The sequence below is a fragment of the Aliagarivorans marinus DSM 23064 genome, from assembly GCF_000429485.1.
GTDB lineage: Bacteria > Pseudomonadota > Gammaproteobacteria > Enterobacterales > Celerinatantimonadaceae > Aliagarivorans > Aliagarivorans marinus.
Map to the genome: position 1 here is coordinate 1 of NZ_KE386907.1, position 57,671 is coordinate 57,671.

Annotated in this window: 49 protein-coding genes and 3 tRNA genes (1 of these 52 running past the window's edge); 30 read left to right on the plus strand and 22 right to left on the minus strand. The window is 50.9% G+C overall.

Annotation, left to right across the window (positions count from 1 at the left end; translation table 11 throughout):
* Position 1: 1 nt before the first annotated feature.
* Positions 2 to 78, minus strand: a tRNA-Asn gene (locus tag G461_RS0114490).
* Between the two features lie 597 nt (positions 79 to 675).
* Here G461_RS0114490 and uvrB point away from each other — a divergent pair.
* Positions 676 to 2,700, plus strand: coding sequence for an excinuclease ABC subunit UvrB (uvrB, locus tag G461_RS0114495; RefSeq protein ID WP_425393838.1), 2,025 nt, complete (start codon positions 676 to 678; stop codon positions 2,698 to 2,700).
* A 90-nt stretch (positions 2,701 to 2,790) separates the two neighbouring features.
* Here the strand turns inward: uvrB and tpiA are convergent, their stop codons facing one another.
* A complete protein-coding gene (tpiA, locus tag G461_RS0114500) occupies positions 2,791 to 3,543 on the minus strand; it encodes a triose-phosphate isomerase (RefSeq protein WP_026960466.1) in 753 nt (250 codons plus the stop codon).
* A 116-nt stretch (positions 3,544 to 3,659) separates the two neighbouring features.
* The gene (locus tag G461_RS0114505) at positions 3,660 to 4,412 is read right to left on the minus strand and encodes a YdcF family protein (protein ID WP_169720199.1); all 753 of its coding nucleotides are present in this window, start codon (positions 4,410 to 4,412) and stop codon (positions 3,660 to 3,662) included.
* Between the two features lie 218 nt (positions 4,413 to 4,630).
* Here G461_RS0114505 and G461_RS0114510 point away from each other — a divergent pair, with 218 nt between their 5' ends.
* Positions 4,631 to 5,821, plus strand: a complete 1,191-nt coding sequence (locus G461_RS0114510; RefSeq protein ID WP_026972372.1) for an amino acid aminotransferase — start codon at positions 4,631 to 4,633, stop codon at positions 5,819 to 5,821.
* A gap of 79 nt (positions 5,822 to 5,900) precedes the next feature.
* Here G461_RS0114510 and G461_RS24350 read toward each other — a convergent pair whose 3' ends face one another.
* The gene (locus G461_RS24350; protein ID WP_051333587.1) at positions 5,901 to 7,130 is read right to left on the minus strand and encodes a GGDEF domain-containing protein; all 1,230 of its coding nucleotides are present in this window, start codon (positions 7,128 to 7,130) and stop codon (positions 5,901 to 5,903) included.
* Between the two features lie 163 nt (positions 7,131 to 7,293).
* On the opposite strand from G461_RS24350, the gene G461_RS0114520 reads away from it, so the two are divergent.
* On the plus strand, positions 7,294 to 8,835 hold the full coding sequence (locus G461_RS0114520; RefSeq protein WP_026972373.1) for a DUF3369 domain-containing protein: 1,542 nt from the start codon (positions 7,294 to 7,296) through the stop codon (positions 8,833 to 8,835).
* 174 nt (positions 8,836 to 9,009) lie between these two features.
* Positions 9,010 to 9,813 carry an outer membrane protein OmpK gene (locus G461_RS0114525; protein WP_026972374.1) on the plus strand — a complete coding sequence of 268 codons (804 nt, stop codon included), beginning with the start codon at positions 9,010 to 9,012 and terminating at the stop codon, positions 9,811 to 9,813.
* 93 nt (positions 9,814 to 9,906) lie between these two features.
* On the opposite strand, the gene G461_RS26640 is transcribed toward G461_RS0114525, so the two are convergent.
* From G461_RS26640 to glcF, 5 genes are all read right to left on the minus strand, one after another.
* Complete coding sequence (locus G461_RS26640; protein WP_035480401.1) at positions 9,907 to 10,179, minus strand: DUF3634 family protein; 273 nt, start codon at positions 10,177 to 10,179, stop codon at positions 9,907 to 9,909.
* A gap of 125 nt (positions 10,180 to 10,304) precedes the next feature.
* A complete protein-coding gene (locus G461_RS0114535; RefSeq protein ID WP_026972375.1) occupies positions 10,305 to 11,459 on the minus strand; it encodes a tyrosine-type recombinase/integrase in 1,155 nt (384 codons plus the stop codon).
* Positions 11,460 to 11,683: 224 nt separating this feature from the next.
* Positions 11,684 to 12,166 (minus strand): hypothetical protein, encoded by a 483-nt coding sequence (locus G461_RS0114540; RefSeq protein WP_026972376.1) that lies wholly within the window; start codon positions 12,164 to 12,166, stop codon positions 11,684 to 11,686.
* A 327-nt stretch (positions 12,167 to 12,493) separates the two neighbouring features.
* A complete protein-coding gene (locus tag G461_RS0114545) occupies positions 12,494 to 13,183 on the minus strand; it encodes a glutathione S-transferase family protein (RefSeq protein ID WP_026972377.1) in 690 nt (229 codons plus the stop codon).
* 101 nt (positions 13,184 to 13,284) lie between these two features.
* Positions 13,285 to 14,559, minus strand: coding sequence for a glycolate oxidase subunit GlcF (glcF, locus tag G461_RS0114550; protein ID WP_026972378.1), 1,275 nt, complete (start codon positions 14,557 to 14,559; stop codon positions 13,285 to 13,287).
* Between the two features lie 295 nt (positions 14,560 to 14,854).
* Between glcF and G461_RS0114555 the strand changes: the two genes are divergently transcribed.
* The 4 genes from G461_RS0114555 to G461_RS24360 all read left to right on the plus strand — a co-directional run bounded on the left by G461_RS0114555 (position 14,855) and on the right by G461_RS24360 (position 20,456).
* A complete protein-coding gene (locus G461_RS0114555) occupies positions 14,855 to 16,144 on the plus strand; it encodes an FAD-binding oxidoreductase (protein WP_211236281.1) in 1,290 nt (429 codons plus the stop codon).
* 149 nt (positions 16,145 to 16,293) lie between these two features.
* The gene (locus G461_RS0114560) at positions 16,294 to 17,238 is read left to right on the plus strand and encodes a DUF7973 family transport facilitator (RefSeq protein ID WP_026960132.1); all 945 of its coding nucleotides are present in this window, start codon (positions 16,294 to 16,296) and stop codon (positions 17,236 to 17,238) included.
* A gap of 21 nt (positions 17,239 to 17,259) precedes the next feature.
* Positions 17,260 to 18,756 (plus strand): FGGY family carbohydrate kinase, encoded by a 1,497-nt coding sequence (locus tag G461_RS0114565; RefSeq protein ID WP_035480402.1) that lies wholly within the window; start codon positions 17,260 to 17,262, stop codon positions 18,754 to 18,756.
* Entirely contained in the window at positions 18,753 to 20,456 is a 1,704-nt protein-coding gene (locus G461_RS24360; protein ID WP_051333588.1) for a glycerol-3-phosphate dehydrogenase/oxidase, read from the plus strand. Before G461_RS0114565 ends, G461_RS24360 begins: the two co-directional genes overlap by 4 nt.
* Positions 20,457 to 20,533: 77 nt before the next feature.
* On the opposite strand, the gene G461_RS0114575 is transcribed toward G461_RS24360, so the two are convergent.
* The 3 genes from G461_RS0114575 to G461_RS0114585 form a co-directional block, all read right to left on the minus strand.
* Positions 20,534 to 21,496 (minus strand): YhfZ family protein, encoded by a 963-nt coding sequence (locus G461_RS0114575; RefSeq protein WP_157360330.1) that lies wholly within the window; start codon positions 21,494 to 21,496, stop codon positions 20,534 to 20,536.
* 102 nt (positions 21,497 to 21,598) lie between these two features.
* On the minus strand, positions 21,599 to 22,057 hold the full coding sequence (locus tag G461_RS0114580; RefSeq protein ID WP_026972382.1) for a hypothetical protein: 459 nt from the start codon (positions 22,055 to 22,057) through the stop codon (positions 21,599 to 21,601).
* 174 nt (positions 22,058 to 22,231) lie between these two features.
* Positions 22,232 to 22,840: a hypothetical protein gene (locus G461_RS0114585; RefSeq protein WP_026972383.1), complete on the minus strand. Its 609-nt coding sequence runs from the start codon at positions 22,838 to 22,840 to the stop codon at positions 22,232 to 22,234.
* 395 nt (positions 22,841 to 23,235) lie between these two features.
* On the opposite strand from G461_RS0114585, the gene ccoN reads away from it, so the two are divergent.
* The 11 genes from ccoN to ttcA all read left to right on the plus strand — a co-directional run bounded on the left by ccoN (position 23,236) and on the right by ttcA (position 33,047).
* Positions 23,236 to 24,660, plus strand: coding sequence for a cytochrome-c oxidase, cbb3-type subunit I (ccoN, locus tag G461_RS0114590; RefSeq protein WP_026960126.1), 1,425 nt, complete (start codon positions 23,236 to 23,238; stop codon positions 24,658 to 24,660).
* Positions 24,661 to 24,671: 11 nt separating this feature from the next.
* A complete protein-coding gene (gene ccoO / locus G461_RS0114595; protein WP_026972384.1) occupies positions 24,672 to 25,274 on the plus strand; it encodes a cytochrome-c oxidase, cbb3-type subunit II in 603 nt (200 codons plus the stop codon).
* An 8-nt stretch (positions 25,275 to 25,282) separates the two neighbouring features.
* A complete protein-coding gene (locus G461_RS0114600) occupies positions 25,283 to 25,465 on the plus strand; it encodes a CcoQ/FixQ family Cbb3-type cytochrome c oxidase assembly chaperone (protein ID WP_026960124.1) in 183 nt (60 codons plus the stop codon).
* The gene (gene ccoP / locus G461_RS0114605) at positions 25,465 to 26,427 is read left to right on the plus strand and encodes a cytochrome-c oxidase, cbb3-type subunit III (RefSeq protein WP_026972385.1); all 963 of its coding nucleotides are present in this window, start codon (positions 25,465 to 25,467) and stop codon (positions 26,425 to 26,427) included. The genes G461_RS0114600 and ccoP overlap by 1 nt, the downstream gene beginning before the upstream one ends.
* 86 nt (positions 26,428 to 26,513) lie before the next feature.
* Positions 26,514 to 26,996 (plus strand): FixH family protein, encoded by a 483-nt coding sequence (locus G461_RS0114610; protein WP_026972386.1) that lies wholly within the window; start codon positions 26,514 to 26,516, stop codon positions 26,994 to 26,996.
* The gene (locus G461_RS0114615) at positions 26,986 to 29,364 is read left to right on the plus strand and encodes a heavy metal translocating P-type ATPase (protein ID WP_026972387.1); all 2,379 of its coding nucleotides are present in this window, start codon (positions 26,986 to 26,988) and stop codon (positions 29,362 to 29,364) included. The genes G461_RS0114610 and G461_RS0114615 overlap by 11 nt, the downstream gene beginning before the upstream one ends.
* Positions 29,361 to 29,519 (plus strand): cbb3-type cytochrome oxidase assembly protein CcoS, encoded by a 159-nt coding sequence (gene ccoS, locus G461_RS0114620; protein WP_026960120.1) that lies wholly within the window; start codon positions 29,361 to 29,363, stop codon positions 29,517 to 29,519. Before G461_RS0114615 ends, ccoS begins: the two co-directional genes overlap by 4 nt.
* Positions 29,509 to 30,177, plus strand: coding sequence for a sulfite exporter TauE/SafE family protein (locus tag G461_RS0114625; RefSeq protein WP_026972388.1), 669 nt, complete (start codon positions 29,509 to 29,511; stop codon positions 30,175 to 30,177). Before ccoS ends, G461_RS0114625 begins: the two co-directional genes overlap by 11 nt.
* 68 nt (positions 30,178 to 30,245) lie before the next feature.
* On the plus strand, positions 30,246 to 30,998 hold the full coding sequence (locus G461_RS0114630) for a fumarate/nitrate reduction transcriptional regulator Fnr (RefSeq protein ID WP_026972389.1): 753 nt from the start codon (positions 30,246 to 30,248) through the stop codon (positions 30,996 to 30,998).
* Positions 30,999 to 31,110: 112 nt separating this feature from the next.
* Positions 31,111 to 32,049 (plus strand): universal stress protein UspE, encoded by a 939-nt coding sequence (gene uspE, locus G461_RS0114635; protein WP_026972390.1) that lies wholly within the window; start codon positions 31,111 to 31,113, stop codon positions 32,047 to 32,049.
* Between the two features lie 107 nt (positions 32,050 to 32,156).
* A complete protein-coding gene (gene ttcA / locus G461_RS0114640) occupies positions 32,157 to 33,047 on the plus strand; it encodes a tRNA 2-thiocytidine(32) synthetase TtcA (RefSeq protein ID WP_035480405.1) in 891 nt (296 codons plus the stop codon).
* Positions 33,048 to 33,056: 9 nt separating this feature from the next.
* On the opposite strand, the gene cobB is transcribed toward ttcA, so the two are convergent.
* On the minus strand, positions 33,057 to 33,776 hold the full coding sequence (cobB, locus tag G461_RS0114645; RefSeq protein ID WP_026972392.1) for a Sir2 family NAD+-dependent deacetylase: 720 nt from the start codon (positions 33,774 to 33,776) through the stop codon (positions 33,057 to 33,059).
* Positions 33,777 to 34,279: 503 nt separating this feature from the next.
* Here cobB and G461_RS0114650 point away from each other — a divergent pair.
* From G461_RS0114650 to G461_RS0114665, 4 genes are all read left to right on the plus strand, one after another.
* Positions 34,280 to 35,305, plus strand: a complete 1,026-nt coding sequence (locus G461_RS0114650) for an amino acid ABC transporter substrate-binding protein (RefSeq protein ID WP_026960114.1) — start codon at positions 34,280 to 34,282, stop codon at positions 35,303 to 35,305.
* 66 nt (positions 35,306 to 35,371) lie between these two features.
* Complete coding sequence (locus tag G461_RS0114655; protein WP_026972393.1) at positions 35,372 to 36,568, plus strand: amino acid ABC transporter permease; 1,197 nt, start codon at positions 35,372 to 35,374, stop codon at positions 36,566 to 36,568.
* A gap of 1 nt (position 36,569) precedes the next feature.
* Positions 36,570 to 37,661 (plus strand): amino acid ABC transporter permease, encoded by a 1,092-nt coding sequence (locus G461_RS0114660; protein WP_026960112.1) that lies wholly within the window; start codon positions 36,570 to 36,572, stop codon positions 37,659 to 37,661.
* Positions 37,662 to 37,673: 12 nt separating this feature from the next.
* Positions 37,674 to 38,435, plus strand: coding sequence for an amino acid ABC transporter ATP-binding protein (locus G461_RS0114665; RefSeq protein ID WP_026960111.1), 762 nt, complete (start codon positions 37,674 to 37,676; stop codon positions 38,433 to 38,435).
* A gap of 68 nt (positions 38,436 to 38,503) precedes the next feature.
* Here the strand turns inward: G461_RS0114665 and ihfA are convergent, their stop codons facing one another.
* Genes ihfA through pheS form a run of 3 tightly spaced genes read right to left on the minus strand, consistent with a single transcriptional unit; the run spans position 38,504 to position 42,182 of the window.
* Entirely contained in the window at positions 38,504 to 38,800 is a 297-nt protein-coding gene (gene ihfA, locus G461_RS0114670) for an integration host factor subunit alpha (protein ID WP_026960110.1), read from the minus strand.
* A 2-nt stretch (positions 38,801 to 38,802) separates the two neighbouring features.
* Entirely contained in the window at positions 38,803 to 41,190 is a 2,388-nt protein-coding gene (pheT, locus tag G461_RS0114675) for a phenylalanine--tRNA ligase subunit beta (RefSeq protein ID WP_026972394.1), read from the minus strand.
* 11 nt (positions 41,191 to 41,201) lie between these two features.
* Positions 41,202 to 42,182 (minus strand): phenylalanine--tRNA ligase subunit alpha, encoded by a 981-nt coding sequence (gene pheS, locus G461_RS0114680; RefSeq protein ID WP_026972395.1) that lies wholly within the window; start codon positions 42,180 to 42,182, stop codon positions 41,202 to 41,204.
* A 228-nt stretch (positions 42,183 to 42,410) separates the two neighbouring features.
* Between pheS and G461_RS0114685 the strand changes: the two genes are divergently transcribed.
* Both G461_RS0114685 and G461_RS0114690 read left to right on the plus strand, forming a co-directional pair.
* Positions 42,411 to 42,791 carry a hypothetical protein gene (locus tag G461_RS0114685; protein ID WP_157360331.1) on the plus strand — a complete coding sequence of 127 codons (381 nt, stop codon included), beginning with the start codon at positions 42,411 to 42,413 and terminating at the stop codon, positions 42,789 to 42,791.
* Position 42,792: 1 nt separating this feature from the next.
* Complete coding sequence (locus G461_RS0114690) at positions 42,793 to 43,092, plus strand: hypothetical protein (protein WP_026972397.1); 300 nt, start codon at positions 42,793 to 42,795, stop codon at positions 43,090 to 43,092.
* Positions 43,093 to 43,176: 84 nt separating this feature from the next.
* Here G461_RS0114690 and rplT read toward each other — a convergent pair whose 3' ends face one another.
* The 4 genes from rplT to thrS form a co-directional block, all read right to left on the minus strand.
* Positions 43,177 to 43,530, minus strand: coding sequence for a 50S ribosomal protein L20 (rplT, locus tag G461_RS0114695; protein WP_026960106.1), 354 nt, complete (start codon positions 43,528 to 43,530; stop codon positions 43,177 to 43,179).
* An 18-nt stretch (positions 43,531 to 43,548) separates the two neighbouring features.
* Positions 43,549 to 43,746, minus strand: coding sequence for a 50S ribosomal protein L35 (rpmI, locus tag G461_RS25955; RefSeq protein ID WP_084405112.1), 198 nt, complete (start codon positions 43,744 to 43,746; stop codon positions 43,549 to 43,551).
* A gap of 99 nt (positions 43,747 to 43,845) precedes the next feature.
* The gene (infC, locus tag G461_RS0114700; protein WP_084405111.1) at positions 43,846 to 44,388 is read right to left on the minus strand and encodes a translation initiation factor IF-3; all 543 of its coding nucleotides are present in this window, start codon (positions 44,386 to 44,388) and stop codon (positions 43,846 to 43,848) included.
* Positions 44,389 to 44,391: 3 nt separating this feature from the next.
* Positions 44,392 to 46,317 (minus strand): threonine--tRNA ligase, encoded by a 1,926-nt coding sequence (gene thrS, locus G461_RS0114710; RefSeq protein WP_026972398.1) that lies wholly within the window; start codon positions 46,315 to 46,317, stop codon positions 44,392 to 44,394.
* Between the two features lie 204 nt (positions 46,318 to 46,521).
* Between thrS and G461_RS0114715 the strand changes: the two genes are divergently transcribed.
* From G461_RS0114715 to G461_RS0114735, 5 genes are all read left to right on the plus strand, one after another.
* Positions 46,522 to 46,725 (plus strand): CPXCG motif-containing cysteine-rich protein, encoded by a 204-nt coding sequence (locus G461_RS0114715; RefSeq protein ID WP_026972399.1) that lies wholly within the window; start codon positions 46,522 to 46,524, stop codon positions 46,723 to 46,725.
* 175 nt (positions 46,726 to 46,900) lie between these two features.
* The gene (locus G461_RS24365) at positions 46,901 to 48,286 is read left to right on the plus strand and encodes an MATE family efflux transporter (RefSeq protein ID WP_084429266.1); all 1,386 of its coding nucleotides are present in this window, start codon (positions 46,901 to 46,903) and stop codon (positions 48,284 to 48,286) included.
* The gene (locus G461_RS0114725; RefSeq protein WP_084429268.1) at positions 48,283 to 49,290 is read left to right on the plus strand and encodes a DUF3080 family protein; all 1,008 of its coding nucleotides are present in this window, start codon (positions 48,283 to 48,285) and stop codon (positions 49,288 to 49,290) included. The genes G461_RS24365 and G461_RS0114725 overlap by 4 nt, the downstream gene beginning before the upstream one ends.
* Before the next feature lie 147 nt (positions 49,291 to 49,437).
* Positions 49,438 to 49,514 (plus strand) — tRNA-Val (locus G461_RS0114730).
* A gap of 16 nt (positions 49,515 to 49,530) precedes the next feature.
* Positions 49,531 to 49,607 (plus strand) — tRNA-Val (locus G461_RS0114735).
* A 69-nt stretch (positions 49,608 to 49,676) separates the two neighbouring features.
* Here G461_RS0114735 and G461_RS0114740 read toward each other — a convergent pair.
* Positions 49,677 to 51,401 (minus strand): response regulator, encoded by a 1,725-nt coding sequence (locus tag G461_RS0114740; protein ID WP_026972401.1) that lies wholly within the window; start codon positions 51,399 to 51,401, stop codon positions 49,677 to 49,679.
* A gap of 8 nt (positions 51,402 to 51,409) precedes the next feature.
* On the minus strand, positions 51,410 to 57,671 hold the 3' end of the coding sequence (locus G461_RS24370) for a tandem-95 repeat protein (protein WP_051333590.1). It continues 14,945 nt past the right edge of the window; the window shows 6,262 of its 21,207 coding nt (coding positions 14,946-21,207); its start codon lies beyond the right edge, outside the window; its stop codon occupies positions 51,410 to 51,412.

Below are 57,671 nucleotides of genomic sequence, written 5' to 3' on the forward strand. Positions count from 1 at the left end.
GTGGCTCCCCAGGTTGGAGTTGAACCAACGACACATGGATTAACAGTCCACCGCTCTAACCAACTGAGCTACTGGGGAATCGCTTCGCTTAAGTGCGGGGCGCATGTTAATAATTACCCCTGTAGCTGTCAACTGAATAACTATCAAAATTCGAGGTTTTCGACTGTTTGCTCAAAGGCTATCCAACTTTCGATAAACCTGCTGATAATTCGGGCATTTAGCGCTGATTATTTCGAATTTTAGATAGACTCACTCGACATATTAAAAGCCTTTTAAATCGAATTTAGCGATAAAAAAACACTTGAATTCATCGCAGCCCAGTTGTGTTGCGTTATTACTACAGTTATCCACTGATTTTGTGGATAACTGTGTGAATGCAAATTGGCTAAATCCCTCAGAGCCCCGCAAACAGTGGCTTTAGCTGATATTGCGAGCATTAATAGCACGCTGTCAACCGTTTATAAATCAGATAGATAGCGAAACATCGCGGTAAGTGGCTAAGAATACTAGTAATTTGCTTGAGCGCTGACGTTACGCACTGATATCTTGTGCATTACTTTTCATTAACATACCTAATTGGCACTATTTTTGTTCAAAACTGAGTGGGGAAATGGCACTAAGTGATATGCGCAGAAACACAGCTAGGGGTCGCGGGAGTAACTCGCTTCGCGTAACATGTCCGGTTACACCCGATCCAAGGAGTTTTACGTGGTCAAAAGCTTTCAACTTGTCTCCGATTATCAACCGGCCGGCGACCAACCTAAGGCGATCGCAGCGCTGTCTGACGGCATTGAAGATGGGCTAGCCCATCAAACCTTGTTGGGCGTTACCGGCTCAGGGAAAACCTACACGGTCGCCAACGTTATTGCCAAGCTTGAGCGCCCAACGATTATCCTCGCCCCAAACAAGACCCTGGCGGCACAGCTCTACAGTGAAATGAAGGAGTTCTTCCCGCATAACTCGGTGGAATACTTCGTTTCCTACTACGACTATTACCAACCCGAAGCCTATGTGCCGAGCACCGATACCTTTATCGAGAAGGATGCGTCGATCAACGCCCATATCGAGCAAATGCGTCTGTCAGCCACTAAGGCCTTACTCGAGCGACGCGATGTAGTGCTGGTAGCCTCTGTATCTGCCATTTACGGTCTGGGCGACCCGCAGTCCTATCTGCAGATGATGTTGCACCTCACCGTTGGTGAGCAGATTGACCAGCGGGCGATCCTGCGCCGCTTGGCCGAGCTGCAATACACCCGCAACGACGTAGCCTTCCAACGCGCCACATTTCGGGTGCGCGGCGAGGTGATCGATGTATACCCGGCGGAATCGGACAAGAATGCGGTACGCATCGAGCTATTTGATGGCGAAGTAGAGCGCCTCAGCGCCTTCGACCCGCTAACCGGCGTTGAGGAAGAAACCTTAGCTCGGGTGACAATTTATCCGAAAACTCACTACGTAACCCCGCGTGAGACCATCCTCGACGCCATCGAGCATATTAAGGTCGAGCTTAAAGAGCGTAAAGCGCAGCTACTCTCGGCCAACAAACTGATCGAAGAGCAGCGCATCAGCCAGCGCACCATGTTCGACATCGAGATGATGAATGAGCTGGGTTATTGCTCAGGGATCGAAAACTACAGTCGCTACCTGTCAAACCGCGCCGCCGGCGAGCCGCCACCAACCTTGCTCGACTATCTGCCCGATGACGCCTTGTTGGTGATTGACGAGTCCCACGTGACCGTGCCGCAGGTGGGCGCGATGTATAAAGGTGACCGCTCACGTAAGGAAAACCTCGTGGAGTACGGCTTCCGTTTGCCTTCGGCGCTAGACAATCGGCCCCTTAAGTTCGAAGAGTTTGAAAGCATCGCGCCGCAAACCATCTTCGTATCCGCCACCCCGAGCAAGTATGAGTTGGACAAAAGTGATGGTGACTTTGTTGAACAGGTAGTACGGCCCACCGGTTTGCTCGACCCAGAGCTTGAGGTTCGCCCGGTCGCCACCCAGGTAGATGACTTACTCTCTGAGGTACGGATCCGCGAGCAACGCGACGAACGTGTGCTGGTCACCACCTTAACCAAAAGGATGGCCGAAGACCTTACCGAGTACCTCAGCGAACACGGGGTAAAAGTGCGCTACCTTCACTCTGACATCGATACCGTAGAGCGGGTAGAGATTATCCGCGACTTACGCCTTGGCGAGTTCGATGTTTTGGTGGGGATTAACCTGTTGCGAGAGGGGCTGGATATGCCCGAAGTCTCATTGGTTGCGATCCTCGACGCCGACAAAGAAGGCTTTTTGCGCTCTGAACGCTCGCTGATCCAAACCATCGGCCGTGCCGCACGCCACCCGGAAGGCAAAGCAATCTTGTATGCCGATAAGGAAACCGAGTCGATGAAAAAGGCGATGGGCGAAACCAACCGTCGCCGCGAAATCCAAGCGGCCCATAACCTTGAAAACGGAATAACACCGAAGAAGCTAAACAAGAAGATTGCCGATTTGGGTAACTTCGGCAAGGCTAAGGTGAGCAAAGCCGCAGAGCCGAAAGGCAAGTATCATGCAGCCAGCCCAGATGCGCTACTCAAACGCATTAGTGAACTGGAGAAACAGATGCTCAAACATGCGCAAGAGTTGGAGTTTGAACAGGCCGCCGCACTGCGTGATGAGATTACTGGGTTACGCGAGCAGTTGATCGAGGTTAGCTAACAGCGTTTAGCCGAACGCAAACAGTCATAAAGCAGCAGACACAAAAAAAGGGCCGTTAAGGCCCTTTCTTCTGCCATTCAGCAGAGTTGCTTAGTTAGCAGCAGCGATGATGCCTGCGAACTCGTCAGCAACCAAAGATGCACCGCCTACCAGGCCGCCATCGATGTCTTCTTGACCGAACAGCTCTTTAGCAGTGGCAGCTTTAACGCTACCGCCGTAAAGGATTTGTACTTTAGCAGCAACGTCAGCGTTTTGAGCAGCCAACCACTTACGGATGTGAGCGTGGATAGCTTGCGCTTGCTCTGCAGTTGCAGATTTACCGGTACCGATAGCCCATACTGGCTCGTACGCGATAACTGCATTGTTGAAAGACTCGATGCCGCACAGGTCAACAACGGCTTTCAGCTGAGTTTCAACAACTTCTTCAGTTTTGCCAGCTTCGTTCTCTTCCAGAGTTTCACCGATGCACAGTACTGGTACCAGATCGTTAGCTTGGATAGCTTGGAACTTCTCAGCAACAACTTGATCAGTTTCAGCGTGGTACTGACGACGCTCGCTGTGGCCAACCAGGCTGTAAGTACAACCGAATTCTTTCAGCATTACAGGTGAGTTTTCACCAGTGTAAGCACCAGAGGTGTTTACGTTAGCGTCTTGAGAACCGTAAGCGATAGGGGCATCACCAACCAGTGCTTCAACTTGTCCCAGGAAGATCACTGGTGGGCAAACAGCTACTTGTACGTTGGTTGCGGCTTTCGCAGGCTCGATTAGACCGTTGATCAAGGCAGCCACAGACTCTTTAGTACCGTTAAGCTTCCAGTTACCCATTACTAGTGGTGTTCTCATTGTTTATGTCTCCTTATTGGTAAACTGGCTCGATTATAAAGAAACGGCTACAAAATCGTAGCCATCAAACCAAGAAATAATTGTTAAACGGTTAGTTTCTGATCTAAAGCAAGACCTCAGCGAATGTAGCTGAGGATTTTCTGCCACCAAATACCCAGTTTTTCATGCCATAGCGCATCAAAGCGTTGCATAAAGCGAGAATCTGGCAGTAACTCGTGAAGCAGTAGCTCACCCTGAAGCTCTTTCCCGTAAAAGTCTGTCGGTACAGCGGTAACTTCTGACGAGTAGCGTTGGAAGTGCGCTAGCGCCCGAGGCATATGTGCGGCACTGGTGACCAATGCGGTGGGGCGGTCACCAATATAGTTAGCGATTAACGCCGCTTCTTCAGCAGTGTCTTTGGGCTTCGGTAGGGTAATGATGCTTGCCGGTGGGATCTGCGACTGAGTTGCCACCTGATGCATTAGTTCGGCGTTGCTGCGCGGGTCGCTGCCGCCGTAGCCCGAAACTATCAGCCGACTTTGCGGGTTAAGCTGCATCAGCTCAATGCCCTTAAGGATGCGTGCAAGTGACGCCCGGCTGAGCTGTTCAGTCGGTGAGAGTAGGGGGTCGCTGATATGCCCTGCACCCAGCACCACAACAAAATCGAACTGTTCTATCTCTAGCTGCGGGATCGGCACTTGACGCTCATAGTCGAGCAGTTGCTGATTAACCCACCAAGGGTTTGAGGTGAGCAACAACACGGCCATGGCCGGCAGCAAGGTAAAGGCTGCGCGAATGGGCCGTTTACGGAAACACAGATAGACGCTGAGTAGCATAAGTAGCAGCGCGATATTCAGCGGCATAAGCATAGAGCCAAGCCACTTTTTCAATATAAATCCGAAACTTAATTCCATGTGGATTCCAACAACTTGCTGTGTAATCCATCTTAGAGGATTCAAAGCGGGGTTTTAAGTCCATTTATCTGCTCTGATGGGCAAAAATTACAATTAACCGCTTAGAAAATAGCGTTTTGCCTACAGACAGTGATGGCCCAACTACGGTACTATTTCAGGTAGTAAAGGAAGCACTATTAGTAGAGAGGAGCATTATGTTCGAACGTGTTGTCGCGGCGCCCGCCGACCCAATTCTGGGACTCACCGAAGCATTTAAACAAGACCCACGGTCTGAGAAGATCAACCTAGGCGTAGGTATCTATAAAGACGAAACCGGCGCGACACCAGTATTAGACTCAGTAAAGAAGGCAGAAGAATATCTGCTCGCTAACGAGAAAACCAAATCGTACCTGAGCATTGAAGGCACCCCTGCATACGGCCTTGAGGTGCAGAAACTGTTGTTTGGCGAAGATAGCTCAATTATCGCCGATAAGCGCGCATTCACCGCCCAGTCTCCCGGTGGCACCGGCGCGTTGCATAATGCCGCCGAGTTTGCAGTTAACCACCTTGGCGTTAAGCGCATCTGGGTGAGCAACCCAACCTGGGCTAACCATGGCAATATCTTCAAAGCCGTTGGCCTGGAAGTAGTGAGCTACGACTACTACGACGCAAACACCAAGGACAAAGACTTCGCCGCCGCGTTGGCCTCACTGCAAAACGTTGCAGCGGGCGACTTGGTATTGTTCCACGGCTGCTGCCACAACCCGACCGGTATCGACCCTGACGCTGAGCAGTGGCGAGCGCTGTCAGAGTTGATTCTAAGCAAGCAAGCACTGCCGCTATTTGACTTCGCCTACCAAGGCTTTGCCACCGGTGTGGAAGAAGACGCTCAAGGCCTGCGCATCTTTGCTGAAACTCACCCAGAGTTGTTGGTCGCCAGCTCGTTCTCCAAAAACTTTGGCCTGTACAGCGAGCGGGTAGGTGCTTTCACCTTGGTATCTAAGAGCGAAGAGGAAGGTAAGAGCGCCTTTAGTCAGGTGAAAGCTGGCATTCGTGCAAACTATTCAAACCCACCTTCTCACGGTGCAGCCATTGTAACCACCGTGCTGCAGGATCCAGAGCTGAAAGCCTTGTGGATTGAAGAAGTCGCGCAGATGCGAGTACGTATTAAAGAGATGCGCGATCTGTTCGTGGAAACCTTGAAGGCCAAAGGCGTAACGGGCGATTACTCATTCATCCAACGCCAAAACGGCATGTTCTCATTCTCAGGGCTAAGCAAAGAGCAGGTAGCCAAGCTGAAAGATGAGCATGCGGTGTACATCGTGGGTTCTGGTCGTATCAGCGTTGCTGGTATGACTCGCGCCAATATGGACGCCCTGTGTCAGGCGATTGCTGCTGTAGTGTAAGCTGCAGTTAGCACTCGTTGTAAATGCAAAAAGCCAGGCTAATTGCCTGGCTTTTTTAGGTTTAAAGGGCTGAACACCACTATTTTCGCGCCGCGACTACTTGGTTACGGCCGCCTTCTTTGGCCTTGTACAAGGCTTTATCGGCGTCTTTGATCACCTCTTCCGGGTCGTCGTGCTTCGCTGTTTTAGTGGCAACACCAATACTGACTGTGATTTGCACCGTTTTCTTCGGTTTATTGCTATCTTGGCGGTCTTTGGCACTCTGCTTGTCGCGCTTTTTCTTATCGCGAATGGCGAAAGGCGTGTCTGCGATCTCTTGTCTGATCGCATCAAGGTGCTCCTTGGCGTGCTCGATATCATCGGTCTTGAACAGCGCAGTGAATTCTTCACCACCGTAGCGGAACACCTGACCTCCACCGCCTACCGTGGCTAAACGACTGGCAACCATGGCCAGTACATCATCGCCCACGTCATGCCCATAGGTGTCGTTAAAGCTCTTGAAGTGATCGATATCGACCATCGCCACCGTGTACTGACGTCCAATGCCCGACAACTTTTCAAACAGCATACGCCGACCCAGCAAGCCGGTGAGTTCGTCGCGATAGGCCAGCTCATGGGAGGTGCGCATTCCGCTAATCAATACCAACAACATCGATGCGGAAAAGAACACCGACGAAATCGCTTCCCTATCAAGAAACGCAAGTGGTGCGATGGCGGCCAGCAAGCTAAAAAACAGGCCCATCGACATGCTATTGGGCTTGAGCAAAAACAGCACAAAACTGATCGCCATCCACAGCCCCGCGGCGGCCAACGCATACAGGCTAATGATCAAGCCTTCGATAGGCCGAGGGGCAAAGGCGTGCTGGGCCAACTCGAGCAAGGCTTGCGGGTGGGTCATCACGATCAGATAAAGCGCCAGGCCCTGTAAGGCCACTACGCCGTACATCACTTTTGCTCGCAGCGTTTTAACGCCGTTCTCGTTTATCGCCTGATTAAGCAGTAGGTTAAACGGCACCAGTAAGCTGACCAAGGTGAAGCACAATAGTGCATCGGGCTGAGAGAGCGGCTGTTGCAAAAAACGATGAATCAACCAATAGGAGAAGCAGCACACAAGCACCACAACCACCAGCTGTCGGCGGTTAAACATCCAAGATAGTGAGAGGGCGACAGCGCCAAGCGCATAGGGGAGCCATACGAAGATAGCCTGTAAATCTACCGAGAGAGAGGGATACCAATAGAGCGCAGCACAAGCTGCCAGCAATACCACCAAAGGGAGCGCGATATTGCTGTTTTCGATACGTTGTTCCATATTCTTTGAGTTATTGAATTTTCACGCAATTTTACGCCACTTGGCCAACAATAGTAATTATTTTAGTGGTCCATCGCGAATTGCTGCGTTAAGCCAGTGCAAACGTTGCTTAAGTAACATGGCTGTTCTAGCTTTATAACATAACAAGTTAGGAGACCGATTAATGAGTGACTTGGTGTTCATCGATGATATCGACACTCCCTCACAGCAAAAAGACCTACCAACCTGGAAGCTACTAATTGTCGATGATGAGCAGGAAGTACACTCAGTAACGCGCTTGGTATTGTCAGATGTAGAGATCGACGGCTATGCCATCGAGTTCATATCCGCTTACAGCGCTGAAGAAGCACGTAAAGCCTTCAACGAACATCAGGATATTGCGATTGCGCTGATCGACGTGGTGATGGAGACCGAGCATGCCGGATTGGAGTTAATCCGCTGGATCCGGGAGACCATGCAAAACCACGCCACTCGCTTGATTCTGCGCACCGGCCAGCCAGGGCAAGCGCCTGAAGAGTCGGTCATCAAAAACTACGACATTAACGACTACAAAAGTAAAACCGAGCTTACCGCCACCAAGCTCAAAACCATTACCTATTCAGCAATCCGCTCTTACCGCGACATCCTTTTTATCGAGCGCCACCGAGCCGGGCTTATCAAGGTTATCGAGTCTACGTCGCTAGTACTTAAAAGTAAGACCTTGTACCACTTTGGATCCGCCGTACTCAAACAGTTAGTCGAGTTGTTCCAGCTAGATAGCTCGGCGATGTATATCACCACGCTAACCGAAGATGTACTAAGGAATCAGTCATTTAACGTACTAGCCGCCACCGGTGACCTCGTCGTGAAACAGCACGAAGACTGCGATATCGACAGCAGTCGTCAGGTCCCGGAAGATGTCAGGCTCTACTTGAAACAGAGCCTCGAAGAACGCCGTTCTATCATCACCAACTCCTGTTATGTGGGCTACTATCCCACCGATAGTCGTAGCGTTAGCTTGCTGTACGTAGAGCACAAAAAGCCGTTAGATGATATCGAGAAAAGCTTGCTGGAAGTGTTCGCCGCTAATATTGCGCTCACCTTTGAGAATCTCACCATCAAGGAAGATATCCAAGATACGCAAAAAGAGCTCATTTTCATCATCGGCGATGCCATTGAACAGCGCAGCAAAGAAACTGGCTCCCACGTTAAGCGGGTCGCGCTGATTTGCGAGCTAATGGCGCAAAAACTCGGGTTTGATAACGAGTACGTTGAAGCCATCAAGCATGCTGCGCCGCTGCATGACTTGGGCAAGATTGCCATTCCGGAGTCAATCCTTCACAAGCCCGGGAAACTTGATGCTGAAGAGTGGGAAATCATGAAAACCCATGCCCAGGTAGGCTATGACTTGCTAGCGGGTTCTAACAAAATTATCGCTAAACTCGGTGCCGATATCTCGCTATACCATCACGAGAAATGGGACGGCAGTGGTTATCCTAAAGGTCTGGCCGGCGAAGATATCCCAATTGCCGGGCGTATTATGGCAATTACCGACGTATTCGATGCCCTTGGCGCCAAGCGCTCCTACAAAGAGCCTTGGTCTTATGACGAGATCAAGAAGTTCATTGTTGAGCAGCGCGGCAAGCACTTTGACCCGCAATTGGTCGATATTCTACTAGACAACTATCAGGACTTTATCGACATCCGCGAGCGCTTCCCAGACTAGTCAAACCTCCCGCCATTGATGTTAACGCGATACAAACGGTCGCGTTAGACACACTTATCCATATTTTGTTCCTATAAAATTTACGAATACCTGCATAAATCTCTTTTTTATCTTTGGTAAAAACTGTATTATCCCGCCCGAATTATCCAAACAACCTTATTTCGGGCTTACTAAATGCTGAAAAAACTATCTATTGCAGCCGTAGCTGCTGTTGGCGTATCTGGTGCAGCAAATGCAGAATACCTGTACGGCTTCGGTGGTATGTATGTTGATCATCAGAGCTGGGACCACGGTCTTAACGAAGTTAACAACCCTAAAGGCCGTAACCAATACGTGATCGGTATCGAAGGCGGTGCTGGCTTCACTTGGGGCGAACTGTACGGTTTCTACGATTACGAAAACATCGGTAATGCACCTGATCAACGCGCCGCAGCAGCAAAAGCAACTGCGCACGTTTACCTAGGCGACACTGGTGCCAGCATCTATGCGCAAGTTTATGATTTCGGCAGCGACATGCAAAGTGAGCAAAACCGTGTTCTAGGTTTGGGTTACACCAAGCTTGGCGGTGACAACTGGTTCTTCAAGCCTTGGATCGGTATTCACCAAATTACCGTTAACGATGGATTTGCTAAGTGTGAAGACCAAAAAGATCCTCGAGCTCTGTGCCCGGGCGGGGAGTATGACTACTCAAAACACAATGGTTCTAATGGCTACATGGCAGGTTGGACCGCCCGTTACGCTTGGAACATGTTTGGTCAAGATTTTTCAGTTGTTAACTGGAACGAAATTGAGTTTGACCGCAACGAAACCTTGGCAAAAGCGCAAGGCGGAAAAAATGCGTGGAACGGTGGCGCAATGCTGTCTTGGCACATCACCGACAACCTGTACACCGGCGTGACCTACCGTTACTTCCGTAACAAACTTGGCCACGAAGGCTACGGCGACTTGTTCATCTACCGTATCGGTTACAACTTCTAAGTTGTCATCGAATATGGAAAAGCCCGCTTAATGCGGGCTTTTTGCTATCTACGCATTCACACAAACGTAGCACCGATAGCTGAGGTAGGGCGCTTACTTGCGAAGTCCCGGTTTACTCGATTTCACCGGTTGATGACGCCACACATTGCGCAAGCGTTGTTGGGTAGTTTCGGGGACTGAACTTGAGAACTCTAGCTGTATGTAACCTTTGCGGGGCATTCCATAGATCTTGCCCTTAAAGGCGCGAGTGGCTTGACTCACTGCCTTTATCTCTTCGACAAAATAGTTGGGTACCGATCCCTTGGTACAATTAATCCTCACACCATCGACAGATACAACAAAGTGTGCAGTAATTGCCTTAAGCATAACCTACCTTCAAAAGTGTTATTGGCCAACAATAGTTCGGAACACCCTGATTTTCAATCACTTTAACCGGCAATCAGACTGGCGAGCATACTTATATCGCATCGTAACAGGCTACGTATTTGCGGTTAGAACTGATCAGCTAAATCTGCCATGGCACCAGCTTTGCGATAGGGCTCAATATAGCGAAGCAACATTTTCAGCGAGCTCCAACGCCCGGCTAGCATAATCTCTGCTGGTGACTTGCCGATTTGCGTTAACCAAATGGCAGAGCCAATCCTAAAGCTGTGGGTGGTAAATGGTTTACTGCTCGAGGGTAGTAAACCGTCTTGCTTCAGTACTGTTGTTATCCGCTGTAATGATGCATAAAACACCGACATCGATACCCGCTCATAGCCCCGGGTCTGTGCAGTGGTCAATAGGTAATGACTCGGCTCAGATCCAAACGGACTATCCTGGGTAAATCGCTGATAAAGCTGCAGGGCGTAGGGCGATAAGGGTAAGTATCTAGGTATGCCGCTTTTATTAGTTTTGTCCCAGTCCAAACGGATATTGGCTCCCATACCTATACCCGGCAACACCATAATATGTTGATGCTGCAAACGCTGCAGTTCCTCTCCTCGCAGCATCGCCTCGAACATAAACTGGCAGATCAGCAGGTCGCGCAGCTGTAATCGGTCATCGCCTTGCTCAAAACGTAGCTTGATATGATCGCGATACTGCTTGGTAAACGGAACAGCTTGTCCTCGCGTTTCTCGACCGTTCGCAGCGAGCTGATCAAGGGTTCTTCGCAGCACTTGTAGGTAGCGACGAGAGTTAGTGGGCGAGGGTAGCGCATGCTGTTTACTCAATGTTGCCAAGGCCCAAGTATCCCGCTGTAAGGTAGATGCGCTTACCCCTTTAACCGGCTCTTCGGCCCGCTTTTCCTTGCGACTTAAGTAGTGCTTAATCCGTTCGGCATAGTCCAAGGTCGTGTTGCCGCCTATCAGAGAGATCGCCTCATAAGCGCGAAACTCAATATAGCGGCACGCTAGATCGATGGATATGGGGTAGGGAATAGCATTCAGATTTTCTTGCTCAGCCAGGTAGTAACGAAATGCCTGCACCGCGTTTAAAAAGGCTTTTTCAGAGTTGCGATGGGGATTGTAGGCCTCGCGTTTTTGGTACTTATACCAGTGCTCGCGATGCCGTTTAATAGCCGCTTCAAAGTCAGGGTGCTCAGTGATATCCAGCTGTCGCAACGAGGCCTGTTGAACATACTCCTCAAAATGCTCGGCCTCCATGGCAAGCAGATCAATGCTGGACCAGTCGAAGGAGCTAGGCGTTATAACGTTTGCAGTGTGGGACAAAAAGTTGCGGGGCATCGAGTGAAAGTACAGTAAAAACAGTAGCTTCTATTATCTTCGAAGCAGCCATATAAAAGCAAATAACGACCACATATTTGCTTTACGAGAAAATAATGTACATAAATCGCGCAAACAGATTTGCTTTAGCGAGAAATGAACGATTAATGAAGCCACACAAAAAGCAGACGTACATAGAGCCAGGATGTAGCCACCAACAGAACAAGTTGACCTACAAAGAAAGGAGCAAACTGACGAAACGTTGAAGATAGATTCATAAGACCAAGAACCATGACCAGTACAAGTAGTGATACAAACACTAGAAAGATTTTGAAGTTTGCAGGTTTGTTGGCTTCGAGATTCTTCCGATAGGTATAGATAGAGAATGCGAGTATCATGCTGGTTGCCAACCACTGAGATAGGCTTGACCAAAACCAAACGGCACTGGTGTTGTACTGAAACGCCAGTAGCCCGAGTGGAATCAAACACAACCAAAATGAAGTAACTCCGCAGCTAAGCATCGCCCAAAATCTACCGTCGGCACGCCAAGACGATTGCCGCCGAGTAAACAACGAAACAACTGTTGAAAATCCCAACAAGGTAATTGCGAGTGCAGCAACTGAAAACAACGCAGTAGTTTCTTGCATAAGAGCTCCTTGGTTAGATAAACGAACTACAGCGCGAATCTCTAAATCCTAGTAGAACCCGACCAAAGTTCTAGCACTAGGTGTAGAGCCACGCAGCAAGCGCTACAATAGCGAACGTAAGCCATTGAACATAATGGATTTACCATAAAATCTAAATACTGATTTCACTTATCAGACCATTCGGTCTGCTAAGTGCCTCAGAATCCCCCTAGGATTGCGCAGTGCGCATAATGTATATTATGTTAAATATGATATTCAACTAACTGGATGCGCGGAACGCCTGCCTTGGCCTTGTAGGCTCCAATATCCTCTACGCCACTACACGCCTTACTTACCACGTTGCTCTTTAGCGAAGTTCGACGGATATAACGCACGCTGTGCTTCATCGTCCATAGTAGATTTAAATGTCAGCTTACTACCGATACTGTGTGCCTTTGCTACTGCGGGACGACTGTCTATCTGCTCGAACCAACGCTTTACGTTTGGATATGGAACAAGTTCATCATCATCCAATGCAAAGCGCGATCTATCAACCCAGCCCCATGCGGAAATATCCGCGATCGTGTACTCGTTACCGACAATAAAATCTCGCCCCTCAAGGTGCGCATCTAATACCTCGTAGTGGCGTTGGGTTTCTCGCAGATAACGGTTCTGAGCATATGGGATCTCTTCTGGCGCTTTGTGTAGAAAGTGTACTGACTGACCAGAGAATGGGCCTAGGCCTGACGCTATAAACATCATCCACGACAACAACTCTGCGCGATCGTTGGGCTCGCCACCTAGTTTTCCGGATTTCTCTGAGAGATACATTAATATGGCAGTTGAGTCGAAAACACGCTGCCCGTCATCCATGATGGCGGGCGTTTTACCGTTTGGATTGATGGCTCGGTACTCAGGCGTATGCTGTTCCCCTTTTCGGGTGTCAACAGCAACTAATTCAAATGGCAGATTGGTTTCTGCCAAAAATAGCGCAACCTTCATTGGGTTTGGTCCCGGATTGAAGTAAAACTTGAGCATAGTGATAATCCTCTTCGAATCGATTGTAGGAAATACTAACGAGAGGCCGTTTCGCCACTCTAATACGCGCCCTGTACCGCCCTTCTCTCTAAAGGTCTGATTTAGTGATTCAATCTGTCGCCTAATAACGATTCCACTAAACTCAGCCAAGGCACGACGGGCACTTTTGATTTCTCTGACAAATGAACCTGGCAACTGGTGTTCGCTGTTACGATGTAATCGGGCTCGTCGACTTGCAGTTTTTTCAACTTGTCTGCCCTGAGCTGTGCTGCCGTCTCCGGCTCGAACACTGAGTACGTGCCGCCCGAGCCACAGCAAAGATAGCTGTTTTCGACATCGAGCAAACTAAAGCCAAGTCCCTTCAGCACTCTTTCGACTGTGTCATGTTCTCCGAGTCCATGCCGTAGCGAACACGATGTGTGAAATGCAATGCGTAACGTTGCAGTCTTGGCCTTTATCTCTTCGCTTGCTATCTCATCGATATGCTCGTTAAGCAGCGCAGCCGGATTCTTCACTAACTTAGCGATGTGCGCTGCGCGTCTTATATAGTCGGGTTCAACCCGCATATGCTTGGGATACTCGATAAATTGGAGTTGGCAGCTCGAAGAGGTATGAATGATTGCAGCAGCGCCTTTCTTCACCAATGGCCATAGCGCATCGATGTTCGCTTTCATTAACTGCGTTGCTTGAGCGTGGCTGCCCAAATGTTGTGGCAAGGAAGCGCAGCATCCGACCTTTTTTACCACTCGGGCATCTAATCCAATGCAATTGGCAATACGTATCAGGCTATGGTTTGAGATTGAGTCGGTTAATGAATCAGCACACCCTTCTAATAACAGAATACAAGGCCGTGTTGGCGTATCGTCGCTAGCGCTAAACGCAGTTTTGTTAGTTCGACGTGGGAGTTCGCCGCTCGTTAACGATGCGCAGTGACTTCGCGCCGCTTTCAGTTCGGGCTGGCAATGGCGTGCCAGCGCTAACACCAAGCTAGCTCGCTTTCGGTATGGCAGTGTTTGGCAAACTAGCCAACGAAACATTCTTTGTTTGAAGGGCCTTGGGTAGCGTTGCTCCATCAACGCCCTCGCCTGTTTAATCAACTGCCCGAACTCAATACCTGCAGGACAGGTGGTCTGGCAGCTTCTGCAGGCAAGGCACAGATCCAACTGTTTTCTGATGGCCGGTGTAACGGGCTCGCCCTGCAAAAAGCCTTTGATAGTAGCAATACGTCCGCGCGGGCCAAGTGCTTGGTCTTTAGTTAACACAAAGGTAGGACAGGTCGCATTACAAAACCCGCGATGAGCGCACTTCTTTATATTCGCAGCCGCACCCCTTGCCAGTGACGAACTTTCAAGGCTTTTGTCCAATTGAACCAGCATTGCCTTTCCTTATTACATTGAGCGAAAACTAAACAAAGTTTTTGAAGCAACTCTCGTTTTCTAATTGCTTGTTTTGACAATAACTGCACAGCTCTGAATAATCAACATATCGAATACTCCGATATATGATTATTAAGTATAAGACGTATCCTGAATCCTGTTATCGACCTATGCGAGGATCCCCATGCCTGATCTACAAGCGATAGAAACTACTTTAAAACAGACACTTAGCGAAAGTGAAGTCTCCAGTTCAGTTAAAGATCTAGAAATGAGTAGCCACGACACGTGGCCCTTGATGACCAAGTTAAATATGTTAGGTCAACACCCCAATCAAGCCGATATCGTAGTACGCGCCCGCTGTGAGGACGACATTACAAAGGTGTTGGCCATAGCCAATGAACACAAAATTCCGGTTACTACCCGCGCCCTTGCCTCCTCGGTAACGGGCCAGCCTTTACCCACTAAAGGCGGCATTGTATTAGATATCTCCGAGATACCCAGCGAGTTTTACATTAACGAAGCCAATATGACGGTCACCGCAACCTGCAGTTTTAACGGCGGCGATCTGGAAGATCTGCTTAGCCAGCAAGGCTGGACCATGGGCCACTCTCCCCAATCGCTTTACCGCTCAACCGTTGGCGGTTGGCTAGCAACCCTTGCAACCGGGCAGTTTTCCTCACTTTACGGCGGCATCGAAGACCTAGTCATCGCTTACGATGTCATCCTCGCCACTGGCGAGAAAGTCACCCTAAAAGCCAATCCGCGTGCGGCGATGGGCCCCGATCTACGCCAGCTATTCCTCGGTTCTGAAGGTACCTTGGGGATCATCACCTCAGTCACCTTGAAGATGTTCCCGCTTCCTGAGGCGGAAGCATTAATGACTTATGAGATCCCAACGGTTAAAGAAGGTTTGGCTTTAATGCGGGAGATTGGCGCGGCCAACCTTAAGCCTTTCTTGGTGCGCTTTTACGATACCGAAGAAGCCAAGCACGCCATGCAAGACCACAACTTCGCCACCCCGGTGCTGTTTTTGGGTAGCCGCGGCCTGCCTGCGATGGTTGACACCGAACAAGGTGTACTCGCCGATTTAGTCGCCAAACACGGCGGTAAGCCACTTGGTAGCGATGGCGCAAAAGCCTGGATGGAGCGGCGCTTTGACTTCTCAACCGTGGAGAATCTGCTTGCTACCAAAGGCGGCTTCGGCGAGACCATTGAAATCGCCCATAACTGGGATTCCATTTATCCATTGTGGGAAGAACTTAAACAGGCCTTGGCACCACTGTCCGACGAGGTGTTATCGCACTTCTCCCACATCTATAACCAAGGCACCTCCATGTACATGATCCTGCTGTCGCAAACCGAGAGCGATGAAGTCGCGGTTGAGCGCTTAAGGGAGCTATGGAAGACCACCATGGAAGTGTGCATTAAGCACGGCGCCGAGCTGTCGCATCACCATGGCGGCGGTCTGGCCCGTTCTCCTTATAGTCGCCGCTCCTTGGGCAGCGCACACCTGGTGCTACAGAAATTGAAACAAGCGGTAGATCCTAACGCCATTTTGAACCCTGGCAAGTTAGGTCTCGACTAATAGAAAGAAGCTTTACCCTATAAAACAATAAGATAGACGCGCACCTCGACGGCCGGTACTGGCTGTAGTTATCCGCTGGTACCGGCACATAAAGAGCCCACCAAAAACAATAAAGGGCTCACCCCTACACTCTACGAAAGGATAACAACATGGACACACTGTTCAACATGAGCGTCATGGAGGCGCTCGGCGCGATAGCAGGCGGCTTTCTGGGCGCAACCTTTGGTGCCCTGGTCGCCTTTGTTTTTACCGGATTTGCGATTCTCATTGGTATTGCCATTGTGATTGGCTCTGGTGATCCCACCTTCTTGAACGTAATGGGCTTGGGGCCATTTTTCGGCCCGCACATCTCATTTGCTGGCGGCATCGCTGCTGCGGCATACGCAGGCAAGAAAGGTTGGCTCACCAGCGGCCGCGATATCGTTACCCCCCTAGTCAGCTTGGGTCGCCCCAGTGTATTGCTGGTAGGGGCGGCATTTGGCTTGTTCGGTTATGTGGTGTTCTCAGCCCTTAACCCGGTCGACGGCGTTGGCAGCTTTACCGACTCGGTTGCGCTGACCGTGGTGATCTCGGCGGTGGTTGCGCGATTGATGTTCAGCGAGTGCGGCATTATCGGCCAGCATTGCGAAGGCAAACAAGGTTGGGCACGCTTCAAGCCCTGCGAGCAACACGGCTGGCTGCCCTATCAAGATTCCTACGCGATGACCGTGACCTTGGGGCTGTTTGTCGGTGCAATCTCTTCATGGGCAGCGCTACTACTTATACAGGCCTACCCCCAAGCACCGGGCGTTATCCTTATCGGTTTTGCTATCTCTGCCGTGTCGCTGTTGTTCCTTGGTATGAACGTAATGGTGCCAGCAACTCACCACATTACCCTGGTTAGCGCAGTATCTGTGACCACCTTTATGGGTTTGGTAGAAAGTGATGTCGCTATTGTGGTGATCGGTGGCATTGTGGGAATTATCACTGCGGTGGTTGGGCAGCTGTTTGCACGATTCTGGTTGATTCGCGCAGACACTCATATCGATCCGCCGGCCAGCGCCATTTGGCCGGTTACCTCTGCCCTGATTGTTTTGTCAATCGCTCTACGATAACAACAACGCCAAGGAATGATAATGAACAACAAGCACATACTCGTGATCGATGCAGGCACCACCGGAATTCGCGTGCTGATTTACAATGAACGTAACCACATACTGGCGCAAGCCTACACCGAGTTTCCTAACTATCACCCGGCGGAAGATCGGGTGGAACAAGATGCCAACGAGATCTGGGCAGCCACCCAGCAGATGATGGACAAGGCCTTAGACTTTCTTTCTCTCAGGCTTAACGATATGTCCTGTATCGGCATAACCAACCAACGCGCAACTACAGTGATCTGGGATAAAGCCACCGGCGAGCCGGTTAGTCGCGCCATTGTCTGGCAAGACACCCGCACCGCTAGCCGGGTTGAAGAGCTGCAACCCGAATGGGCTGAGAAGGTCTATCAGCGCACAGGCTGGGCATTGGCTCCGGTTTATTCGTCGCTCAGTATCGAGTGGATCTTAAATAATGAGCCGGGCGTTAAAGAGCGTGCCCAACGCGGCGAGCTGGCCTTCGGCACCATCGATTCGTGGTTGGTTTACTGCTTAACCGGCGGTGCGAATCATGTGATCAGCGCCTCCAATGCATCGGTGACCGGTTCCTACGATTTAACTACTGGGCAGTGGTACGAAGAGTGGCTGAGCGCGCTCGATATACCCTTGTCGATGCTCCCAGAAGTTTGCGACGACTCCGGAGAAATTGGCCGCACAGACGAACGTGTCACTGGGGGAAGCGTGCCAATCTCCGGGGTTATTGCCGACCAACATGCCGCCCTATTCGCCCAAGGCTGTATCGAACCGGGTATGGCCAAATGTACCCACGGCACCGGTACCTTCCTTGACTTGTTGATTGGCGAAGAACCAAAGATTGATACTAACAGCGGGATCTGCTGCCAGATAGCCTGGCGTTACAAGGGCAAAACCCTCTACGCCCTGCAGGGTTACGCGGGTTGTACCGGCTCTGCCATACAGTGGTTGCGCGATGGTTTGCAGATTATCGACTCTTCGGCTGAGTCTAAATCGGTGGCCTCTCAGGTGCCGGACAATGGCGGGGTGTACTTCGTCCCTGCTCTCACCGGCCTGTCAGCTCCCTATTGGGACCCCTATGCGCGCGGCACCATCCTTGGGATCTCTCCCGGAACCACGCGGTGTCATATCGTGCGTGCGACCTTGGAAGGCATTGTCTATTCGGTGCGCGACTTTATTACTGAGATGCAAAAGATTTCCGGGTTCGATATCAAGAGCATCGCGGTGGATGGCGGCGCGTCGAAGAACAACCTGTTAGTGCAGTTCCAGGCCGATCAACTTGGCGTGGATATCGTGCGGCCCCGTAATGTAGAAGCGACAAGCCTGGGCGCTGCGCTTATGGCAGGTTTAGGTGTTGGGGTTTGGAAGAACGAGAAAGAGTGCTTTGCGGTTAGCCGTAACCGTCAGTTGTTCAAGCCGCTTATCGACGAAGCCACTCGCGAAACCCAGTACCAGACTTGGAAGCTCGCTGTAGAACGTTCACGTAAATGGAGTAAGTTATGAGACGTGCAAGCCTATCCTCAATTGAACAGGTAGTGTTCGATGTTGTCGTGGTGGGTGGTGGTATCACCGGCTCTGCCATCGCGCGCGATGCAGCGCTGCGAGGTATGAAGGTGCTATTGGTGGAAAAGGAAGATTTCGGCTCGGGCACCTCGAGCCGCTCCTCCAAGCTGATCCACGGCGGTCTGCGTTATCTGGAGACCTACCAGTTTGGACTGGTCGCCGAGTCAGTTCGGGAACGGGAGCTGGCCTTACGGCTGGCCCCGCACCTGACCAAGGTCCAGCCCTTCCTGTATATGTTCTACAAAGGCTGTCCGGATAAGAAGTGGCTGCTCAACCTTGGGATGACCTTCTACGACGTCGTATCGGGTAGCTGGAGCAAGCGCCGCCACCAAATGCTGAATAAGCAACAAGTGCTGGCCCGCCAGCCCGGTTTTCGTGCCGATGGTCTGCGCGGCGCGGCCATGTTCTACGATGTGTCGACCGATGACGCACGCCTGACCATCGATACCACTAAAAGCGCTTGGGAACATAGCGCTCAAGTGCTTAACCACTGCAAAGTCACCGGCCTGACCTACAGCGAGAACCGCTGCGATGGCGTGCAGTTGACCGACCTGCTCAGTCAAACCCAAGCAACGGTTAAGGCCCATTATGTGGTCAACGCCACCGGGCCGTGGAGCGACCAGCTATTGTCGATGGAGAAGCCGGAATCGGCTATATTACGCCCCACCAAAGGCGTTCATATCGTGTTGCGCAAGCAAGACTTTCCGCTTCACTCAGCGGTGTTTATGCGCTCCCCTGATGATGGCCGTGTGGTGTGGCCGATCCCTTCCACCCAAGATGATCGGGTATTCATCGGCACCACCGATACCACCTTCGACGGCGACCCCGATCGGGTTGTGCCAGAAGAGAGTGATATCAGCTATCTGCTCAACGTTGCCAACCACCTGATGCCCAGTGCCAAGCTGGATAAGCAGCATGTGATTGGCTCATGGGCTGGGTTGCGTCCCTTGATTGCACCGGCTGGCGATCTCAGTAACGGCCAGACACCGCGTGAGCACCAGATCATGACCAGTGATTCCGGCGTTTACTCCATCGTAGGCGGCAAGCTGACCAGCAATCGCGTGATGGCTAAGCAGGTGCTAGATAAGCTCGTAAAGAGCGACAACTACACCTATTTGTCGCCGAGCCTGCAAGCTTACAGCGCCGATAAGGTGGTGCTAAGTGGCGGCGCCAAAGATGCCGACACCCACTTCGATAAACATCAGCCCTATCAGCAAAACCGGGTCGTGGGCGAGATAGAATCGCTTGGTGTGCCCTATCGCTATGCTAAGTCCTGGGTGGCACGCTATGGCCACAATGCTCGAATCGTCGCGGCGATTTGGAATGAGAGCGTGGATTATCAAAGCGACCTTGGCGCACGCGCCTTAACCATCGCGGAGCTTCGCTACTGCGTGTTGCATGAAGCAGCCAGCTCGCTAAAAGACCTGCTGGTTCGCCGTACCTCAGCGTTCTTCTGGGATAGCAAAGGCGGCTTGGACAAGATTGGGCAGATAGCGCAAGAGATGCAAAACCTGCTCGGATGGAGTGAGGAGCGTAAGCTGAGTGAAATCGACGACTACTTCGATTTAGTCTGTGCCCACCGCGCTTGTCCGATTGAAAAGCCTACGCTCGAGGTAAAACAAGAGAGCACAACCGCGTAGACCTTCGCTTAATTGTCCCTCCAATGCCATGGAGTCTGCCCCGAAGCGTAATGCTCGGGGCTCTTTTTTAATCGTTGCTATAAAGAGCTGAAGGCTTTGGCGTAAGGATCTTCACTTGAGAAGGCATTCGATTGGGCATTCTGCAGCTGGCGACTGTTGATCTCATCGAGCAAGGCGACCAACTCAGGTCGCTTAGGATTAACCACGAAGGCAGCCGCCGAAATAGCTTGGTGTTGCTCGATGGCTGCAGGCTCACTCAGGCGGTGTGCCTGTAAGCCGGCTAGCTCAAGTGGTACGGGGCTGGCGGTAATGTGCCAAAGCCCGGCGTCTACATCGCCGCGCAACACCCTAGCGGGTACATGACGAAAATCAGTTTCCAAGTATTCGAAGCCTTCTTCGATTGGGAACTGCTTTTGGGTGATCGAGCTGTGATCAGAAGATGCGGGGTCTATAGCAATACGGCGCCATTGCGTCTGGGGCTTATCGGCCCGTGACACCACCACTAATCGCTGCATCGAATAGTAGCTATCGGGCTTGAGGCATTTTTGCTGCCAGGTTTCTAGGGCTGAGCTCATATTGTCGGCCGCGCCTTTAGAGACCAAGGCAATATCGAACTTGCCTTTGTTTACCAGCTCTACTCGCTTTTCACCACCAGGTTGGTGCTCAATAAAGTAGGCGATATTCAGGGCGGTAAGCTTAGCGGTGATATGTTTGATCAGCGCGTCTATCTCAATCGAACCGCTACTGGGCATCAATAGTTGAACCGGCGCTAACTTGGCCAAGTTCCAACAGGTGCCGGTGTCGAGCTGAGTGATCTCTCGCCCCATATGGCCTTTGGAACGAGTAACTAAAGCCTCGCTGGCGCTTAGGATCTGCAATGCGCGCTGGATGGTGCCAGCAACGATGCCATGCTCTTCCAGTAATTGCACATTGGTGGGAAGCTTTCCGCCTACCCCGGCGAATAACGCGTGACTAACAATGACTTGCTTAGCGTGGATGATCGCCTGCTCGGAGACGGCACTGAGTTTTGCTGCGGCCACAATCAAAGACCTTATTAATGTATTCCTGCACTGTCTTCGATACTAACGTAACTAATCCGTTGTTACCATTGAAGAAAGTGAGCTAAACGCAGGCTTTTAGTTTCACGAATCGTGTTGGATCTCCCACGGACTCCACACCTTAAAACGTGAGCTGATCAGATGGAACTCATGCTCGATCAGCGCTGCGCCCGGCGCAATCGTCACCTCGGCGTGAGTATCGTCCGACCAGGTGGCAGTCACCTCTGGATAAGTAAACTTGTCATCTTTGCCTGCAAGTTCCAGAGTGTGGCGATAGACGATAATCCCACTTGGGTCTTCAGGTTGGTTGGTCATCAGCAGTTCGATGTGCTTCTCGCTCTCGTTGCACACCTCGGTTTGATAGACCAAGGTACGCTTGGCGTTAGGGCTATTGAAGGCATCGCGGTGGGTAACCATACAACTGTTATGTGTATCGAATACCCACGAATCGTCAAACACCAAATAGAGGAATAGGCACATACTGGTGACCCCCAGTAGGTGCTTAACGCTTTGCGATAGCAATGGATGAATCTCTAGGCGCATTACCAGACTTCCTTGTCGTGATCGGCTTTTGATGTTGGCATTTGATGATGGGAAACCCCACTCAATCCAATCAGGTTAACATGCGCTAGTTACAAGATTATTGATACAGACACGCAAATGCCGAGAAAAGCGCAGCCTACCAGCGTGCGTCCCCTGTTCAGCCAGCTATCCGCGCTAAGGTAAGTGTTCCGCCAAGTAGGCCATCGCTTGCTCATCCTGCAGCTTGTCGGCGTTGGCTTTTGCCTTTGCTTTGGCTTTGCGACTATGCTCCCACCCTGCCAGATAAGCGTGTTTTAACAGCGCCGCGACCGACTCGTGAACCGCTGCAGGCGCGTTGGCCAGCAGTAAGGCACTGCGTTCTTTGGCGGAGAGCTGCTGGTTTGTCAGCGCCAGTTGTAGCTCCAATGGCAAGCTCTCGCTCAGTTCGCTAGGCTCGGCCGCGATGATGTACTCCAAGGCGGCATCTATCCCCTGTTCGGTGTTGCGATCAAAGCCTAGCGCGACTTGGGCTGCGCGGATCCGCTCGGCAGTCTCCTGCTTCACCGTAATGGTGGTCTTCTTTAGCGTGTGCTTGGATTTATAGTTTCGATAGCGCGCGCCCAAGGTTTGATAGCTCTTGAGCAGCAGTAAGGGCTTGAGCGCTTTCATGCACTCTTTGTAGCTGAGGGATTCCGGCGACAATGGCCGACTTTGGTACGCCTGTTCACTGTGATAATGCGCCAAATCTTCGGCAATGCCTTGATAACTGGGTAGCGCAATAAACGCCTGCCAAAGGGAGTCCATTGATAGATGACCTAATACGATTCTTGTAATTTCGAGCATTATGGTCTGTTTAACTACGTGCTACAACTCGGCAAATTCATCGCCTGTTGCAAGCAGGGGCATGATCACACGTTTTATATCTTCATACTAAAGAGGTAGTAATCTGCGCTAATAGCCGCTGCAAAATTGATCTAGATCATGGACGGCTTTGCGCACCTGTTAAAGGTAAATGAGGTGTTGCTACGGAGCCCAAATAACTGAGCGATGTTGCTGTTTTTTATGCGTTTAATAACGTATGATCACATGTGTTAACATTTAGATAATTCTCAGTTTTTACTAAATGTTCGTCTCTGGAGAGATAAAGTGATTCCCGCTTTGCGGGCGTTCGATAACAATAGCAACGGAAGCAATCATCTATGAACCAAGCAGCTACGGCAGCAACTGACTACAACTATACGGTTGTCAGGCAGTTCACTGTAATGACCATTGTTTGGGGTATCGTAGGTATGGCTGTCGGGGTGCTGATCGCAGCACAACTTGTATGGCCTGCTCTCAACTTCGATACACCTTGGCTAACTTACAGCCGTCTACGTCCCCTTCACACCAACGCCGTAATTTTCGCATTCGGTACCAGCGCCCTGATGGCCACCTCGTTATACGTGGTGCAGCGAACCACCCAAGCTCGTTTGTTTGGTGGCGCGTTAGCCAGCTTTGTGTTCTGGGGCTGGACGGCGATTATTCTCGCGGCCGCCATCACCTTACCGCTGGGCATTAGCTCCAGTAAAGAATACGCCGAGCTCGAGTGGCCCATCGACATCGCAATTGCGGTGGTGTGGGTTGCCTATGGCATCGTGTTCTTCGGTACCTTGGTGAAACGAAAGGTTGCCCATATTTATGTAGCCAACTGGTTCTTCGGCGCCTTTATTATCACGGTTGCGGTACTGCATATCGTGAACAGTGGCGCCATTCCCCTGCATGCTGGCAAGTCTTACTCCATCTACGCCGGTGCGGTCGACGCCATGGTGCAATGGTGGTACGGCCACAACGCGGTAGGCTTCCTGCTAACCGCAGGCTTCTTGGGGATTATGTACTACTTCGTACCTAAGCAAGCTGGTCGTCCGGTATACAGCTATCGCCTGTCTATCGTGCATTTCTGGGCGCTGGTATCGATTTATATCTGGGCGGGTCCTCACCACCTGCACTATACGGCCTTGCCTGATTGGGCACAGTCGCTGGGTATGGTGATGTCGCTGATCCTGTTTGCACCGTCTTGGGGTGGCATGATCAACGGTATTATGACCCTCTCTGGCGCGTGGCATAAGCTGCGCTACGACCCTATCCTGCGCTTCTTGATTGTGTCACTGTCGTTCTACGGCATGTCGACCTTCGAAGGCCCAATGATGTCAATCAAGACCGTAAATGCGCTGTCGCACTACACCGACTGGACCGTTGGCCACGTGCACTCTGGCGCACTCGGTTGGGTTGCCATGGTATCGATTGGTGCGGTTTATCACCTCATTCCGGTGCTGTTCGGCCAAGGCCGTATGTACAGCATCAGCCTAATCAACACCCACTTCTGGCTATCGACTATCGGCGTTGTGCTGTACATCGTTGCGATGTGGATCTCTGGTGTTATGCAGGGTTTGATGTGGCGCGCAGTCAACGAAGACGGCACCCTGACCTATTCGTTTGTCGAGTCCCTAGTGGCATCGAAACCATTCTACATCGTGCGTTTGATTGGCGGCTTATTCTTCCTCGCCGGCATGTTCGTTATGGCCTACAACACGTATAAGACGATTCGTGCTGAGAAAGGCTCACTACAAGCAGTTGAACAGGATTAGGAGGCCATTCGATGAAACATGAAGCGTTAGAAAAGAACATTGGCTTACTGGCAATCTTTATCGTGATTGCGATTAGCTTCGGTGGTCTGGTGCAGATCACCCCGCTAATCTTCCAACCTGAGACCACAGAGCCGGTTGACGGGCTTACCCCCTACACCGCACTGCAGATGGAAGGTCGTGATATCTATATCCGCGAAGGCTGTAACAACTGCCACAGTCAGATGATTCGCCCCTTCCGTGCTGAAACCGAGCGCTACGGCCACTACTCGGTCGCCGGTGAAAGCGTGTGGGAGCATCCCTTCTTGTGGGGCTCAAAACGTACCGGTCCCGATCTAGCTCGGGTTGGCGGACGTTATTCTGATGAGTGGCATCGTGTTCACCTGATTAACCCTCGTGATGTGGTACCGGAGTCAAACATGCCTTCCTATCCTTGGTTGGCCGAGCGCACGCTCGATGGCAAAGATACTGGCGCCAAGCTGGCTATCTTCCGCGACTTCTTTAGTGTGCCGTACACCGACGAAGACATTGCAGGTGCCGAAGCCGCGGTTGCTGGTAAGACCGAGCTAGATGCACTGGTCGCTTACCTGCAGTCTCTCGGACACGCACTGAAATAGGAGGCGCTATGGATTTTGGAACCTTTAACGGCCTTTATACCGCTTTCTTGCTGATCATCTTCTTGGCGATCGTGGTTTGGGCCTATAGCAGCCGTCGTAAAAAGGACTTCATTGAAGCGGCCAACTTGGTCTTTGCCGACGAGCAAAAACAAAGTGCCAACAATAACAACCAACAAGGAGCACAGAAATAATGACAGCGTTCTGGAGTGTGTGGATTACTGTTATCACCTTAGGAAGCATCGCTGGTTGTTGTTGGTTGCTGTACATCTGTACCAAGAACAACACGGGTGTTGAAGAAGGTAAGTCGATGGGCCATGAGTTCGATGGCATCGAAGAACTGAACAACCCCCTTCCTAAGTGGTGGAGCTACATGTTTGTGCTCACCATCGTCTTTGCCTTGGGCTATCTGGCGTTCTACCCCGGTTTGGGTAATTGGCAAGGTTTGTTTGGCTGGAAGAGTGCCGAGAAAGACATTAAGTCGATAGCCGAAGGTCAGGAGCGTATCGCGGCCTACCAAGGTGATGTTGCTAATCAATATCAAAACGAAGTTGCGCATGCTGATGCGCGCTTCGGTGAGGTATTCAAAGCCCTGGCCTACGACAGCGACGGCTCATACAAAGCCATCGAAGACTTAGCGCTAGACCCAGAAGCTATTAAGGTTGGCGAGCGTCTTTACCTGCAAAACTGTTCGCAGTGTCACGGCTCGACCGGTCGTGGCGGTAAGGGCTTCCCTAACCTCACCGATGGCGACTGGCTATACGGCGGTACTGGCGAGCAGATCAAGGCAACCTTGATGTATGGCCGCGCGGGTCAAATGCCGGGTTGGGAAGCGGTACTGGGCGATGATGGCATCGAGCAGATGACCGACTACGTACTGAGCCTGTCGGGCCGCAAGGTTAACGATGTTAACGCGGCCAAAGGTGAAGCGCAGTTCGCCATGTGCGCAGCCTGTCATGGCGCCGACGGTAAAGGGAATCAGGCCTTAGGTGCGCCGAACCTAACCAACGGCATCTGGCTATACGGTGGTTCACGCAAGGCTATCGAAGAAACCCTTCGTTACGGCCGTAACGGTGTGATGCCGGCTTGGGAAGACATACTAGGCGAAGATAAGATTCATCTGATCAGTGCCTACGTGTACCAACTTTCCCGCTAGCAGTTAGCAAAGATGTTATATAAGCGGCGCTTTTAGCGTCGCTTTTTTGTTATATTGTTGTTTCATCATGTAAAAGGGAGTGTTTGATGATTGCGCCGTGGTATAAGCAGTTCTGGCCTTGGTTCTTAATAGCCCTTCCCGGGGCTGCCGTAATCGCCAGTTTTGCCACTTTGTACTTAGCCATATCCAGCCCAAACGATATGGTTGTCGAGAGTTACTATAAGAAAGGTAAAGGGATTAACTCTGATCTCTCATTGATGGAAAACGCACGCCAACTCGGCATTAACGCCAAGGTACGCGCCGAGCGCGATCATTTGGTGCTCAACATCACCCTGCCAGAGGCGCAGCGTGCTCAACCCCTATCCATTCAACTTGCTCACCGCACCCAAGCCGGCAAAGACTATCAAGCGATGGTTACCGCCGATGCTAACGGCGAGTATCGTTTTGCCCATGATCTAAGCGACCAAGGTCGCTGGTATCTGCAGATCATGCCGGTCGATAAAAGCTGGCGCCTGGAAGAGAGCTTAGTGTTACCGTTGGGGATTGAAGAAGTTATTGATGGAAAGTAGTCGTTGTTACCACTGCGGGGAGCTGATCCCTGCAGGCTTTAACCAATCTGTAGACATCCTAGGAAAAGCCCGCCACATGTGTTGCATTGGTTGTGTCGAGGTCGCTAAAACCATCGTGCAAAGTGGCCTAACCGATTACTACCAACACCGCACCAACAATGCCCCCTCCGCGCAAGGCTTAGTGCCCGATGCACTACAGCAACTGATTCAGTATGACGACGATGCGGTACAACAAGAGTTTGTGGCAGACCAAGGCGAGTACCAAGAAGTATTGCTATCGGTTGAAGGCATAAGCTGCGCAGCCTGCGCTTGGCTTATTGAAAAACAGGTCGCCGCCATCCCGGGCGTATTGAAAATCGCAGTGAACTCCACCACCTTTCGCGCCACCCTGCGCTGGGATAAACGTAAATGTGAGTTAAGCAAGGTCCTGCAGAGTATCCACACCCTGGGTTACCAAGCCGCGCCTTTTCAGGTTGACCAGCAAGAGCAGCGAGACCGCAAGCTCTATCGCAGCTATCTACTTCGACTAGGCTTGGCCGGTTTAGCGACCATGCAGGTGATGATGTTTGCCATTGCGCTGTATGGTGATTTCTTTGGCGACATGGAGCTTATCTACCGGGACTACTTTCGTTGGGTCAGTTTGATTTTGGCAACGCCGGTGCTGCTGTATTCGGCTCAACCGTTTTACAGCGGCGCCTATCGCAGTATCCGCGCTGGCACGCTCAATATGGATGTCCCGGTATCAATAGCCCTGCTCGGCGCCTACAGTGCATCGCTGTACGCCACCGTGCGCGGCACTGGCGAGGTCTACTTTGAGTCGGTGTCGATGTTTACCTTTTTGCTGCTGCTTGGCCGCACTCTGGAGCTGCGAGCCAGACGCAAGGCCAGCGAATCATCCTCCAACATGCTTAAGCTGGTGCCAAAGGTTGCACAGCGCGTGAACAGCGATGGCCAGTTGGAGCAGGTTGCTGCCAGCCAGTTGCATTTGGGCGATACGATTATGATTCGCCCCGGCGAGACGATTCCCGCCGATGGCGATATTAGCGAAGGCCATAGTCAGATCGACGAATCGATGCTTAGTGGCGAGTCGCTGCCGCAAGACAAGCGAGTTGGCGATGCGGTGTATGCAGGCAGCATCAATCATCAGCAAACCATTAAGGTGTCGGTAACTGCTGTTGCGCAGAACACCTTTGTTGCGCACCTACTGCGCATGCAAGAGAGCGCTGCGGTATCGAAAAACCGTACTGCGCGCTTTGCCGACTTAGTAGCCCGCTATTTCGTGGCGGCGCTGATTGCCGTTGCGATCGCCACCTACAGCTTTTGGCATTGGTACAGCCCGGAAGACGCCTTTTGGATTACTCTGTCGGTGCTGGTGGCCACCTGCCCGTGTGCCCTGTCACTGGCAACGCCCACTGCCCTTACCGTGGCGACGCATCGGCTAGCCAAACAAGGCTTTTTGGTAAAACAAGGCCATGTGCTAGAGCTACTAAGTAAGCTTACCCAGTTAGTTAGCGATAAAACCGGTACCCTTACCGAAGGCCGCTTACAACTCATTTCCACTGAAGCGCTGGCAGAGCTCGACGAGACTAACCTTAACCTGATTGCCGCTACATTGGAGTCACATACCACCCACCCAATTGCCCATGCCTTTGCTAGTACGAACCAGAACCTGTTGCAGGCGGAGCAGTTTACGCATCTGCCCGGCTTTGGTATCGCCGGTAGTATCGACTGTGTAACCTATCGCTTAGGAGGAGTAGAACAAGAACCAAGCAGCGTTCAAACTAGCTTGGTTCTGGGCCTTTATAGAGGCGAGCAATTACTTGGTCGTTTTTACCTGGCGGATAACTTGCGAGAAGGCGCTAAAGAGTTTGCGCAAGAACTGGAACAGCGTGGTATTAACCTTAGCCTGTTGACCGGTGATAAGTCAGGCCAGGTGTCACATGTAGCCAACGCACTGGCTATCGCTGATATCAAATCAGGCGTGTTACCCGAGGATAAGCTCACCCATGTTCAGGCGTTGGCTAGCGAGCATCCCGCCACCGCTATGCTTGGCGACGGCGTCAACGACGGGCCGGTGTTGGCAGGCGCGCCGCTCTCTATTGCTATGGGCATGGGCAGCGACGTGGCAAAATCTTCTGCCGATGCCATCCTGGTTCGCCCCAAGCTATCTGTGATTGTCGACGCCATCGATTTAGCTCAGCGCTGTCGTAGCATCATTCGCCAAAACTTCGCCTGGGCCTTAGGCTACAACGGCATTATTCTACCCTTGGCGGTGTGTGGCTTTGTGCCCCCCTATCTGGCCGCTTTAGGCATGTCACTCTCATCGCTAATCGTGTTGGCAAACTCTTTAAGATTGGGGCGTCTATGAGCATCATCTTTATCCTGATCCCGATTGCTTTGGTCTTCGTTGCCATCGGCATCGGCGTGTTCTTTTGGGCGGTCAACAACGAGCAGTTTGAAGACCTTGATCGCCAAGCCAGTAATATCCTGTTTGAAGAGAAGAAAGAGGACGATGAGCAGTAGCGCACTGGTTAGTGCCTTTCTAACCGGCCTGCTCGGCGCCAGCCACTGTCTGGCAATGTGTGGTGGTATAGCCTGTTTGTTAGGCACTCGCAGCAGCAAACACAGCACACGCTCCGCAGCCATGTCGGCGCTGCTGTTCAACACCGGCCGGATAACCAGTTATGCCCTTGCAGGTTTTGTTGTGGCGGGCTCTCTGTCTCAGATTGCCCGAGTCGCCGACTCAACCAAGATGTTGATGGCCCTCCATTGGATTGCAGCGCTGATGATGATCCTGTTGGGCATTCATCTAATGCGATTTTGGTCAGTGCTTGCGCCGTTAGAGCGGGCCGGCCAGTTGTTATGGCGCCCGATCCAGCCCCATGCCAGCCGCATGCTAAGCAGCCAGTCTACTTGGGGCGCACTTCCCCTTGGCATGCTTTGGGGTTGGTTGCCCTGTGGCCTGGTTTACTCCACCCTCACCCTAGCCGCTGCGCAAACCAATGCTGCTAAAGGCGCACTAGTGATGGCCTGTTTTGGGGCCGGAACATTTACAATAATGTGCTTTGCCGTTATGTTTGGTAGCAAAATTCAGGCGTTCGCCAAGCACCGAGCGCTTCAAATCATCAGTGGATTACTGGTTGTGTCTTTAGGTGTGAACCAGCTCGTAAAATTGTTTTAGATCAAACTCTAGGCAAAGTGATTGTTAACATGTAAAATCTCCGCGTTGAGTTTTAATGATTGATAGATATGAGTATCAGCCCCAAAAATGGCCAACGCATCCAAACAGGTGGTTGTGCCATCCACTGCCAAGACTGCAGTATTGCCCAGCTTTGTATTCCATTCTCACTGAACGAGACTGAGTTGGATCGCCTCGATAGCATTATCGAGCGCAAGAAGCCGATTCAGAAAGGTGAAGAGATTTTCGCCGCCGGAGACAAGCTTAAGAGCCTGTATGCTATTCGCTCCGGCACTATCAAGTCTTACACTATCACCGAGCAAGGCGATGAGCAGATCACTGGCTTCCACCTCGCCGGCGACCTGGTTGGTTTTGACGCAATTAACAAGCAAAGCCATCCTAGCTTCGCCCAGGCCTTGGAAACCTCGATGGTATGCGAAATTCCTTTCGAGACCCTCGACGACCTGTCTGCCAGCATGCCTAAGCTACGTCATCAGTTGATGCGCTTGATGAGCAACGAGATTGTTGCCGATCAAGAGATGATTCTGTTGCTAAGCAAAAAGAACGCTGAAGAGCGCTTGGCGGCCTTTATCTATGGCCTGTCACAGCGATTCTCAGAGCGTGGTTTCTCTCCTCGCGAGTTCCGTTTGGCGATGACCCGTGGCGACATTGGTAACTACCTCGGTCTGACCGTTGAAACCATCTCGCGTCTGCTTGGCCGCTTCCAAAAAGCCGATATTATCGCAGTAAAAGGCAAATACATTTCTATTGCCGACCGTGAAGCGCTACGCCAATTGGCGGGTGCCAAACAAGAGACTGCGTAAGCCAAGTCACATTCAAGCGCCTGTTTTTTAAGGCGCTTGATATGCACCTCTAAGTTTTCTTCCTCTCGATAAGCTACAGTTATAGTGCGACTCAATGACAACGGAGCGCCCTATGATTAAGTACCGAAACATACTTGTCGTTATCGATCCCCTCCATGACGAGCAGGCTGCTCTTTCGCGTGCGATCTATCTGGCCAAGCGTGAAGACGAAGCCAAGATAACCGCGCTACTGAGTATTTATGACTTCTCCTATGAGATGACATCGATGCTCTCAGTCGATGAGCGTGAAGCCATGCGCGCTGGAGTGATTGAAGAACGAAAACAATGGTTGGACGAGATCCTCAAAGAGTATCGCAGCCAAGGTATTCCTATCGATGCCAAGGTGGTGTGGCACAACCGCTTATTCGAATGTGTCATTCAAGAGGTACTCGACCAAGGCCACGACCTCGTGGTGAAGTCTACCCACCCTCACCCAACCCTACAATCGATCATCTTCACCCCGAATGACTGGCATATTCTCAGAAAATGCCCAACCCCAGTGCTAATGGTGAAAGAGCATGATTGGCCAGAAAATGGTAATATCTTGGCCGCTATCCATGCCAGCTCCGAAGACCCGTCACACACCACCATGAACCAAAACATCGCCACCGAAGCGAAAGATCTGTGCAAACTGCTCGGTGCCAACCTACATGTAGTCAACGCTTACCCGTCAGCACCGGTCAATATTGCCATTGAGCTACCGGATTTCGACCCTCAGCGCTATAACGAGAACGTGCACGACTTCCATGAGAAAGAGCTAGGTGAGTTTGTTGAACAGCACTTTAGTTGCCCGTTGAACAGTCATCTAAGGGAAGGCTTAGCCGACGATGTCATCCCAGACATCGCCGCTGAGATTGATGCGGAGATCGTCATCTTGGGGACATCCGGCCGTAGCGGTTTTAGTGCTGCGCTTATCGGCAACACCGCCGAGCATGTCATCGACCAACTCAATTGCGACTTACTTGCGCTAAAACCCGATAACTTCGTCTGTCCACTGGCAGATAACGAGTAATCTTCCAACGCCAACTAGCATCCCTTCGAGCCGCGTTAATACGCGGCTTTCTCTTGCGCTGGCTGCGCTTGCCGATATAATTAGCCGGCTTTTTCAGGGGGCCTATTATGTCGAGTAGCAACAAGCAAGTGTACAACCAGAACAAACTCCAAAAACGAATTCGCCGTCATACCGGTCAGGCGATCGCTGATTTCAATATGATTGAAGCTGGCGACAAGGTAATGGTGTGTTTATCTGGTGGTAAAGACAGCTATGCGATGCTCGATATTCTGATGAACCTACGCGCCCACGCACCAATCGACTTTGATATCGTGGCTGTGAACCTAGACCAAAAGCAACCGGGGTTCCCCGAAGACATATTGCCCGCCTACCTTGAAGGCTTGGGTATCGACTACAAGATTGTTGAAGAAGACACCTACTCCATCGTGAAAGAGAAAGTGCCGGAGGGGAAAACCACCTGTTCGCTTTGCTCGCGCCTACGCCGCGGTATCCTCTACCGAACCGCTACTGAGTTGGGCGCTACCAAGATCGCGCTAGGCCACCACCGCGACGACATCCTGGAAACGCTGTTCTTGAACATGTTCTACGGCGGTAAGCTTAAGTCGATGCCACCGAAGCTGGTAAGCGATGATGGCAAACATGTGGTTATCCGCCCTATGGCCTACTGCAAAGAGGCGGATTTGGCGAAGTACGCCGAGGTGAAAGGGTTCCCAATCATTCCTTGTAACCTATGCGGCTCTCAAGAAAACCTGCAACGTCAGGCGATCAAGCAGATGCTAGTCGATTGGAACAAGCGCTTCCCAGGCCGTATCGAGTCGATGTTCCGCTCGGTGCAAAACGTGGTGCCTTCGCACTTGATGGACCATGAACTGTTCGACTTTAAATCGATTGATAGTGAGAGCGGCATTATCGATGGCGGTGACATTGGCTTTGATAAGCCGCAGTTCGAACAGCCCGCCGTCGACAACGAGCCTGTTGTTCAGATCGTCGAGCTTTAATATCACTACCTACCCGGCCTGCTCCATTCCCAGTTGTTCAACAAACCACGGGACGATTTCGCTGGCCGGTCCGTAATACTTCTCGTCAAACTCGCTCTCCATCTCTGAAGGCGCTAGATTGAGCTCCACGGTGCGTGCACCGTGGCAGGCGGCTTCATGTACAAACCCCCCTGCAGGATATACATGGCAAGAGGTGCCGATAGCGACGAACAAGTCGCAGTGGGACAGCTCATGGTAGATCTTATCCAAGCCAATCGGCATCTCGCCAAACCACACCACATGCGGTCGTAAGCGGACCGGAAACTGGCAGCAAGTACAGAGTGTGTCCGCGCCAAGCTCGCCCGACCAGCTAGTGGTTTGGCCGGTTACTGGGCAGCGCGCCTTAAGCAACTCTCCGTGCATATGCAGAACATTCTCGCTACCGGCACGCTCGTGTAGGTTGTCGATGTTTTGGGTGATCACCAGTAACTCAATGTCATCATGGCGCTCGAGTAGCGACAAGGCTTGGTGAGCCGGATTTGGCGTAATACTGTCGGTTTGCAGCATCTGACGGCGAAGGTTGTAAAATTTGTCCACAAAGTCAGGATCGCGCTGGTAGGCTTCAGGGGTAGCGACATCTTCAACCCGGTGATTCTCCCATAAACCGTTATCGTCACGGAACGTTTGGATGCCAGACTCTGCAGAAATGCCTGCCCCGGTCAAAATAACCACTCTTTTTTTTCTATCCATAACTATTCTGCGCTCCTTTGCAGGATATTTCCTTAAGGATAGTAAGTGAAAGTGGTGAATAGTCCTACACGACCTAAGTAGTAAAATCCGTTAAGCATTTACATACAGTTAACACTTTTGAGATTTGAAAGAGGTTTGCTCTTTTATTCACAGATAAGCCAGATAACCTGCCTAAAAAGGCGCGCAGAGCGTTTTTTTAAACAATACAATTCGCTTTCATAAATTTTAACGCCAATAAATCAGCGAATTACAGATTCCTGTGCTAGGTTTTTAGAGATTGTAAGTATGTGGTTTATGGTCACTATTACATGTAGATGCAATAGAATGCTCGTCCACTGCATTTATATGCATTAATGGTCGATATAACCACGTTTTTTAGGCATGGCAGTGTTGCGATATTGTTGACACTCCAAATTTGAATGTTTATGTTGTTTTTTGCTGGTTTTTGACGGAGTTCGCAAAATACCAAGCAAACACAACAAACAAGGTACAGGGAAGAAAACATGTTTAAAAAATTACCCGTAAAATCGGTCGTTGCGGCAGCGGCCTTGGTTGTAGCTTCTGGCGCGCAAGCAGAGGATGCCACTCTTGCTGCAGTAAAAAGCAAAGGATTCCTGCAGTGTGGCGTAAGCGCGGGCTTGCCGGGTTTCTCTAACCCCGACTCAGAAGGTAACTGGCAAGGTTTGGACGTCGACGTATGTCGTGCCGTTGCAGCCGCCGTTCTGGGTGATGCTTCTAAAGTAAAATACACTCCACTCACCGCGAAAGAGCGTTTTACCGCCCTACAATCTGGTGAGATTGACATTCTTTCACGTAACACCACTTGGACCCTGACCCGTGACAGCTCACTGGGTCTCAACTTTGCTGGTGTTAACTACTACGACGGCCAAGGCTTTATGGTGAGCAAGTCACTGGGCGTATCCAGTGCCAAAGAGCTTGATGGTGCCGCCGTTTGTATTCAATCGGGTACCACCACCGAGCTTAACCTCGCTGACTACTTCCGCGAGCACGGCATGACCTACACCCCAGTGGTATTTGACACCTCTGACCAAACTGTTAAAGGGTTTGAAGCCGGTCGTTGTGACGTTCTGACTTCTGACCAAAGCCAACTGTACGCACTGCGCATCAAGCTAGCTAAGCCAGACAGCGCAATGGTACTTCCAGAGATCATCTCTAAAGAGCCTTTGGGCCCGGTAGTTCGCCAAGGTGACGACCAGTGGTTCAACATCGTTAAGTGGTCACTGTTTGCCATGATCAACGCTGAAGAGCTAGGCATCAGCTTGGAGAACGTTGATGAGATGCTCAAGTCTACCAACCCTAACGTGCGTCGCTTGTTGGGCCTTGAAGGTCCTAAAGGTAAAGGCCTGGGTCTGGATGACAAATGGGGCTACAACATCGTTAAGCAAGTGGGTAACTACGGCGAAGCCTTCGATCGCAACGTAGGTGCTGGCTCTCCTCTGGGTATCGCCCGTGGCGTGAACGCGCTATGGAAAGATGGCGGCTTCCAATACGCTCCGCCAATCCGCTAAACATCACTACTACAAAAGAGTGGGCCCTGCCCACTCTATTTTCTTGCAACATCTCAGGGTAAAAATATGGCTGCTAGTCCTTCCCAAAAGGATAACTCAGCATTCTCTTTACGTAAGGTCTGGTTCGACCCTAACGTAAGAGCGCTTGTTTTCCAGCTTCTTACCGTTGCTGCCGTAGTAGCGTTCTTCTATTACATCGTCAGTAATGCACTTTTCAATCTCGACAAACGGGGAATTACCACAGGTTTTGCGTTCTTAGAGCAAACCGCCGGATTCGGCATTATTCAGAGCCTCATCGATTACGATGAAAGCAAAAGTTTTGGCGTCGCATTTCTAGTTGGCCTATTTAATACCGTGTTGGTCTCCTTCATCGGTATCATTCTTGCCACTATCATCGGCTTCATCATGGGCGTGGCTCGCCTATCCTCTAACTGGTTAATCTCCAAGCTGGCAACGGTTTATATCGAAACCTTTCGAAATATACCTCTGCTGCTGCAGATCTTTTTCTGGTACATCGTAGTACTGACTCCACTGCCGGGACCACGCCAGAGCCTGTCGTTGTTTGAGATGTTCTTTTTAAACAACCGTGGCTTGTACGTTCCCAAGCCTGTGTTCGAAGATGGATTCGGTTTGGTAATCGCAGCGTTTGTTGCAGCTATCGTGATCTGCATCGTAGTTGCACGCTGGGCAAGTAAACGCCAAGAAACCACCGGACAACAATTCCATACTCTTTCATTTAGTGCTGCCACCTTGGTGGTTCTGCCGCTACTCGCCTATTTTGTTGCAGGCTCGCCCGTTAGCTGGGAGATGCCGGCACTGAAAGGCTTCAACTTCCGCGGTGGTGTCACGGTTTATCCCGAGTTTATCGCGCTACTTATCGCCTTGAGTATCTATACCGGTGCGTTTATCGCTGAGATTGTGCGTTCGGGGATCTTGGCCGTCAGCAAAGGTCAAACGGAAGCGTCAGTGTCACTTGGGTTATCCAAAACTCAGATGCTAAAACTGGTGATCATTCCCCAAGCTATGCGAGTGATTATCCCACCGCTAACCAGCCAGTATTTGAACCTGACTAAAAACTCCTCGCTGGCGACAGCCATCGGTTATCCGGACTTGGTGTCGGTATTTATGGGTACCACCCTGAATATTACCGGTCAGGCTATCGAGATTGTGGCAATCACCATGGCGGTCTACCTCACTATCAGTATCACCACGTCAGTACTGATGAATATCTATAACCGTAAGATGGCATTGGTGGAGAGATAGTATGTCAGTACATGAGTTCAAACCTGATCTTCCGCCACCATCGTCAAGCCTTGGCGTAGTCGGCTGGCTGAAGACCAATCTGTTCAATGGTCCAGTAAACAGTATTGCCACCTTAGTGCTTCTGTACATTTTGGTGCCGCCACTGTGGTCTGCCTTTCAATGGATTTTCCTGAATGCAGACTGGGTCGGTGACTCCCGAGAGATGTGTACCAGCGGTGGTGCGTGTTGGGTGTTCATCAACGACCGTTTCGGCCAGTTTATCTACGGTTACTACCCTGTTGAGCTGCGCTGGCGAGTTGACGCCTTCTTCATCTCATTGGCCGTCATCATTGGCCTGTTGGTCTATGAAAAAACGCCGCAGCGCGCCAAGCTTGGTATCTTCTCTTTGACTATTTACCCCATCATCGTTTTCTTCCTGTTAAACGGTGGCGTGTTGGGTATGGAGCCGGTGGAGACGCACCGTTGGGGTGGCCTAATGCTAACCTTGGTGATTGCCATCGTCGGTATCGTTGCCGCACTGCCCTTCGGTATTGTGTTGGCACTGGGCCGCCGCTCAGAGATGCCGATCATTCGCAGTTTCTGCACCATCTTCATCGAGTTTTGGCGAGCGGTTCCGCTAATCACCGTGCTGTTTATGGCCTCGGTAATGCTGCCACTGTTCGTTAGCGAAGAGATTGAGTTCAACAAACTGCTGCGGGCGATGATTGGTATCATCTTGTTCCAATCTGCCTATATGGCCGAGGTAATCCGTGGTGGCCTGCAAGCCATTCCAAAAGGCCAGTATGAAGCCGGTGAAGCACTTGGCCTTTCTTACTGGCAAAGTATGGGACTGATCATTTTGCCGCAAGCGCTGAAGATTACCATCCCGTCAATTGTGAACACCTTTATCGCCCTGTTTAAAGACACCAGCTTAGTGTTGATTATTGGGCTGTTTGACTTGTTGGCCGTAGGCCAGGCCGCACTAGCTGACCCTGCGTGGTTGGGCTATTCAGTGGAAATGTATGTATTTGTTGCCTTTGTATTCTGGCTGTTCTGCTTTGGTATGTCGCGATACTCGATATACCTCGAGAAGAAGCTACATACAGGCCACTAACAAGGAAGAATTATGAACCAAGCAACTAATCCTCAGCCTGAAACCGTGATTGAACTGAAAGGCATGAATAAATGGTACGGTGAGTTTCACGTACTCAAAGACCTCAACCTGAAAGTCACGAAAGGCGAGAAGATCGTTATCTGTGGCCCGTCGGGCTCGGGCAAGTCGACCATGATCCGTTGTATCAACCGACTTGAAGAGCATCAAACTGGCCAGATTATCGTGAATGGCACCGAGTTAACTGCCGATTTGAAGAACATTCATATCGTGCGCAGCGACGTAGGTATGTGCTTCCAACACTTCAACTTGTTCCCTCACCTTACGGTGCTGCAGAACTGCTGCCTGGCACCGATCTGGGTGAAAAAGCTTCCTCAAGCGGAGGCTGAAGCGACTGCCATGAAGTACCTGGAGCGCGTGAAGATCCCCGACCAAGCCGACAAGTACCCCGGCCAGCTTTCCGGTGGTCAACAGCAGCGGGTAGCAATTGCGCGAAGCCTGTGTATGAACCCATCGATTATGCTGTTTGATGAGCCAACCTCCGCACTCGACCCAGAAATGGTACGCGAAGTACTGGATGTAATGGTTGAACTAGCAAATGAAGGGATGACCATGCTGTGTGTAACCCACGAAATGGGCTTCGCCAAGCAGGTAGCAGACCGGGTTATCTTTATGGATCGCGGGGAGATCATTGAAGAGAACGAACCAACCTCGTTCTTTGAGAATCCGCAGTCGGATCGCACCAAGCTGTTCTTGAGTCAAATCCTCAATCACTAGAGGAAGCTTTCAGAGCAAACTAAAAAGGACGCCAATGGCGTCCTTTTTTATCACTGAAGGAAATACAACTAGTCTTCTGGTTGCGCGTCTTCGACACGACTTTTCAGCTTCTGACCCGGGCGGAATGTCACTACCCGACGTGCTGAAATAGGAATGTCTTCCCCGGTTTTAGGGTTCCGGCCAGGACGCTCATTTTTTTCACGTAGATCGAAATTACCAAAACCAGACAGCTTAACCTGTTCACCATTTTCCAAAGCGCCCCTAATTTCTTCAAAAAACGCTTCTACCACTTCTTTTGATTCACGTTTGCTGAAGCCGAGTTGTTCAAATAGATTCTCTGCAAGGTCAGCTTTAGTCAATGCCATAACTAGTCCCTCAAGGATGCGTCAAACTCAGTTGCCAATGCAGCAACAACTTTATCAACGGTTGCTACGATTTCTTTTTCTTCCAAAGTTCGGTCTTGCTCTTGCAAGGTCATGCTAATCGCCAGACTCTGCATACCTTCTGCAACACCTTTCCCTTTGTATACATCGAACAAGTTTACGCCAACTATTTGATTTCCGCCAACTTTCTCTATGCAATTAATCAAATCTGCTGCAGCTATCTTGTCAGATACCAAAACCGCTAAGTCACGACGGTTTGCCGGGAACTTAGAAACCGGCTTCGCATCAGGCAAGGCACGCTGAGTTACCACTGATTGCTCAAGTTCGAACACGAATACCTTACCGCTAACGCCAAAGGCTTTACTGTGTTGCGGGTGTAGCGCGCCGATAACACCAACTTGCTTGCCATCGAACATAATCGCGGCACTCTGGCCCGGATGCAGCGCCGGGTGTTCACAGCGAGCAAAGCTGAACTTGTTTGCCTGAGCACTTAGCTCGATTAAGGCTTCTAGATCACCTTTGATATCGAAGAAATCGACTTCGCGGTTCTCTTGGTTCCAAGACTCTTGGTTCACCGTGCCGCTAATAGCGCCAGCGATCATAGGTACCTGGCTTACACCGTTTTCGGCGTCACTGTCTGGTACAAAACGTAGGCCAGTTTCGAAAATACGAACCCGTGACTGCTGGCGTTTTTGGTTGTACGAGATGGTATCAAGCAGGCCGGTAAGCAGGCTCAAACGCATCGCCGACATCTCAACCGAGATAGGATGTGGCAGCACCATCGCCTCTTCGCCCGGATGCAGCAGCTCTTGACGCTTAGGGTCGACGAAGCTGTAGGTCACCGCTTCTTGATAGCCGCGTCCACACAGCAACTGACGGAGACGGCTCAGAGGAATACCGGCTTCCTTAGTATCGTTCATTTTCAGCGCCGCTTGTGGCGAGATGTTTGGAATGTTGTTGTAGCCGTAGATGCGCGCCACTTCTTCAATCAGATCTTCTTCGATCTCCATGTCGAATCGGTAGCTTGGCGCTAGCGCCTTCCAACCCAGCTCAGATTCTTGCACTTCCATGCCTAGGCGTTGCAAGAACTCGGTCACTTGAGTGCGTTCGAAGGCTTGGCCAACGACTTTCTCAAGGCGGGCATGGCGTAGCGTAATCTCTGCGGCTTTAGGCAGCTTGTCTGAGTCGCCCGCTTCAACCACAGGGCCAACCTGGCCACCGCAGATCTCAACGATCAGTTGGGTGGCACGCTCCATGGCTTTGTACTGCAGCTGATAATCGACACCACGCTCGTAGCGGTGTGAAGAATCGGTATGCAGGCCATATTGACGCGCGCGGCCAGTAATCGCCAGCTTGGCGAAGAAGGCACATTCAAGGAAGATGTTTTCGCTGCTTTCGGTAACACCGGTCGCTTCACCACCGAAGATACCGGCCATAGCGATCGGGCCACGGTTATCGGTGATCGCCAACGTGTTCGACTGCAGCTCAACTTCGTTGCCATCGAGCAGAACCAGCTTCTCGCCCTCTCCCGCTGGGCGCACATTGATACCGCCTTGTAGCTTGTCTAGGTCAAAGGCATGCATTGGCTGACCAAACTCGATAAGCACGTAGTTGGTGATATCGACTACGGGATCGATAGAACGAATACCGCTGCGACGCAGCTTTTCTACCATCCACAGAGGCGTCGTTGCTTTAACGTTAACGCCGCGGATCACGCGACCTAAGTACGTTGGGCACTGTTCGGTAGCGGTTACGGTAACCGGGAAGGTGTCATCGATAGAAGGCTCGACATCGTCCCAGCTAGGCTCGGTAACGTCCAAGTTGTTGAGTACGCCCACTTCGCGTGCCAGGCCTGCAATGCTCAGGCAGTCCGCACGGTTTGGCGTGAGGTCTACTTCGATAGCAACGTCGTTTAGCTGCAAGTAGTCACGCAGATCAGTGCCGATAGGCGCATCGGCGGGCAACTCCATGATGCCGTCGCCTTCGTCGCTTATACCCAGTTCACTGAACGCGCACAGCATGCCGTGAGACGGCTGACCACGCAGCTTCGCTTTCTTGATTTTGAAATCACCAGGCAGTACCGCGCCAACTTTCGCAACGGCCACTTTCAGGCCTGCGCGGCAGTTCGGTGCGCCACATACGATGTCGAGTAGCTCTTCTTCACCCACGTTCACTTTAGTCACGCGTAGCTTGTCTGCATCTGGGTGCTGACCACACTCGACCACTTCGCCGATTACCACACCGTTGAAGTCACCGGCTACTGGCGCTACATCATCAACTTCCAAGCCGGCCATAGTGATCTGTTCGGCAAGCTCTTCACTGCTAATGGCTGGGTTAACCCACTCTCTTAGCCAAGATTCACTGAATTTCATGTCATTAACCCTTATTTGAATTGCTTGAGGAAACGTAAGTCATTTTCGAAGAAGCTACGCAGGTCAGTTACGCCGTAACGCAACATGGTCAAGCGCTCTACACCCATGCCGAAGGCAAAACCGGTGTACTCTTCAGGGTCAATGTTTACTGCACGCAGTACGTTGGGGTGGACCATGCCGCAGCCAAGTACTTCCAGCCAGCCGTTCTTACCGAGTACGTCAACCTCGGCAGAAGTTTCAGTGAACGGGAAATAAGATGGACGGAAGCGCACCTGCATGTCCTCTTCAAAGAAATGCTGCAAGAAGTCGTAAAGCACACCTTTCAACTCGGTGAAGTTCACGTTCTTATCAACCATCAGGCCTTCAACCTGGTGGAACATCGGCGTGTGAGTCTGGTCGTAGTCGTTACGGTATACGCGGCCCGGCGAGATAATTCGGATCGGCGGCTTCTCGGTTTCCATGGTACGGATCTGTACGCCAGAAGTCTGGGTGCGCAACACCAACTCGGGGTTAAAGTAGAAGGTATCGTGATCAGCACGCGCTGGGTGGTGGGCCGGGATGTTCAAGGCATCGAAGTTGTGGAAGCCATCTTCGATTTCCGGGCCTGATTTAACCTCAAAGCCTAAATCGCCAAAGAAGTGCTCGATGCGCTCAATCGTGCGGCTAACCGGGTGCAAACCACCCTGCTCGTTCGCCCGCCCGGGTAGGCTGATGTCAACGGTTTCGCTGGCGAGTTTTTTGTTCAGTTCAGCTTGTTGCAGCTGTTCGCGCTTTTCATTCAGCTCTTGCTGAATCGCCTGCTTGGCTTGGTTAATCAGTTGACCGGCTTTAGGACGCTCTTCTGGAGAGAGTTTACCCAAGGTTTGCAACTGCTTGGTCATTAGGCCTTTTTTGCCTAAGAACTCGACACGAACGGTGTCTAGCTGTGCAATGTCTGAAGCGTCTTCAATTTGCGCTTTGGCCTGACTGATCAGTGCATCAAGATCTTGCATGTTTTCCTCAATTTCCACTCTAGGAAAGGCGGTTTGGTGATTTGCATTAAGAGCGGAATATTACTGTAAATACCCGTTTCTAGCCACCCAATAACCAGAAAAATGTAAGTAAATTCAGTCACTGGGAAGCCTTTTGGAAGGCGTAGCCTGCGCTTGTCATTGCTCGCGTTCAAATTAGGCGATCGTAGCCCACGCTAAACAGTAATTGCTCAACCAAGGAGCGCTGGATTGATTTCCCGCAAGCCGCTTACTCGTCGCTGCTTTATTATGACAATACAATCAGCAATGGAGTGTAGAGTGTTGAATTTATTATATAAACGCATTTACTGTTTCGCGTTCTTTGGTCTCGTTGCATTTAGCGGCCATGCAAATGCTCAAACTGAGGACACCAGCAAACAGATAGTGCTCGTCAACAGCTCAAAGCAGCCCGTTAAAGTCGAGCTTGATGGCGCGGTCATTAGTTTGCCACCAGTTGGTGGAAGTTTTATTGGATGTGTCGAAGAGCAGATAGTAGGGCTGGTCGTTCACGGCCAACAAAATCGCTATATCGAGGTGACTTGCGGAGAGCGACTTGGGTTTCCGCTAACGAGCACAACGGAGGGCAACTAATATGCGATTGATTCCCATCGCTTTTATACTGGCGCTAATCACCGGCTGTGGCTCTGACGAGTTCGGATTTTCACAGTTCCGCTGCGATATCGTAGAGTCCTTCGCATGGAATGACTTCGACAGACAGCATGACCTACAGCAATGCTGGAACATTGAATCCACCTCTTCGCAATCTGAGGCCTTAGATATCTGCCTCGCACGAGTAATACGCTATGCCGAGGATCGATATGTTTTCGATAGCAACGGCGAGCCACCACACACTATTGTTTATCAAGTATCAGAAGGCCTATGCGCTGGTTGAGTTTTCAGCCACGGAATTTAGACAATAAAAAAGAGGAGCAGATGCTCCTCTTTTACTTGCCTATGTTGTCAACGCATTAAGCGATTACAGAGCAGCTTTGGCCTTTTCAACCAAAACAGCGAAGGCAGCTTTGTCGAATACAGCGATATCAGCCAGGATCTTACGATCGATTTCGATAGACGCTTTCTTCAGACCGTCGATGAAACGGCTGTAAGACAAACCATTTTGACGAGAAGCAGCGTTGATACGTGCAATCCACAGTTGACGGAATTGACGTTTGCGCTGACGACGGTCACGGTAAGCGTATTGACCAGCTTTGATTACTGCTTGGAACGCTACGCGATAAACGCGTGAACGAGCACCGTAGTAACCTTTAGCCTGCTTTAGAACCTTCTTATGACGTGCACGAGCTTGTACACCGCGTTTTACTCTAGCCATTATTCAAACTCCTCTAACTTATGCGTATGGCAACATACGGTTAACCGCAGGTACGTCTGAAGCACTCATCATGTGCTTAGGACGCAGGTGGCGTTTAACCTTAGTACGACGCTTAGTCAGAATGTGACGAAGGCCAGATTGTTTAAACTTGTAACCGCCTGAAGCGGTCTTTTTAAAGCGCTTAGCAGCACCTTTGTTTGACTTCATTTTTGGCATTTTAAATGCACTCCGCATTGTCGTTAATAAATGTGCAGCAAGGCGAACAAAAACAGCTCACGGCGTAGCGCGAGCTGCTCGGTTACTTTTATGCCTTAACTACTTCTTTTTCGGGGCCAGCACCATGACTGCCTGGCGACCTTCCATTTTCGGGAAAGCCTCAACAACAGCCAGTTCCTGCAAATCGTCTTTAATACGGTTTAACAGGTCAAAACCGAGGTTTTGGTGCGCCATTTCACGACCACGGAAACGTAGCGTGACTTTGGCTTTGTTGCCCTCTTCAAGAAAGCGAACCAGGTTGCGTAGTTTTACCTGATAGTCGCCTTCGTCAGTTCCAGGACGGAATTTAACTTCCTTAACCTGGATCTGCTTTTGCTTCTTCTTTTGTTCCTTAGCGTTCTTACTTTTCTCGTAAAGGAACTTGCCGTAGTCCATCACGCGGCACACTGGTGGCTCTGCGTTTGGCGAGATCTCTACCAGATCCATGCCTGCGGCTTCAGCTGCACGAAATGCTTCGTCCAGACTTACAATACCAACTGCTTCACCATCTGCTCCAGTGAGGCGGACCTCGCGAGCGCGAATTTCTTCATTAATTTTATGTGCTCTAGCAGCTTGCTGCTGCCCACGTCTTCCGGCTTTTATAACTTAATCCTCGATCTTGTTATTTTTACGTTCTGCGATTTCCTGTTGAACGGTCGCAATAAAGGTGTCGACGTCAAATTTGCCCAGGTCTTCGCCTTTACGAGTACGCACTGCAACTTGGTTAGTTTCGACTTCTTTATCACCAACCACAAGCAGGTAAGGAATGCGCTTCAAAGTGTGTTCGCGGATTTTAAAGCCAATCTTCTCATTTCTCAAGTCCGCAGTGGCTCTAATTCCAGCATTATTTAGCTTAGCGACCACTTCGTTGGCAAATTCGGCCTGATTGTCGGTAATGTTCATTACCACAACCTGCTTTGGCGCCAACCAAGTTGGGAAGAAGCCGCTGTACTCTTCGGTAAGGATACCGATGAATCGCTCAAGCGATCCCAAGATAGCGCGGTGAATCATAACCGGCACTTTACGCTCGCCATCTTCAGCAACATAGCTTGAGCCCAAACGGCCAGGCATTGAGAAGTCCAGCTGGATGGTGCCGCACTGCCATGCACGGTCAAGACAGTCGTACAGGGTAAACTCAATCTTAGGCCCGTAGAACGCACCCTCACCTTCTTGAATCTCGAAATCCAGGTTGTTGGCTTTCAGAGCTTCGGCCAGTGCTTCTTCAGATTTGTCCCAAGTGGCATCATCACCGATGCGCTGGTCTGGACGAGTAGACAGTTTTACGTCGATCTCATCAAAGCCGAAGGTCTTGTAGGTATCAAATACCATCTCGATACAGGCAGTCACTTCCGCCTGGATCTGCTCTTCGGTACAGAATACGTGAGCATCATCTTGGGTAAAGCTACGTACGCGCATCAGGCCGTGCAGTGAACCCGAAGGCTCGTTACGGTGCACAATACCAAACTCCGCCATACGGTATGGCAGGTCGCGGTAAGACTTCAAACCTTGGTTGAAGATCTGCAAGTGGCCCGGACAGTTCATTGGTTTAACTGCATAGGTGCGCTTTTCTGACTCGGTGGCGAAGATATTGTCGTGGTACTTATCCCAGTGACCGGATTTCTCCCACATGGATACGTCCATGATCATTGGGGCGCGAATTTCTTCGTAACCATACTTATCGAGCTGCTTACGCATAAAGCCTTCCAGCTCTTTGTAGATGGTCCAGCCATCAGCATGCCAGAACACCATACCCGGAGCTTCTTGCTGCCAGTGGAACAGATCCAAGGCTTTACCAATCTTACGGTGGTCGCGCTTCTCGGCTTCTGCCAAGCGCTGCAAGTAAGCTTTCAACTGCTTCTTATCGGCCCAGGCGGTACCGTAAACACGTTGCAGCATCTTATTGTTGCTGTCGCCACGCCAGTAGGCACCGGCCACGTTCATAATCTTGAAGTGGTGACAGAACTTCATGTTAGGTACGTGCGGGCCACGACACATGTCCACGTACTCTTCGTGGTGGTACAAGCCCGGACGTGCATCTGCATCGATACCGTCGATGATTTCTACTTTGTAGCTTTCGCCGCGCGCTTCGAATACTTCACGCGCTTCGGCTACTGAAACGTTTTTCTTGATAACGTCGTAGTTGGTTTTCGCCAACTGCAGCATGCGTTTTTCAAGATTATCCAGATCTTCCTGGGTTAGCTTGTGCTCTAAATCGAGATCGTAATAGAAGCCATTATCGATGGTCGGGCCGATGGCCATCTTGCACTCGGGGAACATCTGCTTAATCGCATGTCCTAACAAGTGCGCGCAAGAGTGGCGAATAATTTCGAGGCCGTCTTCGTCGCGAGCGGTGATGATTGCAACGTCTGCGTCTTGCTCAACTAAGTCACAAGCGTCAACGCGTTCACCATTGATACGGCCGGCAATGCAGGCTTTAGCGAGACCGGGACCGATGTCCTGAGCAATCTGCATAATCGATACGGCTTCAGCGAATTCGCGCTTTGAACCATCAGGAAGAGTAATAACTGGCATGAGAATCCTTATTTTACAGTGGTGATGCCTACCAAACATCACATGCAAAAATTCGTTACTGATTGAATTGATTAAATAAGTTTGCCCGTACAGTGGGCAAGCAACGTGCAATGTTAACTGGCCGGGCGCGCGCTTTCAATAGTGCTGCGAAAAGTAGGCGTTTATTCGGGTTATGGTCATACTAGAAGAAAAAGGAGCCCGGTTATGAAAGACTACCTAGCGAAAAATATTCGTTGTCCTAACTGCGGCCACCACACCTCCGTCGAGCTAGACGCCAGCAATGGTGACCAAGAATTCTACGAAGACTGCCATGTCTGTTGCCACAGCATCCATTGCAGGCTGGAGCGAGACGAGCTCAGCGACAAACTCAGGCTATACGTCGATGCCGATGACGAGCAAATCTTCTAGTTAACACCGCCGCTGAACCCGCACACATTTAGTCGCGGGCACAGATAGTTAGCTTGCCTGTTTTTCTACCCGCGACCCACGCGCACTGATATCATAACGCCCTGATTTTCCGGATCCCGGTGCGCATTCTCACAGCGGAGGTAGTATCCCGTCCCAGCGACGTCTCTAATGCTCTATGAATAGATTTTCTCAACGTTTCTCCAAGGAAATACCCGTCATTCTTCGCTTGGTTGCGCCTATCGTGGTTGCCCAGCTCACTATTACCGGAATGTCGTTTGTCGATACCATTATGGCGGGGCAAGTCAGCCCTACCGATTTGGCTGCAGTGGCGGTTGCAGCCAGCTTTATGAATCCGGTTATCCTGTTTATTCAGGGGATACTGATGGCGGTTACCCCATTGGTCGCCTATCAGATTGGCGCCAAACGTAGCGAGTCGGCCGCGCCACTAGTGCAGCAAGCGCTTTACATTAGCTTGTTTTTGGCGGCCGTGGCTTGGGTGCTGCTGTACCTAAGCCCTCAGGTGTTTGATATGATGGATGTCGACGACTCGCTGGTCATGCTTACTTCACGCTACCTGGTGTTCGTGAGTTTTGGTCTGCCTGCGTTTGCGAGCTACCAAGTGCTACGCGGACTTAACGAGGCAACCTCGAACATTAAAGTTATTATGCTGATCGGCGTGGCCGGGCTGGCGCTTAACGTGCCGGTTAACTATGCCTTCATCAATGGCGTAGGCCCTCTTCCCGCCTACGGCGGCGCAGGTTGCGGCATTGCCACCGCAATATGTAACTGGTTTATGTTGCTGGTGATGGTTGTCTATCTTAAGCGCAGCAGTAAAATGGCGCGCTTTGCACTGTTTTCTACCTTACACCCGCTTGATTGGGCGTCAGTGAAACGCATCTTCTCGCTAGGCCTGCCTATTGGCGGCGCGATTTTTTGCGAGGTTACCCTGTTCTCCATGATTGCCCTGCTGCTTAGCCCGCTGGGTGCCAACATCGTAGCCGCTCACCAAATCGCGCTTAATTTCACCTCCATGGTGTTTATGTTGCCGCTGAGTATCGGCATTGCTCTGACGATTCGGGTAGGCCACCACATGGGGGCGAAAAACTACCCCGATGCACAAGCCGCTTCTTATAGTGGGCTAATCGTTGCCACCGCGATTAGCGTGATCACAGCGGCGATCACCGTCATTTTCCGATACGAAATTATCGCTTGGTATACCGACAACATGGCCGTTGCAGCGATCGCCGCGCCACTGTTTATCCTCGCAGCGCCCTACCAATTCTCCGATGCTATGCAGGTATGTTGTGGCGGCGCACTACGTGGCTATCAGGACACCCGCTTCGTATTCGCGGTCACATTAGTCAGTTTCTGGCCCATCGGTTTGGGCATTGGCAGCGTACTCACCTTTAAGGATTGGATAACCGAGCAACCGCTTGGGGTTGAAGGGTTTTGGTGGGCTATGGTTCTGGCATTGACCACCTGCGCCATTGGGCTATTTAGCCGCCTGGTTTGGGCATCTAACAACCCATTACGCCTCAAGCTGGTTAGTCACCATGAATGAAAAGATTAACGATTAAGACGCTTTTATTAGTTATCGGTGGTGCAGCCGCTTTAGCAGCTGCCTATCACCTACTTTCCCGACCGCCCCTTCTTGAGCGGGTAATGGTCGAGTATCAACAGCGCCTAAGCCGGGTACTCGAAACACCCGAACCCGAGCGACCAACCAAGCAACATTTCCCTATAATCGAGTGGAAACAGTACCTGCGGCCCGAACCTAGCATCCAAATCAGCTTTTTAGATAGCTTCGAGCTCAGCGCCTGTGGCTTAAACGATGCGGTCATCAAAGCAAATTCACCGCTTGGCAAAACCACCCACGGTGTGACCACACTGGTGCAACACCTGGAGATCGGCAACGGGCTGTTCTATTGCCTGCAGCAAGCCGATCTTTCCAGTGACGTTAAGGCGTTACTTGAGCCCGCTTCTATCGCCAAAACTCAAGCCATACCGTTGTATTGGAATAATTACTTAGCGCAAGAGCCGACGCTCAGGAACCTGTGGCTAAGCGCAACGCCGCCGAGCACTGACACTTCGGAGTCATATCAGCAGCTTGCAGCTACTCTAAGCGCGCATTTGGCTCTGTTAGAAGAGAGTACCGTTGAGCACCGTGAACCTGATAAGGCGCGCTGGCTAGCGCACAACAAACGCCTCGAGCAAGCTCCAAGTATTGCCGGCCTAATCGAAGAACTGGACTTAGCAAGTGAGTGGCTGGCGCTAAACGCCGAAATTGTCGCGGACTATCACCCATTCTGTGCGGACAATGCCCAAGCGGGTAAACGGGAGATACTCTCAAACGTGCTGCACAACTACTATATGGCCCACGTGCAGCCCTATCTGGCAGAGCTAGACCACTCAGCATTGTTGCTGCTAGAGGTGCTCCCCCATTATTACCCCGACGAATGGGGCCTCACCGCTGTCTTAAGCGGAGCACGGGCACACTTTCACCGGGCGACCAAAGCCCACGTAAATGCCTGGCAACCTATACTCGATGGGTGCCAAGGCTTGTAGTTGTTATGGTTTTAAATTAGAGAATCTGAGTGACAAACCGCACATTCTTTTGCCGATGCGCGTACAAAATCATCAAACAAACAACAGCCTGCCAAAATCTTCTTGCACGCCTTACGGCTTATAGATAGTATTCCCAGCGTCTTCAGTACGACCGTAGCTCAGCTGGTTAGAGCACCACCTTGACATGGTGGGGGTCGGTGGTTCGAGTCCACTCGGTCGTACCAAACATTTCTAATGTATATCCGCGTAGCTCAGTTGGTTAGAGCACTACCTTGACATGGTAGGGGTCGGTAGTTCAAATCTACTCGCGGATACCACTTTTCTCTTTGATAAAACCTGTTTTAAGCGCAGCCCTTCTCCGGCAAGCGATTACCTCATAGACTGACTTAACCTTCTAACATACCCAATACTTCCTTGCGATTAGTAGACTCGCTAATCAGGCCTTTAGAGCCCGTTTCATAGGGTATCGATAGCTCTCGTAAGAACGCGTGCCGTGCTTTAGTGCATTCTTTGCGACTCACCCTGATACTTTCTAACCACTTTATCATTGATTTGGGTAAGAGCGCCTTCAACGAAGAATATTTCTCTAACAAATTTGGCGTATCGAGATTGCTTTCGAAGTTCGCATTAAGCTTTAGCAGTTTGATTTCAGTCGACTCGAAAAACCGCTCTACTAACAGGTCGCAATCCGTTAACACCTTAGAAGGGTCGGATTCGATAGCACCATGTAACTGATCAAGCTTTCTACTGACCAGAAAGAAACGCTGGAAATCCTCTTTACTAACGTCAACCAGCAATCTTACTTTTTCGCTGTGCTTTGCGAGTTCTTTTTTCGCAACTAATATGTCGCGCAGATTAGAAAACAACCAACGTTCATGTGCGACGACAGACAAGTAAAGCGCTATCGCTTGTAGTTTAGACTCGAGATTGTATAGCGCATCCACTTGATTAGAGACGGCCAGCATCAGGTATTCTGCAGTCTCTTCAACCATTTGTTGCTCATAGAAAAAGCAAGACATGTATAAGTCAAAGACACAATCGACCTTTTGATTTTCAGTATCTATTTGTCTTAGCCTAAAGCTACACTTTGCTCTTATCTCAAGCAGCTCGCTCTGTAGGTGCTTTTTGAAGGCTACTGACCTCGATAGGCGACTGTACATCAAAAATAGATCCAAATAACGGCTAACTAACTCTACCCATTTGTCATCTCTGAGAGGCAAATAACGAGACAGTATTCTGCCTGCCTCGAAGAAGACTGTTTGATCGTTCTCCAGCGCTGCGAGTTTAGCCAATCTAATGGCTCGCGTTGAGCTTGAGGGCGACAGAATTAACGCTTGTTGGGACATTCTTAACGCACGTTCGCTAAATCCCTGCTCTTCAAGATAGGTTGATAGCAAATCATAAAATGGAACATATCGAGGCTGTCGTTCAATCGCTCTTTGTAGAGTTGCTACCGATTTAGAGCGATGGTTGTTGCGCCAATGTAGCTTGGCTTCGGCCATGTCTCGTCTGGGACTATTTCGACTGTCACTTTTCAGTGATATCCATTCGTCCAGATCTTCCCAATGGCCTCTGTCCTCTAAAAGCTTGAGATAAAATGACTCTACCTTGCTATTATCACCCCGTAACAGCTGTGCCTTTAGATAAGACAGGCATTTACTTGCCTGCCCGCGGTCAAGTAAATCGTACGCAGGTTTCAGCCTCTTCACGCTTAACTGAATGAAGTCAATTTTCTTGCGAATATCCTCTCCACGGACGGGCTTGGTAATGAAACTGTCGAAATCATCTGAGAATACGGATAGCACCACATCGCTACTGTTATCCCCAGATATCATAATCACACCGCATTCACGTTTAATTAGACCATCTATCCGCAGCTGTCTGACCAACTCGCCGCCGTGAACGCCATCGTTCAGGTGGTAGTCCAACAAAATGATGTCGTAACGTTTATGCCGACATTTGCTGACCGCAGTTTCATCATCACACGCGGTATCCGCTTTAGTTATACCAAGCTTTTTAAGTTCGACGACCAGTAGCTGAGCTGCAACTCGGCTATCATCAATAACCAAAACATCAAGTGCAGCTCGGCTGTCTGTGTTTTGTTTCGCCACCTGGCCTCCTATACGTTTTCGTCGTAGTGGTGAGTATCTTGCGATCCTCCTGCACCACCACCTTGGTCAAAGCTGGACGAGTCATCCATCACATCGACTCCCTCATCTGACTGCTCAGCAGAGGTCCAATCGCCACCACTGGCACCTTCACCTTCAGCAAATGGGTCGTTGCCAGAACCCGCCCCCTGTTGTGACGACATCTCATGGTCTTCAGACACATCAATATTGATGCTAAAGTTGGCCCCTTCCACTGGATCATCATTGCTATCCAAGCCCGCAAACTCGACGGTTAGCTCACCCTCGTAATCATCAGCAAGGTTCACAGATACAGGTTGTGACAAGTCACCACTGACCATGTAGCCACCATCGGTCTCAATGGCACCAGATACTTGAGTACCTTCAGGAAAACCGGTGATTTCAACAGACTCAACACCATCTGCTCCCCCTACATCACCAGGAATGCTTAGGTTAAAGTCACCGCCTGGAGCAACCTCCATATCGAAGCTTTCCTCGTCAGACGCATCAACCTCTCCCCCACCTGCTTCGGCGTTATCGTCGGACGCCGCCTCTGGGCTTGCGGAAGACTCTGGTGCTGCTTCAGCTTCAGGCATATCAACACTAAGATTCACGGTTGCTGGCTGTGCCCCATCAACACTCACTTCTAGCGGCAAATCACCACTAAAGCCTTCATCCGGCCAGAAGCTCCATGCCTGTTCACCATCTTCGATCAACGCGCCTTCATCCCCGAGATAGTCAACCTCCAATGAGCTAACATCCCCCTCGATGTTCATCTCATCAAGTAGTTGGTCTTGGGTAAAGTTAACTGCACCATCTTCATCCGGAGTAAGCGGTTCAGACAACTCATCTACGTTGATGTTAAAGTGGCTGCGCACCGATTCTTGGCCGTCGGTAGCGACAAAGCCAACCTGCGCCTCACCGGTGAAGCCTTCTGCTGGGGTATAGCTGTATACGCCCTCGTTGTCTTGCTCCAGCGTGCCTTGGCCAGATATCAACTGGATCGATTCCAGACTTAGGTGATCTCCATCAAGGTCAGTTACTGTGGAAAGCACCTGCTCTTCGGTGAAACTCAGCGTCTCACCCTCAGCTATTCGGGATGAGGCAATACCTTCTACCTGTGGCGCTTGATTGTCACCGCCTTCTCCCGGAGGAACCACGCCAATAGCCGCTTGTTCATCAATTAGCTCTCCATCACGATTGATAACATAGGCAAAATCGAGCGTGCCGGTGAAGTCATCAGCTGGAGTGAAGCTCCACGTTCCATCGCCGTTATCAATCAGGCTACCCTGCGAGTCGTCAATCAGGTGGACAAACTGTACCTCATCACCCGGTTGTGCTTCAGTATGCTCAGCCATTTCTAACAGCGCCTCAGTGGTCAAAAGCATGGTTTCGCCCTGCTCCACAGTGACATCTGCATAAGCTTCGCTTGGCTCAGTGAGAGCGCTGGAGCCTTCATCACCATAATCAACGGTGGTCGCAGTTACGGTGATAAAGAAGTTACCGCTAAAGTCCTCAGGAGGGGTTAGTTGTAGATCATCTATATTCCAATCATCGATATCTATGTACTGTCCTTCGTAAGTAATTTCGATGGTGTTGACGCCATCACTCACCACGAAGCCGACAGGGAAACCGGTCATGACCAGGTTGCTCAGAACTTCTGAATCGTCCAACAGGTCAACATTCAAGCCCAAGTGGCCAGTTGTATCTTCAGAGAATACCAGTGGCCCCTCATGGTCGGTGGTAATAACGGCACCATCGGCAACCGGTCGCACATAAACGGGGATGTCGAGAGTCGTTTCTTCTTCACCATCTGACACAACAACTTGCAGCCCAGAAGTACCGGCAAAATCGTCAGTTGGAGTGAAAGTCCAGGTTCCATCACCGTTATCGGTGAGATCTCCCCCGTCCTCACCTTCTGTTGTAATCACGCGCGAAACAATGAGATTTTCGGTGTCGATATCACCGAACAAGTCCAGCATGTCTTCAGCGTTGAAGGTAAACGCACCATCTTCCGACGTGGTCATATGAGCATTACCATCGGTAAACGGTGCGTCATTGACGGGTATAACGTCTACGTTCAGGGAGCCATCTACAGTCTCTGTTCCATCAGTAAGCTGATAGGCCAACTCGATCATGCCGTTAAAATCTTGTGGCGCGACCAAATGATACATGCCATCTGGCTGCATAGTCACGGTGGCATTCGCAGGCTGACGGATCGACAGGTTGGTTAGGCTTAAGTCATCGCCATCCAAGTCTTCTGATTGACCCACTATAAAGGCTGGGTCGATGACCAGTAGCTGATCTTCTTCGCCCTCCATACTGATGGTCGGCGCTGTTGGTAAGTCGTTAACAGGTGTAACTTCCAGATCCAGCTCTGTAGCAACAACATTTTCACCATCGCTAACATCGTAGGTGAAAGCGATATCGCCATTAAAGTTCTCACTAGGAGTAATGGTGAAACTACCGTCTTCGTTTCGCACTACTTCGGCATTCGGATCGCTGGTTTGCAAATTAAGTGCGGTAAGATCATCGCCCTCGACATCTGTGGCGTTGGCCAGCAAGTCGTCTTGAGTAAGCGTGATACTTCCATCTTCTGCAACGGTTGCGCTAACCGGCCGCGCTACAGGCGCATCGTTTACTGCCTCGACTGTTATGTTAGCGTTAGTATTGGCAATCGCCCCCTCTTCATCGATAACCGTGACATCGAGTGAAATATCACCATTCCAGTCCGGATTTGGAGCGAAACTAAACGTTCCATCGCCATTATCAGTTAAGAAGCCGTCATCGCCGCTGTAACTAACATCCTGAAGGCTAACTTCTCCTTCGATGTCACTGCTGTTAGCGAGTAGCTGCTCTTCACTTAAGGTAATAACGCCATCTTCCTGCATGGTGTAGGCAGTAGTACCAGCTACCGGCGGATCGTTGACCGCTATCACTTCAATGGCTGCGTTGGTATTCGCTGTTGCTCCATCTTCGTCTACAACAGTCACCGCTAAGCTAACATCGCCATTGAAGTTCTCATTCGGTGCAAAGCTGTAAGTGCCGTCTCCGTTATCAGTGAGGATACCGTCTGCACCTGAGTAGCTCACATCCTGTACTGCAACATCACCTTCCACATCGCTGGAGTTAGCTAACAGCTGCTCCTCGCTAAAGGTCAGTACGTTGTCTTCATCCACTTGATAGCTGGTCGAACCGGCTACCGGTGGATCGTTGACCTCGGTGACAGTCACATCGATGGACGCGTCGACGGTGTCGGTGCCATCAGAGACTGAGAAGCTCAGCTCCACCTCACCGCTGAAGTTCTCGTTTGGTGAGAAGGTATAAGAGCCATCACCGTTATCGGTGAATACACCGTCTGCGCCGCTATAAGACACGTCGGCAACAGACAGATCATCACCGTCAATATCCGAAGCACCCGCTAGCAGCTGCTCATCGGTAAAGGTCAGACTGCCATCTTCTTCGATGGTGTAGGCCTTATCCTCGGCACTTGGCAGGTCGTTGACTGGGTTAACGGTCAGGTCGGCACTGGCTACGACAGTGTCAGTGCCATCACTAATATCGAAACTCAGGTCGATATCGCCATTGAAGTCGGCATCTGGAGTGATGGTAAATGAGCCATCGTCGTTTTCGACCACAGTGGCGTTATCACCCGCACTGAGATTAGACGCGGTAAGCGCATCGCCCTCTATATCTGAGGCTTGTGACAGGAGCTGCTCTTGGCTAAGAGTAATCGCGCCATCTTCATCCACACTGTAGGCCAAATCACCTGATACTGGCGCGTCATTGGCTGCGATAACCTCGATACCGGCGGTAGTCTCTGCTGTGGCACCATCTTCATCAACAACTACGACATCCAGTGACACATCGCCGTTGAAGTTCTCGTTCGGTGCAAAGCTGTAGCTGCCATCACCATTGTCGGTGAGGATACCGTCAGTGCCGGAGTAGCTGACATCTTGGACAACTACATCGCCTTCGACATCGCTGGAATTCGCCAGCAGCTGCTCTTCTGAGAAGGTCAGAACGTTGTCTTCATCCACTTGGTAGCTGGTTGAACCGGCTACCGGTGGATCGTTAACCTCAGTCACGATGACATCAATGGACGCATCTACTGTGTCGGTGCCATCACTTACTGAGAAGCTCAGCTCCACGTCGCCACTGAAGTTCTCGTTCGGGCTAAAGGTATAAGAGCCATCACCGTTATCGGTGAAGACACCGTCTGCGCCGCTGTAGGACACGTCCGCAACAGACAGATCATCCCCGTCGATATCCGACGCACCGGCCAGTAACTGCTCATCGGTAAAGGTCAGGCTGCCATCTTCTTCAATGGTGTAGGCCTTATCCTCGGCACTTGGCAGGTCGTTGACGGGGTTAACCGTCAGGTCTGCACTGGCTACGATGGTATCGGTGCCGTCTGAGATATCGAAGCTTAGGTCGATGTCGCCATGAAAGTCAGCATCCGGAGTGATGGTAAATGAACCATCATCGTTTTCTGTAACAGTGGCGTTATCGCCAGCGCTGAGATTGCTCGCGGTAAGCGCGTCGCCCTCCACATCACTGGCTTGAGACAGAAGCTGTTCTTGGCTGAGGGTAATCGCACCGTCTTCATCAACGCTATAGGCCAAATCACCTGAGACCGGCGCGTCATTAATTGGCAGTACATCAACGTTAATCACAGTATCAACCGTGGCACCATCCTCATCCTGGATGGTCACATTCAGTTGAACTTCTCCGTTAAAGTTTTCGTTCGGTGCGAAGCTACACGTGCCATCGCCATTGACTGAGAACACACCATCAGGGCCGTCGTAGCTGATACCTACCAGCTCAACATCCCCTTCGATATCTGAGGCATTACCCAGTACCTGAGACTCACTAAAGGTCAGGACGCTGTCTTCATCAATACTGTAGGAGGTGGGTCCCGCAATCGGTGGGTCATTGACTTCAATGACTTCTATACCCGCTGTGGTATCTGCAGTAGCGCCATCTTCATCAACAATAGTCACATCCAGGCTGATATCGCCTGAGAAGTTTTCGTTCGGGGTAAAGGTGTAGGAGCCATCGCCATTATCCGCGAATACGCCGTCTGTGCCCGAGTAAGACACATCTTCTACCGCTACATCCCCTTCTATATCGGAGCTATTCGCCAACAACTGCTCATCACTGATGGTGATGGAGTTATCTTCATTGACCTGATAGCTGGTTGAACCCGCCACCGGTGGATCGTTTACTTCAGTCACGGTCACATCGATGGAGGCATCAACAGTATCAGTGCCATCGGAGACTGAGAAGCTCAGCTCGACATCACCGCTGAAGTTCTCATTCGGACTAAAGGTGTAAGAGCCATCGCCGTTATCGGTGAATACGCCATCCGCGCCTGAGTAGGACACGTCTGCAACAGACAGATCATCCCCGTCGATATCGGAGGCACCGGCAAGCAACTGCTCATCGGTAAAGGTCAGGCTGCCATCTTCTTCAATGGTGTAAGCCTTATCTTCAGCGCTTGGCAGGTCGTTAACCGGGTTAACGGTTAGGTCGGCGCTGGCTACGATGCTGTCAGTGCCGTCTGAGATATCGAAACTTAAGTCGATATCACCATTGAAGTCAGCATCTGGGGTGATGGTGAATGAGCCATCGTCATTCTCTGTAACGCTAGCGTTATCACCGGCGCTCAGGTTAGAGGCTGTAAGTGCATCGCCTTCTACGTCACTGGCTTGTGACAGGAGCTGTTCTTGGCTCAGGGTAATCGCACCATCTTCATCAACGCTGTAGGCCAAATCACCCGATACTGGCGCATCATTGACTGCAATGACTTCAATACCTGCAGTGGTTTCAGCTGTTGCACCGTCTTCATCAACTACGGTCACATCAAGGCTAACATCGCCGTTGAAGTTCTCGTTCGGTGCAAAGCTGTAGCTGCCATCACCATTGTCGGTAAGGATACCGTCGGTGCCTGAGTAGCTGACGTCTTGGACGGCGACATCCCCTTCGACATCGCTGGAGTTCGCCAGCAGCTGCTCTTCTGAGAAGGTCAGAACGTTGTCTTCATCCACTTGGTAGCTGGTTGAACCCGCCACCGGTGGATCGTTAACCTCAGTCACGGTCACATCGATGGACGCATCTACTGTGTCGGTGCCGTCACTTACTGAGAAGCTCAGCTCTACCTCACCACTGAAGTTTTCGTTTGGACTAAAGGTATATGAACCGTCACCGTTATCGGTGAATACGCCATCGGCGCCGCTATAAGACACGTCGGCT

What these genes read in the sequence shown, in the direction of transcription:
- uvrB (WP_425393838.1), top strand. Translation starts at nt 676, where the DNA reads ATGTCCGGTTACACCCGATCCAAGGAGTTTTACGTGGTCAAAAGCTTT.
- tpiA (WP_026960466.1), bottom strand. Translation starts at nt 3,543, where the DNA reads ATGAGAACACCACTAGTAATGGGTAACTGGAAGCTTAACGGTACTAAA.
- G461_RS0114510 (WP_026972372.1), top strand. Translation starts at nt 4,631, where the DNA reads ATGTTCGAACGTGTTGTCGCGGCGCCCGCCGACCCAATTCTGGGACTC.
- G461_RS24350 (WP_051333587.1), bottom strand. Translation starts at nt 7,130, where the DNA reads ATGGAACAACGTATCGAAAACAGCAATATCGCGCTCCCTTTGGTGGTA.
- G461_RS0114520 (WP_026972373.1), top strand. Translation starts at nt 7,294, where the DNA reads ATGAGTGACTTGGTGTTCATCGATGATATCGACACTCCCTCACAGCAA.
- G461_RS0114525 (WP_026972374.1), top strand. Translation starts at nt 9,010, where the DNA reads ATGCTGAAAAAACTATCTATTGCAGCCGTAGCTGCTGTTGGCGTATCT.
- G461_RS26640 (WP_035480401.1), bottom strand. Translation starts at nt 10,179, where the DNA reads ATGCTTAAGGCAATTACTGCACACTTTGTTGTATCTGTCGATGGTGTG.
- G461_RS0114535 (WP_026972375.1), bottom strand. Translation starts at nt 11,459, where the DNA reads ATGGAGGCCGAGCATTTTGAGGAGTATGTTCAACAGGCCTCGTTGCGA.
- G461_RS0114540 (WP_026972376.1), bottom strand. Translation starts at nt 12,166, where the DNA reads ATGCAAGAAACTACTGCGTTGTTTTCAGTTGCTGCACTCGCAATTACC.
- G461_RS0114545 (WP_026972377.1), bottom strand. Translation starts at nt 13,183, where the DNA reads ATGCTCAAGTTTTACTTCAATCCGGGACCAAACCCAATGAAGGTTGCG.
- glcF (WP_026972378.1), bottom strand. Translation starts at nt 14,559, where the DNA reads ATGCTGGTTCAATTGGACAAAAGCCTTGAAAGTTCGTCACTGGCAAGG.
- G461_RS0114555 (WP_211236281.1), top strand. Translation starts at nt 14,855, where the DNA reads ATGACCAAGTTAAATATGTTAGGTCAACACCCCAATCAAGCCGATATC.
- G461_RS0114560 (WP_026960132.1), top strand. Translation starts at nt 16,294, where the DNA reads ATGGACACACTGTTCAACATGAGCGTCATGGAGGCGCTCGGCGCGATA.
- G461_RS0114565 (WP_035480402.1), top strand. Translation starts at nt 17,260, where the DNA reads ATGAACAACAAGCACATACTCGTGATCGATGCAGGCACCACCGGAATT.
- G461_RS24360 (WP_051333588.1), top strand. Translation starts at nt 18,753, where the DNA reads ATGAGACGTGCAAGCCTATCCTCAATTGAACAGGTAGTGTTCGATGTT.
- G461_RS0114580 (WP_026972382.1), bottom strand. Translation starts at nt 22,057, where the DNA reads ATGCGCCTAGAGATTCATCCATTGCTATCGCAAAGCGTTAAGCACCTA.
- G461_RS0114585 (WP_026972383.1), bottom strand. Translation starts at nt 22,840, where the DNA reads ATGGACTCCCTTTGGCAGGCGTTTATTGCGCTACCCAGTTATCAAGGC.
- ccoN (WP_026960126.1), top strand. Translation starts at nt 23,236, where the DNA reads ATGAACCAAGCAGCTACGGCAGCAACTGACTACAACTATACGGTTGTC.
- ccoO (WP_026972384.1), top strand. Translation starts at nt 24,672, where the DNA reads ATGAAACATGAAGCGTTAGAAAAGAACATTGGCTTACTGGCAATCTTT.
- G461_RS0114600 (WP_026960124.1), top strand. Translation starts at nt 25,283, where the DNA reads ATGGATTTTGGAACCTTTAACGGCCTTTATACCGCTTTCTTGCTGATC.
- ccoP (WP_026972385.1), top strand. Translation starts at nt 25,465, where the DNA reads ATGACAGCGTTCTGGAGTGTGTGGATTACTGTTATCACCTTAGGAAGC.
- G461_RS0114610 (WP_026972386.1), top strand. Translation starts at nt 26,514, where the DNA reads ATGATTGCGCCGTGGTATAAGCAGTTCTGGCCTTGGTTCTTAATAGCC.
- G461_RS0114615 (WP_026972387.1), top strand. Translation starts at nt 26,986, where the DNA reads ATGGAAAGTAGTCGTTGTTACCACTGCGGGGAGCTGATCCCTGCAGGC.
- ccoS (WP_026960120.1), top strand. Translation starts at nt 29,361, where the DNA reads ATGAGCATCATCTTTATCCTGATCCCGATTGCTTTGGTCTTCGTTGCC.
- G461_RS0114625 (WP_026972388.1), top strand. Translation starts at nt 29,509, where the DNA reads ATGAGCAGTAGCGCACTGGTTAGTGCCTTTCTAACCGGCCTGCTCGGC.
- G461_RS0114630 (WP_026972389.1), top strand. Translation starts at nt 30,246, where the DNA reads ATGAGTATCAGCCCCAAAAATGGCCAACGCATCCAAACAGGTGGTTGT.
- uspE (WP_026972390.1), top strand. Translation starts at nt 31,111, where the DNA reads ATGATTAAGTACCGAAACATACTTGTCGTTATCGATCCCCTCCATGAC.
- ttcA (WP_035480405.1), top strand. Translation starts at nt 32,157, where the DNA reads ATGTCGAGTAGCAACAAGCAAGTGTACAACCAGAACAAACTCCAAAAA.
- cobB (WP_026972392.1), bottom strand. Translation starts at nt 33,776, where the DNA reads ATGGATAGAAAAAAAAGAGTGGTTATTTTGACCGGGGCAGGCATTTCT.
- G461_RS0114650 (WP_026960114.1), top strand. Translation starts at nt 34,280, where the DNA reads ATGTTTAAAAAATTACCCGTAAAATCGGTCGTTGCGGCAGCGGCCTTG.
- G461_RS0114655 (WP_026972393.1), top strand. Translation starts at nt 35,372, where the DNA reads ATGGCTGCTAGTCCTTCCCAAAAGGATAACTCAGCATTCTCTTTACGT.
- G461_RS0114660 (WP_026960112.1), top strand. Translation starts at nt 36,570, where the DNA reads ATGTCAGTACATGAGTTCAAACCTGATCTTCCGCCACCATCGTCAAGC.
- G461_RS0114665 (WP_026960111.1), top strand. Translation starts at nt 37,674, where the DNA reads ATGAACCAAGCAACTAATCCTCAGCCTGAAACCGTGATTGAACTGAAA.
- ihfA (WP_026960110.1), bottom strand. Translation starts at nt 38,800, where the DNA reads ATGGCATTGACTAAAGCTGACCTTGCAGAGAATCTATTTGAACAACTC.
- pheT (WP_026972394.1), bottom strand. Translation starts at nt 41,190, where the DNA reads ATGAAATTCAGTGAATCTTGGCTAAGAGAGTGGGTTAACCCAGCCATT.
- pheS (WP_026972395.1), bottom strand. Translation starts at nt 42,182, where the DNA reads ATGCAAGATCTTGATGCACTGATCAGTCAGGCCAAAGCGCAAATTGAA.
- G461_RS0114690 (WP_026972397.1), top strand. Translation starts at nt 42,793, where the DNA reads ATGCGATTGATTCCCATCGCTTTTATACTGGCGCTAATCACCGGCTGT.
- rplT (WP_026960106.1), bottom strand. Translation starts at nt 43,530, where the DNA reads ATGGCTAGAGTAAAACGCGGTGTACAAGCTCGTGCACGTCATAAGAAG.
- rpmI (WP_084405112.1), bottom strand. Translation starts at nt 43,746, where the DNA reads ATGCCAAAAATGAAGTCAAACAAAGGTGCTGCTAAGCGCTTTAAAAAG.
- thrS (WP_026972398.1), bottom strand. Translation starts at nt 46,317, where the DNA reads ATGCCAGTTATTACTCTTCCTGATGGTTCAAAGCGCGAATTCGCTGAA.
- G461_RS0114715 (WP_026972399.1), top strand. Translation starts at nt 46,522, where the DNA reads ATGAAAGACTACCTAGCGAAAAATATTCGTTGTCCTAACTGCGGCCAC.
- G461_RS24365 (WP_084429266.1), top strand. Translation starts at nt 46,901, where the DNA reads ATGAATAGATTTTCTCAACGTTTCTCCAAGGAAATACCCGTCATTCTT.
- G461_RS0114725 (WP_084429268.1), top strand. Translation starts at nt 48,283, where the DNA reads ATGAAAAGATTAACGATTAAGACGCTTTTATTAGTTATCGGTGGTGCA.